The sequence below is a fragment of the Vibrio sp. 1S139 genome, from assembly GCF_041439475.1.
In the GTDB taxonomy this organism is placed as follows: Bacteria; Pseudomonadota; Gammaproteobacteria; order Enterobacterales; family Vibrionaceae; genus Vibrio; species Vibrio crassostreae_C.
In genome coordinates this window covers 1-57,671 of record NZ_JBGOOD010000024.1, presented here as the reverse complement: position 1 = coordinate 57,671, position 57,671 = coordinate 1, and the positions used below count along the sequence as shown (strand labels likewise).

General features: G+C 45.0%; 50 protein-coding genes, 1 pseudogene and 1 riboswitch (1 of these 52 running past the window's edge). Of the genes and pseudogenes, 29 read left to right on the top strand and 22 right to left on the bottom strand.

All coding sequences use genetic code 11. The annotated features are described in order from the left end of the window. From leuS to lipA, 12 genes are all read left to right on the top strand, one after another. Nucleotides 1-950, top strand: the final stretch of a protein-coding gene (gene leuS, locus ACED46_RS10325; RefSeq protein ID WP_017068503.1) for a leucine--tRNA ligase. It extends 1,627 nt beyond the left edge of the window; 950 of the gene's 2,577 nt are visible here — the last part of the coding sequence; its start codon lies off the left edge, out of view; it ends in the stop codon at nt 948-950. Nucleotides 951-1,129: 179 nt separating this feature from the next. Beyond that, complete coding sequence (lptE, locus tag ACED46_RS10320; protein WP_371721388.1) at nt 1,130-1,783, top strand: LPS assembly lipoprotein LptE; 654 nt, start codon at nt 1,130-1,132, stop codon at nt 1,781-1,783. Between the two features lie 12 nt (nt 1,784-1,795). Continuing rightward, nucleotides 1,796-2,821: a DNA polymerase III subunit delta gene (holA, locus tag ACED46_RS10315; protein ID WP_371721387.1), complete on the top strand. Its 1,026-nt coding sequence runs from the start codon at nt 1,796-1,798 to the stop codon at nt 2,819-2,821. Between the two features lie 64 nt (nt 2,822-2,885). Next, complete coding sequence (rsfS, locus tag ACED46_RS10310) at nt 2,886-3,203, top strand: ribosome silencing factor (protein WP_004735247.1); 318 nt, start codon at nt 2,886-2,888, stop codon at nt 3,201-3,203. A 3-nt stretch (nt 3,204-3,206) separates the two neighbouring features. After that, nucleotides 3,207-3,677 (top strand): 23S rRNA (pseudouridine(1915)-N(3))-methyltransferase RlmH, encoded by a 471-nt coding sequence (rlmH, locus tag ACED46_RS10305; protein WP_065584443.1) that lies wholly within the window; start codon nt 3,207-3,209, stop codon nt 3,675-3,677. A 6-nt stretch (nt 3,678-3,683) separates the two neighbouring features. Then, on the top strand, nt 3,684-5,576 hold the full coding sequence (gene mrdA, locus ACED46_RS10300) for a penicillin-binding protein 2 (protein ID WP_371721386.1): 1,893 nt from the start codon (nt 3,684-3,686) through the stop codon (nt 5,574-5,576). Next, nucleotides 5,576-6,697, top strand: a complete 1,122-nt coding sequence (gene rodA, locus ACED46_RS10295) for a rod shape-determining protein RodA (RefSeq protein WP_017062334.1) — start codon at nt 5,576-5,578, stop codon at nt 6,695-6,697. The genes mrdA and rodA overlap by 1 nt, the downstream gene beginning before the upstream one ends. A 3-nt stretch (nt 6,698-6,700) precedes the next feature. Continuing rightward, a complete protein-coding gene (locus tag ACED46_RS10290) occupies nt 6,701-7,540 on the top strand; it encodes a septal ring lytic transglycosylase RlpA family protein (RefSeq protein ID WP_371721385.1) in 840 nt (279 codons plus the stop codon). Nucleotides 7,541-7,633: 93 nt separating this feature from the next. Next, nucleotides 7,634-8,815, top strand: coding sequence for a serine hydrolase (locus tag ACED46_RS10285; RefSeq protein ID WP_017068508.1), 1,182 nt, complete (start codon nt 7,634-7,636; stop codon nt 8,813-8,815). A 232-nt stretch (nt 8,816-9,047) separates the two neighbouring features. Beyond that, nucleotides 9,048-9,326, top strand: a complete 279-nt coding sequence (ybeD, locus tag ACED46_RS10280; protein WP_026084358.1) for a DUF493 family protein YbeD — start codon at nt 9,048-9,050, stop codon at nt 9,324-9,326. Between the two features lie 195 nt (nt 9,327-9,521). Continuing rightward, complete coding sequence (lipB, locus tag ACED46_RS10275) at nt 9,522-10,181, top strand: lipoyl(octanoyl) transferase LipB (protein ID WP_017068510.1); 660 nt, start codon at nt 9,522-9,524, stop codon at nt 10,179-10,181. A 4-nt stretch (nt 10,182-10,185) separates the two neighbouring features. Next, nucleotides 10,186-11,151: a lipoyl synthase gene (gene lipA, locus ACED46_RS10270; protein WP_017064177.1), complete on the top strand. Its 966-nt coding sequence runs from the start codon at nt 10,186-10,188 to the stop codon at nt 11,149-11,151. 204 nt (nt 11,152-11,355) lie between these two features. Here lipA and ACED46_RS10265 read toward each other — a convergent pair whose 3' ends face one another. The 3 genes from ACED46_RS10265 to ACED46_RS10255 all read right to left on the bottom strand — a co-directional run bounded on the left by ACED46_RS10265 (nt 11,356) and on the right by ACED46_RS10255 (nt 14,327). After that, entirely contained in the window at nt 11,356-12,717 is a 1,362-nt protein-coding gene (locus ACED46_RS10265; protein ID WP_017059919.1) for a sodium-dependent transporter, read from the bottom strand. Between the two features lie 289 nt (nt 12,718-13,006). Continuing rightward, the gene (locus tag ACED46_RS10260) at nt 13,007-13,765 is read right to left on the bottom strand and encodes a YggN family protein (protein ID WP_017059918.1); all 759 of its coding nucleotides are present in this window, start codon (nt 13,763-13,765) and stop codon (nt 13,007-13,009) included. Nucleotides 13,766-13,853: 88 nt separating this feature from the next. Continuing rightward, on the bottom strand, nt 13,854-14,327 hold the full coding sequence (locus tag ACED46_RS10255; protein ID WP_371721384.1) for a GreA/GreB family elongation factor: 474 nt from the start codon (nt 14,325-14,327) through the stop codon (nt 13,854-13,856). Nucleotides 14,328-14,472: 145 nt separating this feature from the next. On the opposite strand from ACED46_RS10255, the gene ACED46_RS10250 reads away from it, so the two are divergent. Continuing rightward, on the top strand, nt 14,473-16,407 hold the full coding sequence (locus ACED46_RS10250) for an ATP-dependent DNA helicase RecQ (RefSeq protein WP_371721383.1): 1,935 nt from the start codon (nt 14,473-14,475) through the stop codon (nt 16,405-16,407). Between the two features lie 64 nt (nt 16,408-16,471). Here ACED46_RS10250 and dinB read toward each other — a convergent pair whose 3' ends face one another. Further along, nucleotides 16,472-17,548, bottom strand: coding sequence for a DNA polymerase IV (gene dinB, locus ACED46_RS10245; RefSeq protein ID WP_029235195.1), 1,077 nt, complete (start codon nt 17,546-17,548; stop codon nt 16,472-16,474). 162 nt (nt 17,549-17,710) lie between these two features. Here dinB and ACED46_RS10240 point away from each other — a divergent pair, with 162 nt between their 5' ends. Continuing rightward, complete coding sequence (locus ACED46_RS10240) at nt 17,711-18,949, top strand: response regulator (RefSeq protein ID WP_371721382.1); 1,239 nt, start codon at nt 17,711-17,713, stop codon at nt 18,947-18,949. A 135-nt stretch (nt 18,950-19,084) separates the two neighbouring features. On the opposite strand, the gene nqrM is transcribed toward ACED46_RS10240, so the two are convergent. The 9 genes from nqrM to bolA all read right to left on the bottom strand — a co-directional run bounded on the left by nqrM (nt 19,085) and on the right by bolA (nt 27,204). Next, nucleotides 19,085-19,339 (bottom strand): (Na+)-NQR maturation NqrM, encoded by a 255-nt coding sequence (gene nqrM / locus ACED46_RS10235; RefSeq protein WP_009848378.1) that lies wholly within the window; start codon nt 19,337-19,339, stop codon nt 19,085-19,087. A gap of 16 nt (nt 19,340-19,355) precedes the next feature. Then, nucleotides 19,356-20,360, bottom strand: a complete 1,005-nt coding sequence (locus ACED46_RS10230) for an FAD:protein FMN transferase (protein ID WP_017059913.1) — start codon at nt 20,358-20,360, stop codon at nt 19,356-19,358. A gap of 174 nt (nt 20,361-20,534) precedes the next feature. Continuing rightward, entirely contained in the window at nt 20,535-21,761 is a 1,227-nt protein-coding gene (gene nqrF, locus ACED46_RS10225; RefSeq protein ID WP_017059912.1) for an NADH:ubiquinone reductase (Na(+)-transporting) subunit F, read from the bottom strand. 29 nt (nt 21,762-21,790) lie between these two features. Continuing rightward, complete coding sequence (gene nqrE / locus ACED46_RS10220; RefSeq protein ID WP_009848375.1) at nt 21,791-22,387, bottom strand: NADH:ubiquinone reductase (Na(+)-transporting) subunit E; 597 nt, start codon at nt 22,385-22,387, stop codon at nt 21,791-21,793. Between the two features lie 7 nt (nt 22,388-22,394). Further along, nucleotides 22,395-23,027, bottom strand: coding sequence for an NADH:ubiquinone reductase (Na(+)-transporting) subunit D (locus tag ACED46_RS10215; RefSeq protein WP_008223083.1), 633 nt, complete (start codon nt 23,025-23,027; stop codon nt 22,395-22,397). Then, the gene (locus tag ACED46_RS10210; protein WP_004735209.1) at nt 23,027-23,794 is read right to left on the bottom strand and encodes a Na(+)-translocating NADH-quinone reductase subunit C; all 768 of its coding nucleotides are present in this window, start codon (nt 23,792-23,794) and stop codon (nt 23,027-23,029) included. The genes ACED46_RS10215 and ACED46_RS10210 overlap by 1 nt, the downstream gene beginning before the upstream one ends. After that, entirely contained in the window at nt 23,784-25,028 is a 1,245-nt protein-coding gene (locus ACED46_RS10205; protein ID WP_010439046.1) for an NADH:ubiquinone reductase (Na(+)-transporting) subunit B, read from the bottom strand. The genes ACED46_RS10210 and ACED46_RS10205 overlap by 11 nt, the downstream gene beginning before the upstream one ends. Nucleotides 25,029-25,033: 5 nt before the next feature. Continuing rightward, entirely contained in the window at nt 25,034-26,374 is a 1,341-nt protein-coding gene (locus ACED46_RS10200; protein ID WP_032545690.1) for a Na(+)-translocating NADH-quinone reductase subunit A, read from the bottom strand. A 521-nt stretch (nt 26,375-26,895) separates the two neighbouring features. After that, nucleotides 26,896-27,204: a transcriptional regulator BolA gene (gene bolA, locus ACED46_RS10195; RefSeq protein WP_017064186.1), complete on the bottom strand. Its 309-nt coding sequence runs from the start codon at nt 27,202-27,204 to the stop codon at nt 26,896-26,898. 174 nt (nt 27,205-27,378) lie between these two features. On the opposite strand from bolA, the gene ACED46_RS10190 reads away from it, so the two are divergent. The 4 genes from ACED46_RS10190 (at nt 27,379) to ACED46_RS10175 (ending at nt 31,126) form a co-directional block, all read left to right on the top strand. Then, nucleotides 27,379-28,530, top strand: coding sequence for a methyltransferase (locus ACED46_RS10190; protein ID WP_017068516.1), 1,152 nt, complete (start codon nt 27,379-27,381; stop codon nt 28,528-28,530). 66 nt (nt 28,531-28,596) lie between these two features. Then, nucleotides 28,597-29,166 carry a YajG family lipoprotein gene (locus ACED46_RS10185; protein ID WP_017059907.1) on the top strand — a complete coding sequence of 190 codons (570 nt, stop codon included), beginning with the start codon at nt 28,597-28,599 and terminating at the stop codon, nt 29,164-29,166. Further along, nucleotides 29,166-29,714, top strand: coding sequence for a peptidylprolyl isomerase (locus ACED46_RS10180; RefSeq protein ID WP_017059906.1), 549 nt, complete (start codon nt 29,166-29,168; stop codon nt 29,712-29,714). The genes ACED46_RS10185 and ACED46_RS10180 overlap by 1 nt, the downstream gene beginning before the upstream one ends. Before the next feature lie 53 nt (nt 29,715-29,767). Continuing rightward, entirely contained in the window at nt 29,768-31,126 is a 1,359-nt protein-coding gene (locus ACED46_RS10175; RefSeq protein WP_371721381.1) for an MFS transporter, read from the top strand. Between the two features lie 66 nt (nt 31,127-31,192). On the opposite strand, the gene ACED46_RS10170 is transcribed toward ACED46_RS10175, so the two are convergent. After that, entirely contained in the window at nt 31,193-32,539 is a 1,347-nt protein-coding gene (locus ACED46_RS10170) for a DUF4397 domain-containing protein (RefSeq protein ID WP_371721380.1), read from the bottom strand. 586 nt (nt 32,540-33,125) lie between these two features. On the opposite strand from ACED46_RS10170, the gene ACED46_RS10165 reads away from it, so the two are divergent. From ACED46_RS10165 to csdA, 3 genes are all read left to right on the top strand, one after another. Beyond that, nucleotides 33,126-33,908 (top strand): outer membrane protein OmpK, encoded by a 783-nt coding sequence (locus tag ACED46_RS10165; RefSeq protein ID WP_017059903.1) that lies wholly within the window; start codon nt 33,126-33,128, stop codon nt 33,906-33,908. Between the two features lie 110 nt (nt 33,909-34,018). Next, on the top strand, nt 34,019-34,912 hold the full coding sequence (panE, locus tag ACED46_RS10160; RefSeq protein ID WP_371721379.1) for a 2-dehydropantoate 2-reductase: 894 nt from the start codon (nt 34,019-34,021) through the stop codon (nt 34,910-34,912). An 87-nt stretch (nt 34,913-34,999) separates the two neighbouring features. Continuing rightward, complete coding sequence (csdA, locus tag ACED46_RS10155; RefSeq protein WP_371721378.1) at nt 35,000-36,211, top strand: cysteine desulfurase CsdA; 1,212 nt, start codon at nt 35,000-35,002, stop codon at nt 36,209-36,211. A 62-nt stretch (nt 36,212-36,273) separates the two neighbouring features. On the opposite strand, the gene csdE is transcribed toward csdA, so the two are convergent. The 4 genes from csdE to ACED46_RS10135 form a co-directional block, all read right to left on the bottom strand. Then, nucleotides 36,274-36,702, bottom strand: a complete 429-nt coding sequence (csdE, locus tag ACED46_RS10150; protein ID WP_371721377.1) for a cysteine desulfurase sulfur acceptor subunit CsdE — start codon at nt 36,700-36,702, stop codon at nt 36,274-36,276. Nucleotides 36,703-36,739: 37 nt separating this feature from the next. Then, complete coding sequence (gene tcdA / locus ACED46_RS10145; RefSeq protein WP_017059899.1) at nt 36,740-37,549, bottom strand: tRNA cyclic N6-threonylcarbamoyladenosine(37) synthase TcdA; 810 nt, start codon at nt 37,547-37,549, stop codon at nt 36,740-36,742. Nucleotides 37,550-37,662: 113 nt separating this feature from the next. Continuing rightward, on the bottom strand, nt 37,663-38,775 hold the full coding sequence (gene mltA / locus ACED46_RS10140) for a murein transglycosylase A (RefSeq protein WP_017059898.1): 1,113 nt from the start codon (nt 38,773-38,775) through the stop codon (nt 37,663-37,665). A gap of 81 nt (nt 38,776-38,856) precedes the next feature. Next, entirely contained in the window at nt 38,857-39,330 is a 474-nt protein-coding gene (locus tag ACED46_RS10135; RefSeq protein ID WP_017064193.1) for a DUF2850 domain-containing protein, read from the bottom strand. Between the two features lie 161 nt (nt 39,331-39,491). Between ACED46_RS10135 and argA the strand changes: the two genes are divergently transcribed. Continuing rightward, nucleotides 39,492-40,829 (top strand): amino-acid N-acetyltransferase, encoded by a 1,338-nt coding sequence (gene argA, locus ACED46_RS10130; RefSeq protein WP_017064194.1) that lies wholly within the window; start codon nt 39,492-39,494, stop codon nt 40,827-40,829. Nucleotides 40,830-41,121: 292 nt separating this feature from the next. Continuing rightward, on the top strand, nt 41,122-41,313 hold the full coding sequence (locus tag ACED46_RS10125; protein WP_046224581.1) for a hypothetical protein: 192 nt from the start codon (nt 41,122-41,124) through the stop codon (nt 41,311-41,313). 81 nt (nt 41,314-41,394) lie between these two features. Here ACED46_RS10125 and recD read toward each other — a convergent pair whose 3' ends face one another. The 4 genes from recD to ACED46_RS10105 all read right to left on the bottom strand — a co-directional run bounded on the left by recD (nt 41,395) and on the right by ACED46_RS10105 (nt 52,243). Further along, nucleotides 41,395-43,605, bottom strand: coding sequence for an exodeoxyribonuclease V subunit alpha (recD, locus tag ACED46_RS10120; RefSeq protein WP_017064195.1), 2,211 nt, complete (start codon nt 43,603-43,605; stop codon nt 41,395-41,397). Beyond that, entirely contained in the window at nt 43,605-47,279 is a 3,675-nt protein-coding gene (recB, locus tag ACED46_RS10115; RefSeq protein WP_371721376.1) for an exodeoxyribonuclease V subunit beta, read from the bottom strand. Before recB ends, recD begins: the two co-directional genes overlap by 1 nt. A 409-nt stretch (nt 47,280-47,688) precedes the next feature. Then, on the bottom strand, nt 47,689-51,165 hold the full coding sequence (gene recC / locus ACED46_RS10110) for an exodeoxyribonuclease V subunit gamma (RefSeq protein ID WP_371721375.1): 3,477 nt from the start codon (nt 51,163-51,165) through the stop codon (nt 47,689-47,691). Between the two features lie 127 nt (nt 51,166-51,292). After that, the gene (locus ACED46_RS10105) at nt 51,293-52,243 is read right to left on the bottom strand and encodes a TDT family transporter (protein WP_371721393.1); all 951 of its coding nucleotides are present in this window, start codon (nt 52,241-52,243) and stop codon (nt 51,293-51,295) included. Between the two features lie 208 nt (nt 52,244-52,451). On the opposite strand from ACED46_RS10105, the gene ACED46_RS10100 reads away from it, so the two are divergent. From ACED46_RS10100 to dapD, 6 genes and pseudogenes are all read left to right on the top strand, one after another. Next, a complete protein-coding gene (locus tag ACED46_RS10100) occupies nt 52,452-53,348 on the top strand; it encodes a LysR family transcriptional regulator (RefSeq protein ID WP_371721374.1) in 897 nt (298 codons plus the stop codon). 88 nt (nt 53,349-53,436) lie between these two features. Further along, a complete protein-coding gene (locus ACED46_RS10095) occupies nt 53,437-53,730 on the top strand; it encodes a YebG family protein (protein ID WP_008223840.1) in 294 nt (97 codons plus the stop codon). 155 nt (nt 53,731-53,885) lie between these two features. Next, a riboswitch (Fluoride riboswitch) is annotated at nt 53,886-53,970 on the top strand. A 194-nt stretch (nt 53,971-54,164) separates the two neighbouring features. Continuing rightward, nucleotides 54,165-54,857 (top strand): iron-sulfur cluster assembly scaffold protein, encoded by a 693-nt coding sequence (locus ACED46_RS10090; protein ID WP_017071044.1) that lies wholly within the window; start codon nt 54,165-54,167, stop codon nt 54,855-54,857. A 25-nt stretch (nt 54,858-54,882) separates the two neighbouring features. Next, nucleotides 54,883-55,872: a GGGtGRT protein gene (locus tag ACED46_RS10085; RefSeq protein WP_065584394.1), complete on the top strand. Its 990-nt coding sequence runs from the start codon at nt 54,883-54,885 to the stop codon at nt 55,870-55,872. Nucleotides 55,873-56,069: 197 nt separating this feature from the next. Further along, nucleotides 56,070-56,213, top strand: a pseudogene (locus ACED46_RS10080) (MarC family protein); the annotation flags it as partial. Between the two features lie 258 nt (nt 56,214-56,471). Then, entirely contained in the window at nt 56,472-57,503 is a 1,032-nt protein-coding gene (gene dapD, locus ACED46_RS10075) for a 2,3,4,5-tetrahydropyridine-2,6-dicarboxylate N-succinyltransferase (RefSeq protein ID WP_017059885.1), read from the top strand. Nucleotides 57,504-57,671: the final 168 nt, after the last annotated feature.

Here is a 57,671-nt window from a genome sequence, read left to right as displayed (position 1 = left end):
TCCATAAGCTTCTACGTGATGCTGGCTACGTGACGTCTGATGAACCGTTCAAGCAACTACTATGTCAAGGCATGGTTCTGGCTGACGCGTTCTATCACGAAAACGAAAAAGGCACCAAAGAGTGGATTGCACCGACTGACGTAACGGTTGAACGTGACGGTAAAGGTCGCATCGAAAAAGCAGTCGACGATCAAGGTCGTGAAGTTGAACACTCAGGCATGATCAAAATGTCTAAGTCTAAGAACAACGGTATCGACCCACAAGAGATGGTAGACAAGTACGGCGCTGATACAGTACGTCTATTCATGATGTTTGCATCACCTGCAGACATGACGCTTGAGTGGCAAGAGTCTGGCGTTGAAGGGGCTAACCGCTTCCTTAAACGTGTTTGGAAATTGGTTCACGCTCACTCTTCTAAGGGTGCTGCTGAATCTGTTGATGCTTCTGCGCTATCTGGCGACCAAAAAGCACTTCGTCGTGATATCCATAAAACTATCGCGAAAGTAACGGACGATATCGGCCGTCGCCAAACGTTCAACACAGCAATCGCTGCGATCATGGAATTGATGAACAAGCTAGCGAAAGCACCTCAAGAGTCTGTACAAGATCGTGCAATCCTTGATGAAGCGCTAAAAGCGGTAGTACGCATGCTTTACCCAATGACTCCACACATCTCTTACGAAATGTGGATTGCACTTGGTGAATCAAACGTAGACTCAGCAACATGGCCAACTTTCGATGAGAAAGCGCTAGTTGAAGACGAGAAGACTATCGTTGTAATGATCAACGGTAAGCTACGTGCGAAACTAACCGTTGCTGCTGATGCAACAGAAGAGCAAGTTCGCGAGCTTGGTCTAAACGATGAGAACGCTAAGAAGTTCCTAGATGGCTTAACTATCCGTAAAGTTATCTTCGTACCAGGTAAGCTTCTAAACATCGTCGCTAACTAATTTCGTTAGCACAATGCAATTGCTAAAGAATTAACGAACTTAGTTCATCAAAAGCAGTCTGTAGACAGGGTAGCTAATTGCCCTGTCTACTTATTTAAGCGCTTTAGACTTGAGCCTAACCACTCAAACGAACTAAAGCCTTTAAATAAGTATTCTACCTTCATGAGAGCCATCAAATAATGCGCCTGATTTCACTATCTTCATTGAAAGTTACTGTTGTTGTTTTAACCGTCAGCCTATTAAGTGCGTGTGGTTTCCACCTACGTGGTGATTACTCCGTACCAGAAGAACTCAACAAGATCTCCGTAACCAGTTACGACCAATACAGTACGTTTACACGTATGATGAAAGGTCAACTGCGTATGAATGATGTAGAAATTGTGCCACCGGCTGAGAATACACCTAACCTGCATATTATTAGTGAGAGCGTAGGTGAGCGAACTCTGTCTCTATACCAAAACACTCGTGCAGCAGAGAAAGAACTGACATTCCGAGCAAGATATCGAGTTACTGTCCCAGATCTAGGCTCAAAGACATTCTCAACCAGCGTAACCCGTAGTTACCTAGATAACCCGTTAACTGCACTTGCGAAGTCGGTTGAACGAGACATGATCGAAGATGAGATGCGTAAGTTGGCAACAAGCCAAATCCTTCGTCAGATGGCTCGACTAAAAGCGAACATTGCAGCTGATAGCATGGATCTAGATGCACTAGAACACGTTCAAGTGAAAGAGCTTGAAAAGCAATACAACATCAAGAATGTTGAAATTGACGACGTTGAGATCGTACCAGCTTCAGAAGAACAACCAACACTTAGCGATTCGGCTGAGTAATAGGTTTATTTGATGCGTATTTTTGCTGACCGCTTATCAGAGCAACTGGCTAAACAGTTGAGTAATGTTTACCTAATTTTTGGTAACGAACCTCTACTGCTGCAAGAGAGCCGAGAAGCGATTCAAAAGGCTGCAAAACAACAAGGCTTTGAAGAACGTCACCGCTTTGCGATTGATAACAGTATGGACTGGAACCAAGTCTATGACTGTACTCAAGCGCTAAGCCTGTTTTCTAGCCGTCAAATCATTGAGCTTGAGTTGCCAGAGTCAGGCGTGAATGCCGCAATAGCCAAAGAACTGTTGGCTATCTCTGAGCATATCCACAACGATATCTTGCTAATTCTTGTTGGCACCAAACTGACAAAAGCTCAAGAAAACGCTAAATGGTTCAAGGCACTCTCTAGCCAAGGGCATTGGGTAAGTTGCCTGACGCCTGATGTCAGCAGGCTACCTCAATTTGTTCAAGCACGCTGCCGTCAAGTCGGGTTGTCGCCAGATCCTGAAGCTATTCAGATGCTGGCGCAATGGCATGAGGGTAACCTGTTTGCACTCACACAAAGCCTCGAAAAACTGGCACTTCAATATCCAGATGGAAAGCTAACCTTAGTGCGCTTAGAAGAGTCGCTGAGCCGCCACAACCACTTCACTCCATTCCATTGGAGTGATGCCCTATTGGCAGGGAAAGGAAATCGAGCACAGAGAATCCTAAGACAACTCGAAGCTGAAGGTGTCGAACCGGTTATTCTGCTGCGAAGCGTGCAAAGAGAGCTTGCGCTGCTACTACAAATGCAGCAACAAATGAAACTCATGCCGCTCGGTCAGGTCTTCGAAAAACACCGTATCTGGCAATCTAAAAAGCCGCTTTATAACGCCGCGCTAACAAGAGTTTCGATTTCTCAATTACACTCTTTGTTCGCGTTGCTCACTCAAGCTGAATTGATGACAAAAACTCAATATGAGCAGTCGCCTTGGCCACTAATTCATCAGTTAAGCGTAGAGTTTTGTATCCCTTCAGCTTCAATACCATTTCACGCATAAAAGCGTGGTATATTCTAGGGTCGACAGCCCCTAAAAAGCTAAATTCAGATTAAAGGAACACCCCGTGTTACGTGAAGAACTAAAAGATTTTCTTGCAGACAAAGCCGACGACATGAAAGCAGAATCGATTGTGACTATCGATGTAGAAGGCAAATCAAGCGTTACTGATTACATGATTGTTTGTACAGGTACCTCTAAGCGCCATGTTGCTTCTATTGCACAGCATGTTGCTGATGAAGTACGTAAAGCAGGTATGCAGCCACTAGGCATGGACGGCCAGCAAGAAGGTGAATGGGTTGTTCTAGATATGGGGACAAGCATGCTTCACGTTATGCAAGAAGAACACCGTGAACTGTACCAACTAGAAAAACTTTGGGGCTAAGCTTTGAAGATCCAGTTAATCGCAGTTGGCACAAAAATGCCAAAGTGGGTTGAAGAAGGCTTTAAAGAATATAAACGCCGCTTCCCTCATGATATGCCATTAGAGCTCATTGAAATTACTGCGGGAAAGCGCGGTAAAAATGCGGATATTGCACGCATTCTTCAAAAAGAAGGCGAAGCGATGTTGGCAGCGGTTCCAAAAGGCAACCGCATTGTCACGCTTGATATCCCAGGTAAAAAGTGGGACACATCACAACTGGCAGAGCAATTGGAAAGTTGGAAGTTGGATGGACGCGACGTTTCTATCCTTATCGGCGGGCCTGAAGGATTAGCACCTGCATGTAAAGCGGCTGCAGACCAAAGTTGGTCTCTGTCTGCGCTTACTCTCCCTCACCCATTAGTACGCGTTATCATGGCTGAAAGCTTGTATCGAGCTTGGAGCATCACTGCTAACCACCCTTATCATCGAGAATAAGCGTTAATGTTACGTAAACGTAGCCAAATCCGTGATTACAAAGCAGAAGCACGACTATTTACTAATCGTGCTTTTGTTGCGTTTGCGGGGATCATAGTCATGATATCGATGTTGGTTGTTAATCTGTACAACATTCAGGTCAATCAATATCAAGACTATAAAACCCGCTCTAACGATAACCGTATCAAGGTCGTTCCAATCGCCCCCAACCGTGGTTTGATTTATGATCGTACTGGTGTGCTTCTTGCCGAAAATCGCCCGGTTTTCAACCTAGAAATCACACCAGAAAAAATCAAAGATATGGATGACACGCTCGTCCGTCTACAAGAATTAATCGAGATCCCGCCAGAGCGCATTGAACTATTTGATCGTGATCGTCGCAATTCACGACGCTTCAAGTCAGTACCTATTCTGAATCAGCTTACCGAAGAACAAGTTGCGATCTTCTCTGTAAATCAACATAAGTTCCCAGGCGTTGAAGTTACAGGTACGCTAAAACGTTTCTACCCTTATGGTGATGTGTTAACTCACGTGATTGGCTACGTATCGCGCATCAATGACCGTGATATGCAGCGCCTGGTTCGCGAAGAGAAAGACGCCAATTACCAAGCCACTCGCGACATCGGTAAACTTGGTATTGAGCGCTACTACGAAGACATGCTTCACGGTACCGCTGGCTATCAAGAAGTCGAAGTTAACAGCCGTGGACGAGTGATCCGTACTCTAAAATTTGTACCGTCGGTTCCGGGTAAAGATATCGTGCTCAACTTGGATATCAAGCTACAACTATACGTACATAAGTTACTGGATAGCCGCCGTGGCTCAGCTATCGTTCTCGACCCGAAAGACAATGGCGTGTTAGCCATGGTATCTAGCCCAAGCTACGACCCAAATGCATTCGTACATGGTATTTCGTCTAAAGGTTATAACGCCCTGCTTCAAGACAAAGACCGCCCTTTGGTTAACCGTGCAACGCTAGGTATTTACCCACCAGCATCGACGATCAAGCCATTCATTGCTGTTGCGGCTCTGCAAGAAGGTGTGATTACACCTAATACAACGCGTAATGACCCAGGTTATTGGAAGATCCCTAATTCAAAAACAAGACCATTCCGTGACTGGTTGCGTTGGGGACACGGGGTCGTTGATATAGAGAAAGCGATTGAAGAGTCAGTGGATACTTTCTTTTACCAAATTGCTTATGATCTCGGCATTGATCGCATATCCAAATGGATGATGATGTTCGGCTTTGGTGATTATACTGGCATCGATATTTATGAAGAAAGCAAAGCCAATATGCCAACTCGTGATTGGAAGATGGCAAGACACCGTGTGCCTTGGTACCAAGGTGACACCATCCCAGTTGGTATTGGCCAAGGCTACTGGACTGCAACACCCATGCAGATTGCAAAAGCCACATCAGTTTTGGTCAATGAAGGTGAAGTAACCGCACCTCACCTACTTCGTTCAACCATTGATAACGGTCGTCCATTCGATGAACAAATCATGTCGGACATTGAAACTTACCCACCGCTAACCGGGGTTAAGAAGAAGTATTGGGATATCGCTCAGGAAGGTATGAGGCTGGCTAACCACGGTAAGAAAGGTACGGCAAGACGTTCATTCCAGAAGATGTCTTACCAAACCGCTGGTAAATCGGGTACCGCGCAGGTATTCGGCTTAAAAGAAGATGAAGAGTACAACGCGGACGAAATCGCAGAGCACTTACGCGATCACGCCCTCTTTACGGGTTACGCGCCTTTTGAAGATCCTGAAGCCGTCGTGACTATCGTTCTAGAGAACGCAGGTGGCGGTTCTTCTAACGGCGGCCCAGTAGTAAGAAGGATTTTAGACCATATTATCCTTGCAGAAGATTATCAAAGTGAGCCAATTAAATAATGAAACTTGATCCTTCAACTGGACGAAATAGAGCCCTATTCGAAAGGCTGCATATCGACCTGCCGCTTTTGCTTGGCATTCTGGTTTTAATGGGCTTTGCCCTGCTGATCATGTACAGCGCAAGCGGACAAAGCCTTGCGATGATGGACCGCCAGGCGATGCGCATGGCTCTGTCTTTAGGTGTGATGATCTTCCTAGCGCAAATCTCACCTCGTACTTATGAAACCTTGGCACCACTGCTATTTGTAGGTGGTGTCATCTTGCTATTGGGCGTGTTGTTCTTTGGTGAAGCCTCTAAAGGCGCCCAGCGTTGGTTAAACTTCGGCTTTGTTCGATTCCAACCGTCAGAGCTATTAAAGCTCGCGGTGCCTTTGATGCTGGCACGATTTATCGGTAAGCGCTCACTTCCACCAACATTCCAAACATTAGCGATCTCGCTAGTGATGGTGTTTGTACCGACGATTCTAATCGCAAAGCAGCCTGACCTAGGTACATCTATCCTTATCGCCGCATCTGGTATCTTCGTGATATTCCTGGCTGGTATCAGTTGGAAAATCATTGCTAGCGCCGCAATCGCATTAGGGGCATTTATCCCAATCCTATGGTTCTTCTTGATGCGTGAATATCAAAAAGTGCGTGTTAGAACCCTTTTTGATCCTGAATCAGATCCATTAGGTGCGGGTTACCACATCATTCAAAGTAAGATTGCGATAGGTTCGGGTGGTATATCAGGAAAAGGTTGGCTGCAAGGCACTCAATCTCAATTAGAATTCATTCCAGAGCGCCACACCGACTTCATTTTTGCGGTCATCGCCGAAGAGTGGGGCATGATTGGTATCTTGTTCTTGCTTGCTATCTACCTGTTTATTATTGGACGTGGCTTAGTGCTTGCGAGCCAAGCTCAAACCGCATTCGGTCGAATGATGGGCGGCAGTATTGTACTGAGCTTCTTCGTTTATATTTTTGTAAACATTGGCATGGTAAGTGGCATTCTACCTGTGGTTGGTGTTCCTCTTCCTTTAGTCAGTTATGGTGGTACTTCAATGGTTACCCTTATGGCTGGTTTTGGTATTTTAATGTCGATCCATACACACAGAAAAGCATTCTCAAAGGCGACCTAATCGATGTCTATTACAACGTTTCCAAAAAAAGCATCCTTGGTTGATGAGCTGCCAATCAAAAAAATAGCCTCTATCTTAGGGCTAGCGATTTTAATCAATGGTTGTTCTTCAAAGCAGCCAACAGGCCGCTACGATATTGATTCAGATATTGCACCAGACGCACCTATCTCAGTAGAGCATCTCGAGGATGCTCACCCTCAGTATGAACCTTATAGTTTAGGTGGTAACACGGATTACACTTTACGTGGCGAAGACTACAAGATCGTAAAGAAGATCGAAGGGTTTACTGAGAAAGGCAAAGCCTCTTGGTACGGTAAGAAATTTCATGGTCACTTAACGTCTAACGGCGAGATCTATGACATGTATTCGATGTCTGCGGCGCACAAAACATTGCCAATTCCAAGCTATGTAAAAGTGACGAATACCGACAATAACAAAACGACGATTGTTCGTATCAATGACCGCGGCCCATTCCATGAAGGCCGAATCATTGACCTTAGTTATGCGGCAGCTTACAAGCTCGATGTGTTGAGAACCGGCACGGCAAATGTTGAGATTGAAGTCATTACTGTGGCTATGCCAACCGACGCAAATAAAAAGGCTGCTTTACCGCAATTTATTATTCAAGTCGCAACATCTCCACATGAAGATAGAACAGAGAAGTTAGCGAAAGATCTAGCCGAAAAGCTAGAAGTAGCAACGTTCTTGCAGCCAAATGATGACAACTACCGTCTGATGATTGGGCCATTTCATGACTATGCTCTGACTCAAGAGAAATTAGAACAAGTTAAGCTAATGGGTTACCCGTCAGCTTATATAAAAAAACACACCCTAACTCGCTAATTAATCTAACAGTTACTTCTGGTAATCAGCGCTCTGGTGTGACAGAGTGATTCTGTTAATATATGAATAGTTCACCAAATAATTGCATTCAAAATGATTAAATCTAATAAACTTGTTAAATCGATTTTTGCTACTTCTGTTGCTCTTTCTGCAACGATAGCTACATCGTCATTCGCCGCTCCTATTGTTGTTCCTGATGCTCCTCAAATCGCCGCTAAAGGTTTTGTTCTGATGGATTACCATTCAGGCAAAGTACTAGCAGAGAAAGAGATGAATACTCAGCTTTCTCCAGCAAGTTTAACCAAGATGATGACGAGCTACGTGATCGGCCAAGAGCTCGACCGTGGCAACATCAACCTAAACGACGATGTTGTAATCAGTGAAAATGCTTGGGCTAAAAACTTCCCAGATTCATCTAAGATGTTCGTTGAAGTGGGCACTACGGTTAAAGTTGAAGAATTAAACCGCGGTATCATCATTCAATCAGGTAACGACGCATGTGTTGCTATGGCTGAACACATCGCTGGCTCTGAAGATGCATTCGTTGACCTAATGAACGCTTGGGCAAGCTCTATCGGCATGAAAGACACGCACTTTGCTAACGTGCACGGTCTAGACAACCCGAACCTATACTCAACGCCTTACGATATGGCGCTACTTGGTCAGGCGCTGATTCGCGACGTACCAGACGAGTACCGTATCTACTCAGAGAAGAAATTCACATACAACGGCATCACCCAATACAACCGTAACGGTCTGTTATGGGATAAGAGCATGAACGTTGATGGCATCAAAACGGGCCACACAAGCAATGCAGGTTACAGCCTAGTAAGCTCAGCGACAGAAGGCAAAATGCGCCTAGTGGCTGTAGTTATGGGCACCAAGAATGCGAATGCTCGTAAAACAGAAAGCAAAAAACTGCTTAGCTACGGCTTCCGCTTCTTTGAAACAGTGGCACCACACACAGCCGGTGAAACCTTCGTAGAAGAGAAGATCTGGATGGGTAGCAAGGACACAGTTGCACTGGGTGTCGACGAAGATACTTTCGTAACGCTACCTCGTGGTCAAGCTAAGAACCTGAAGGCAAGCTTCGTTCTTGAGAAAGAACTAGAAGCGCCAATCAGCAAAGGCGATGTAGTTGGTAAACTATTCTACCAAGTAGACGGTGAAGACGTTGCTGAATACCCACTACTAGCACTTGAAGATGTAGACCAAGGCAGCCTATTCAGCCGTCTATGGGACTACCTAGTTCTTCTGTTCAAGGGTTTATTCTAAACAAGCAAAAGGTTTGTTCTAGGTAAAACCCAAGCTTGTTGTATAGCTAACCTAATGAGTAAGTTCATGATTTACTCATTAGCGAACCAAAAGCCGCCATGTGCGGCTTTTGTTGATCTTGAGTTCGGTGATATTTACACGTAATATTCCGCCTTATTACTCGTGTCTGTTGACCGAACACGCTTTTTATCGACATTTCGCCAATTTGCGAGAGTCTAGCCTTTTGGAGCTAATCATGAACATCAATTCTGATGCAAAACTAAAAGACCTCTTAGAGTTCCCTTGTTCATTCACTTACAAAGTAATGGGCCACGCTAAGCCAGAACTGACTGAGCTAGTACTAGAAGTGATCCAGCGTCATGCTCCTGGTGACTACAGCCCAACGCTAAAACCAAGTGCGAAAGGTAACTACCACTCTGTTTCTATCAATATTACTGCGACTTCAATTGAGCAAGTAGAAACTCTTTATAAAGAACTGGGCGAGATCGAAATCGTTCGTATGGTTCTGTAATCTCCGATTACACATGAAAAACAGCGGCTTATTGCCGCTGTTTTTATTTAAAGCGCCCTATCTAGCTCAAATTCATTCAACTTAATTTTCAATAAATACAAAGAAAGTTGAAAAACCTTGCAGTCCGTCTGTAGTTAGAATCATGTTTCGCGTTTATAATGCGTTCACTTTATTAATCCTTGAGGGAGTGCAGCTTTGCAAAATAAGCTAATCGTAAAAAAATTAGGCCGTCAGGATTACGAACCTGTATGGAAAGCCATGCATAAGTTCACAGACGAACGCACGGAAGAAGACCTAGACCAAGTTTGGTTGGTTGAACACAACCCTGTCTTCACTCAAGGACAAGCAGGCAAAGCTGAGCATGTATTAAATGCCGGTGATATCCCTGTAATACAAAGCGATCGCGGTGGCCAAGTGACTTACCACGGCCCAGGCCAATTAGTGGCTTACTTTCTGATTAACATCCGCCGCAAGAAATTCGGAGTACGTGATTTGGTTACTCATATCGAGAACCTCGTAATCAATACTCTGAAAGCTTACAATATAGATTCAGCTGCCCGACCTGACGCTCCTGGTGTTTATGTCGATGGCAAGAAAATCTGTTCACTTGGATTACGTATTCGACGTGGCTGCTCGTTCCACGGGTTAGCACTCAACGTCGATATGGACCTGTCTCCATTCCTACGTATTAACCCATGTGGTTACCAAGGTATGGAAATGGCGCAGGTAAGCCAACTCGGCGGACCAAGTGAACTAGAAAACGTTGAGCAACAGTTAATACAAGAGCTCGTAGAGCTACTCGGCTATGACCAAGTAGACATTCAAGCCACCAGTAACATTACAGCAGAAGCATAAAATCATGAGCAAACCAATCCAAATGGAAAAAGGCGTTAAATATCGTGACGCTGACAAAATGGCATTAATTCCCGTAAAGAATATGCCTGCTGAACAGAAAGAAGTTCTACGTAAGCCTGAATGGATGAAGATTAAACTTCCTTCAGACAGCCATCGTATTCAAGAAATCAAATCAGCAATGCGTAAAAACAACCTGCACTCAGTTTGTGAAGAAGCGTCTTGCCCTAACCTAGCCGAGTGTTTCAACCACGGTACGGCAACGTTTATGATTCTTGGCGCTATCTGTACTCGTCGCTGCCCGTTCTGTGATGTTGCCCATGGTCGTCCTGTTGCTCCTGAAGCTGAAGAGCCGAAGAAACTGGCTAAAACAATTCAAGACATGAAACTGAAGTACGTTGTAATCACTTCAGTTGACCGTGATGACTTGCGTGACGGCGGTGCTCAGCACTTTGCTGACTGTAACCGTGAGATTCGCGAACTCAACCCAAATATTCGTATCGAAACACTGGTTCCAGACTTCCGCGGTCGTATGGACGTTGCGCTTGACCTAATGAAAGACAACCCGCCAGATGTTTTCAACCACAACCTAGAGACAGCGCCACGTCTATACCGTAAAGCGCGTCCAGGTGCGAACTACAAGTGGTCTCTTGATCTACTGAAGAAATTCAAAGAGCAGCACCCTGATATCCCAACAAAATCAGGTGTGATGATGGGTCTTGGCGAGACAAAAGAAGAGATCGTTCAAGTACTGAAAGACCTTCGCGAACATGGTGTGACTATGCTGACACTAGGTCAATACCTAGCACCAAGCCGTCACCACTTACCAGTAGAACGCTACGTGCCGCCTTCTGAGTTCGATGAGCTGAAAGAGATTGCTCTAGAGCTAGGCTTTACTCACGCAGCGTGTGGCCCGTTTGTACGTTCTTCTTACCATGCGGACTTGCAAGCTCAAGGTATGGAAATTAAGTAATCACGATTGCTTAACGAACAATGCAAAGGCGCTGAATATTATGTTCAGCGCCTTTTTTCTATCTTGTTCGTGCCGCTATAGCTTTATATTTCGTGCCACTAAGCTTTATATAAAAACAACAAAGCCACTCTTTATGAGTGGCTTTGTGCTTAATATTTCAAGTTCAGAGGAGGTAATTTCAAAAAGCCCAGATAGGGTTCTGCATTAACCGAAAGATGCCCAGATAACCGTTGCTACCAAAATTGGGCACACAAACTTCACATACATTGGCCAAACCTTACCAAACCAACCAAGTTGAAAATCAGGACTGCCTTGTTCAAGCTCTTTCACTTTTGAAGCTCGGCTCCATACCCAACCACCAAACACACAGAACATCAGTGCAGCGACTGGTTGAAGATACTGAGTTGCAATCATCGCTACCATGCCAAACATCGCAGCAAAGTTGTAAACAATCACCACACTAAACAGCGCGATAGCACCACCAATCACCCAGCTTGTTGGCGTTCGTCTAGTATTGAAACGCTCACTCACTAGCGCAACCGGGCCTTCAAGCATCGAAATCGAAGAAGTCAGTGCAGCAATCGTTAGTAGTAAAAAGAACACAATCGCAAAGATCTGTCCAAGCACACCTAAACTATCAAACATCAACGGCAAAACCGTGAATACTAGAGTGTCAGAGCTTAATAGTGAGCCGTCTTCAGCGTAGATTTGAACGCCTTTTTGCATCGCAACAAACATTGCTGGCATCACCACTAATCCAGCAATAAAAGCGACAGCAGTATCCACCAGAGTTACGTTCATCGCCATTTTTGGTAGGTTCTCTTTCTTGCTTAAGTAAGAGCCATAAACCAACATCGAGCAACCGCCAATAGTGAGTGAGAAGAACCCCTGTCCCATTGCCGCCAGAATCAGTTTTCTATCCCACACTTTCTCAAAGTCTGGAATAAGGTAATGTTTTAGGCCTTCCATCGCGCCAGATTGCGTCATGATGTAAACAAACAATAAGCCAAATAAAACAAACAGCGCAGGCATCAAACGAGTCGACCATTTCTCGATGCCTTGCTTAACACCGCCCTGCACAATCAAGATAGTCAGTACATAGAACGCGACGGTACCAAATACGTTGCGCTCAACACTGAAGCCCTTAAACCAATCAGCAATCGCTTCTAGGCCGATAAGATCCGCGACCGCACCAATTAGGAAACAGATCAACCAGCCACCAACAATACTGTAAAACGCCAACACTGCGCTTGGTACACTCAGTCCAACCCAACCGACAAACTCACCGACTTTCTTACCCAAAGGGTTTGTCGTCAAAGATCGCATGCTATCAACTGGGTTTGCTTGGCCGTGACGGCCTATAGCCATCTCAACCACCAACATAGGGAAAGCAACCACGAAGATCATGATCAAATAGACTAAAAGGAAAGCGCCACCACCGTTGCTAGCAACTTGAGTCGGGAAACCCCAAATATTACCCAAGCCAACCGCTGCACCAGCCGCTGCTAAAATAAAACCTAAACGAGAGCTAAAGTGCTCTCTTGAAGAGGAAGATTGTTGGTCCATATCGCCCGCATTAAAAATCAGTGAACTAGTTGAGAAGTACAGTAATAAAAAGCAATGATAGGCACAACCAATAAATGAACAATTCTCTGATTTTTACAATCAATGCGCTATTTAGAACAACAAAATTAACAAAAAACCAGTCTTATCGTTCAATTATAAGCAACAAAGCGAAGCGGTAGGCTTAAGAAGGAAATGGATTGAATTGAGATAAATACTCGCCGTGTGGTTCCATTTATACAAACAAAAAGAGCACCGACCGGTGCTCTTACTATTCATCACTAGACTCGAATTAAATTGTGAAGACTTGGTAATCTTTTAAGTTCGGAATGATTTCATGCAGTTCTTGCTCTTGTTCTGCCATCTCATCAAGTGAATCACAGAACTCATTCGCTTCCTCCTGTACTTGTTGAGAGTGTTCTTTCATTCGCTCTTCAACTTTCAGCTTTAATTCAGCCATACTGTCAGCCAGTTCAGTCAGGTTTAGGCCACCGTCTTGTTTCATTTTTTCTGACATCGCATTAAAAGCGCTAGAGATAAATTCTTGGTTAAAGATTTCTTTCGCCTTCTCGAAATCTTCAGACCAGCCATTGGCCATCGAATCAAAGCTTTCTGCAGGCAACACTAATTCGCCATCTTTGTAATAACGCGCTTCCAGTTCTGCAAAGTAGGTTTTCATTGATTCTTTTACATTATCAAATGACTCAGGTGAATCCAGGCTAGCCGCGATATCATCAATCACGTCATTGGCTAACGCTAAGCTATCGTTGGCCATTTGTTTCGCTCGAGGTAAGTACTCACTCATGTTTTCGCGATATTTCTCAATCGCCGCTTGTTGGTCGGCATCAAGCTCAACCTTCTCACCATGAATATAGAGGTCGTTGTTATCATCAAAAACGGCCGTATCACCATTCACTTGATGGATTTCGACTTTTTGGTCATCAATTCGTAGTTCATTCTTCAAATCAACTCGACACTGAGCAGCAAACGTTGGCAAGCTCACAACAGCGATAACCGCTGTTAGTGATGCAATTAATACATTGTTTTTCATAACATCCTCTCATCAATCTGACAGATTACTATACCCTTGGTATATGCTCCTTTGTCAGAGAAACGTTTTATATCTATTAGTCAGTTAGTTAGTCGATAGAGATAACTTCGTAGCAAAACTGTTTATCTGCGACCTTAAACTCAATCTCATCACCAACTTCTTTACCCATTAGAGCCTGGCCAAAAGGTGCATTTGCCGTCACGATGGCAATCTCATTCTCATTCCACGTGACAGAAAGTCCGCCGACTCTCGGCCCCATAAAAAAGTGTTTATATTGATCATGCTCGTCAATGACCACAACGTAACTGCTCACCGTAACCTTCTCACTATCACGCAACACTAAGTTACGATAACACTGAATATCGTCTTCACACTCTTGTACCCTCACCACTTGACCATGGGCGAGATACGAAGCTTCTAATGCCAATGTATCGTACTTATGTTCAAGCACTGTCTCTTCATCTGTCGCAGCATCAATAGCGCGTTGAGTAGCAGATTGTGCGATACGTAATCGGGATTCAAGTTGCTCTATGATTATTTGGCGAAGCTCAGACTTATTCATACTATTGGGGTGCTTTTCTATAGGAGCTACAGAATAGAATTAGGTACAATCAGGTGCAAGACATTTGATTCATCAAGCGACGCTATCATGAATGGGCGCCCGCTTTAGCATCAATACGACACTTAATAACTCAGGTAGAACATAAATGATTGAGCAGAAGCTAAAACAAGTATTCGGATTCGACTCACTGCGCAATGGGCAAAAGCAAGTCATTGATAACGTTCTATCTGGTCACTCGACTGCCGCGATATTCCCGACAGGCTCAGGTAAATCGCTGTGCTATCAATTACCAGCATTAGAGTTACCGCACTTAACCTTGGTGATATCGCCACTGTTAGCCTTGATGAAAGACCAACTCGCTTTCCTGCACAGTAAAGGCATTAGCGCAGCGGCAATCGAATCAAACCAAGACCGACAAACCACACAACAGGTTATGCAGTCAGTGCGTAACGGTGACACCAAGATCCTCATGATCTCCGTCGAGCGCTTGAAGAACGAACGCTTTCGTCAGTTTATCTCCCAAGTGTCGATCTCACTGCTTGTGGTCGATGAAGCGCACTGTATTTCAGAATGGGGACACAACTTCAGACCCGACTACCTGAAGCTTTCTCAATACCAAAAACAGCTCAATATTCCTCAGGTTCTACTACTGACAGCCACTGCGACTACAGCGGTTATCCAAGATATGAAGTCAAAGTTTGAAATTGATGAGGAGCGCGTTGTGGTTACGGGTTTCTATCGTCAAAATCTCGATCTGTCGATTCAACCTTGTGAACAAACCAGTAAGCTAGAAACCTTGTGCAATGTGGTTAACCAAGCTTCTCTCGCTCCGACTATTGTTTATGTCACCCTTCAACAAACGGCAGAGATGGTGGCTCAGCAGCTTCGCAATGCTGGCGTTAATGCAGTGGCTTACCATGCGGGTCTTAAGCCTGAAAATAGAGATGCTATTCAACACCAATTCATGAATGATGACGTGAGCTGTATCGTCGCAACTATCGCGTTTGGTATGGGCGTGGATAAGTCCAACATTCGCCGAGTGATTCACTTTGACTTACCAAAATCGATCGAAAACTACTCACAAGAGATCGGCAGAGCTGGTCGAGATGGGCAAGCGTCTGAATGTATTTTACTGGCTAACAAACACGGTTTAAGCACACTCGAGAACTTCGTTTTTGGTGATACGCCAGACAACATATCGATCCAAGCGGTATTAAAAGAGATCTACGAAAATCAAAACATTGGCGCTTCTGGCTCGAATCAATGGGAGATCATGCTTAATCAACTATCACGTGAATCCAACATTCGTCAGTTACCGCTAAAAACACTACTGGTGTATCTCGAAATTGAAGGTGTGATTGAGCCCAAGTACAGCTACTTCGCAGACTACAAATTTAAGTTCATTCGTCCGAAACAGCAGATCACAGAGCAATTTCAAAGTGAACGTCGTCAATTTGTCGAAGCGATTTTCCAATGCTCTCCTCAAGCAAGAGTGTGGTGCCAAGTCGACTTCGATGCGCTTTGGACACACTTCCAAGCCGATCGTCAGCGTGTGATTGCGGCTATCGACTACTTCAATGAACAAGGTTGGATTGAACTAGAAAGCAAGCAGATCACCGATGTCTACGCGATCCACAATACTTCTGAAGATATGATGCAACTGTCAGAGCGTCTAACTGAGTTGTTTAAAGCAAAAGAAAACAGCGAGATAAACCGCCTTAACCAAATGCTGAATTTCTTTGAGGCGGATACTTGCCTAAGCTCACGCCTTGCGAGTTATTTTGCCGATGATAAAGCACCAACAAACTGCGGTCACTGCTCTGTATGTCGAGGAGAAGTGGCAATCTTACCAACCGTTGATGTTGAACCTATCGATGATGAGACGGTGATGACATGGATACATGAGTTTATTTCGGCTAGCCAACAACTGATTACCGACGAGGCAATTACTCGCTTCTTATGTGGAATCGCCACCCCGCTTTCAACCAAACTCAAAGCCAGTAAAATGGTCGGTTACGGCAAGCTAGAGCAGCAACCGTTCAGTGATACCTTAGCGCGAGTAAAACAACTTCCTAGGTAATTCTTACTTATAAAAAACCGACTAGGCTATGAAGCGTAGTCGGTATTCATCTCACTCATTATCTTTAAAAGAAGCTCAACTGACGCATTTGGTCTTTAGGTTGCAGCATTACGCTTAAACCAAGCAGGCGTATTTCTCGCCCCTGTTGTCTTTTCAGTATTTCACTAAGCAGCTCTTTGAAGTGTTCACGATCGAGAGAGGCATGGATGTGTTCAATCGTGGTTTGTTGAAAGTCGGCGAACTTGAGCTTAATGCCCTGCTTGATGATCGCTTTGCTTGGGCTAGCCTTTTCTAAGCGAGTCTCGAGTTCAGGAAATAGCTTATCTTCGATTACCTGCCAACATTCTGCGTAGCTTGAAATGTTTTGGGTAAAGGTGCGCTCTACACCTACCGATTTTCGCTCGCGCTCGATGATAACTTCTCGATCATCAATGCCATGACTGCGCTTCCAGAGTGATGCACCTTGACGGCCAAACTTGAGTAGCAGGTCTCGATAGTCAGACTCTTTGATATCCTTACAAGTAAAGAAACCCGCTTGGTGCAGCTTTTCTATGCTCACTTTGCCGACACCGGGAATCTTTTCAAGTGGTAGCTCATCGATCACTGATTGCACGTCTTGTGGAGGGATAACAAACTGACCATTGGGCTTATTCAGATCTGAGGCCACTTTCGCCAAGAATTTAATCGGTGCAATTCCTGCAGAAGCTGTCAGGTTCAGTTCGTTCCAAATATCACGGCGAATAGACTCGGCAATAAGTGTTGCTGAACCGTGACACCGCTTAGAATCGGTGACATCAAGGAAAGCTTCATCCAAGGAAAGTGGTTCAATGATTGATGTGTATCGAGAGAAGATTTCACGGATCTTTTTAGATATCTCGACATAGACCGACATTCTTCCCGGCACAACCAATAGATTAGGACAAAGCTGTAGGGCCTTTCCGGTAGGCATTGCAGAGCGAACACCAAACTTGCGGGCTTCATAATTACAGGTGCTCAAAACGCCGCGTTGCTTTTCATGCCCACCAACAGCTAACGGGCGATTTCGGTAAGCAGGGTTATCACGCATTTCTACAGCCGCGTAAAAACAATCCATATCGACATGGATTATTTTTCTGACTTTCTCTTGGTCCGAACTGCACATTTGGAAATAACTCAACCTTACAACTGTATCTATGAACAGTATAATCAATTATTCTCAGATTTAAAATGATCTGGAGTCCAGCTCAACAGGTTTCACTTCATTCGCCGCCCACTATTCTGATAGTATTGTTAGGAGTATTTAGTCTATAAGTAGGGATAGCTTTTGAGTGAAAAAATACTAGTGGTAGAGGATAGTCGCGCATTCAGAAACTATCTTTACCAACAATTTAAGAACGATGGCTATGAAGTTGCGTTGGCGGAATCTGTAGAAGAAGCCAAAGCGATCTTAGAGCAAGAAACGGATTTCTTGTGTGCAGTCCTCGACTACTGTTTACCTGACGGCCAAGACGGCAAGATCATTGACCTCGTCTTAGGCTATCAACAGAAAATCATTGTCCTGACCGGGATGTTCGACAATCAACTGCGAGAGCAAGTCCTAGCCAAAGGCGTTATCGATTACATACTTAAAGACAGTATGTCATCAGTAAGCTACCTACTTCCCCTGGTTCAAAGAATTTCGAATAATCGCCATCACAAAGCATTGGTTGTCGATGATTCAGCGGTCGTTCGCCGTTACATAGCTCAACTTCTAGAACACCAATATATCCAAACTATCCAAGCCGAAGATGGCGAACAAGCATTAAAGCTCCTTCATAACGCTCCCGATATTACGTTCGTTGTTACAGACCATGATATGCCGAAGAAAGACGGTATAGCGATGATCCGTGAGATACGACGCGATCACGACAGAAACCAGTTGGCTATTCTAGGGTTATCAGGCAGCGATGATCGCACCATGACAGCTCGATTCCTTAAAGCGGGGGCTAACGACTTCCTTTACAAGCCTTTTAACCAAGAAGAATTTTTTTGCCGTATCCATCAACTGCTTGATATGAAAGAAGCGGCCAACGAGCTATTTCGACATGCCAACGAGGATGCTCTTACTGGCTTATGGAACCGTCGTTACCTGTTCAATCAAACATGTAAAGGTTGTGAGCAGCGCAGTATAGCCATGATGGATATCGACTTCTTCAAGAAAGTGAACGACACCTACGGTCACGATGGTGGTGATGCAGTCCTCGTGGAAGTCGGCAAGATCATCAAAGACCATTTTAAAGATGATGTTGCTGTACGCTTCGGTGGCGAAGAATTTTGTATTCAGTCGTGTGGTTCGTTTGAGAGCTTTGTTGACAACTTAGAGTCCATGAGAGAAGCCATTGAAAGCCATGTTGTTAAGCATGACTCTCAAAGAATCAAGGTCAGTATCAGTATCGGCGTAACCGATTTAGACGCGAAGCTAGATGAGCAGATCAAAGCCGCTGATGAGCTTCTTTATACGGCAAAAGAGCAAGGTAGAAACCAACTAGTGTTTGCGCGTAACAGCATGCAAATCGAACAATAGTCATTCGCCTCTGTTTCCATTTTTGGTATACCAAGATTAATTGCTAGACCTCAAAACTAAAAAAGCTCAAGACGATAATCTTGAGCTTTTCAATTTGAGGGCATAGATAACTCTATCCCCTATGACTGTCACCAATTAAGCGATACGGTCTTTACTCCAAGCCGCTTCTTTTTGTTGACGCTCAGCCAGCTTCTCTTCACGGTAAGCTTCACGTGCTTCACGCTTCTTACGCGCGTCACAAGGTTCAGGGCAGTTACATACTTTATCAATACCAACAGCACCCAAACCGCCACAGCTACCTTTCACAACTTTCTTTTGGATAATGTAGCCAATTGACATCGCTGCGATTACTGCAAGAAAAACACCAAATGTAATCAGAAATGTATTCATAATTATCTCGCTTACCTTATTTACCTAAGTATGGCTTAAATGCTTCAGAAGCAATTTCTTTAAAGCCATCTGCTGTTTTTACCACCATGAACACTGGGATGTTATGTTGGTTTGCGACTTCCATTCCTTTTTCCTCACCTAAGACCATAAGGCCCGTAGATAAGCCGTCTGCAGTCATTGAAGACGGGTTTAAAACAGTCACAGAAACCACTTTATGGTGAAGAGGCTTTCCTGTTTCAGGGTTGATGATGTGTGAGTAACGAACACCATCACGTTCAAAATAGTTACGGTAATCACCAGAGGTTGCGATAGCCATATCACCCGGCTCGATGATCTCTTGGATATTACGCTCATCAACGCTTGGTTTCTCAATCGCGATACGCCAGCCCACGTTCTCACGGTTTAAACCTTTCAGACGAATTTCGCCACCGACTTCAACCATGTAGTTGTGAATACCGATAGAATCAAGGTAGTCAGCGACGACGTCAACACCCCAACCTTTTGCAATCGTGGATAGATCGACATACAGGTTAGGTAGGTCTTTCTTCAACATGTTGCCTTCAACACTAAGATGATGGATACCAATCTTAGCCTTGCGAGCCGCCAGCTCTTCATCTGATGGCACAACTTCAGGACGAGCTTCAGGACCAAAACCCCATAAGTTAACTAACGGACCAACCGTTACATCCAGAGCTCCTTCAGTAAGACCGTTCAAACGAATCGCTTCTTTCACAACCGTCGCTGTTTGCTCAGATACTTCGAACGCATCCGCACCTTTATGCTGGTTGAAACGGCTTAATTCGGAATCTTCACGGTAAGTCGACATCTGGTCGTTTACTTCTTCAAGTAGACGATCGATCTCTGTATGAACTTCATTAGACTCAGGAAATTCATCACCATTGATGTATTTAATATTGTAACTCGTGCCCATCGTTGGGCCACTCAAATGCACTTGCTCTCTTGACTGCTCACAGCCCGCAAGAAAAATCAAAGAAGTTAATGCAACAAGCCAAATTCTCACTTGCTTACTCCTGTCTAATGTTGAGGATTTATATAAGGAAAAATAAGAGTAAAAAATAGGTATTTTGAATGCCTTACTCTTTCTTATATAAGCCAGTATGTTGTCAAAAGCTGTCTTAGAAAAACAAATGGCTGACTCGTAGGAGTCAGCCATAATATCAATCACTTAAGTGGATTAACCACCGAAGTCATCTAGTAGGATGTTTTCATCTTCTACACCAAGATCTTTCAGCATGCCGATAACAGCAGCGTTCATCATCGGTGGACCACACATGTAGTACTCACAATCTTCAGGAGCTTCGTGATCCTTCAGGTAGTTTTCGTACAGTACGTTGTGGATGAAACCAGTGTAACCGTCCCAGTTGTCCTCTGGTTGAGGATCAGACAGTGCACAGTGCCACACGAAGTTTTCGTTTGCAGCCGCTAGGCCATCGAAATCTTCAATGTAGAACATCTCACGCTTAGAACGCGCGCCATACCAGTAAGACATCTTACGAGTAGACTTAAGACGCTTAAGTTGGTCGAAGATATGAGAACGCATAGGCGCCATACCTGCACCACCACCGATGAATACCATTTCATTGTCTGTGTCTTTAGCAAAGAACTCACCAAATGGACCAGAAATAGTACATTTGTCGCCTTCTTTAAGAGACCAGATGTATGAAGACATCACACCAGGAGCAACATCAGGGTTGTTTGGCGGCGGAGTCGCGATACGAACGTTCAACTTGATGATACCTTTCTCTTCTGGGTATGAAGCCATTGAGTAAGCACGGATTGAATGTTCTTTAACGATAGACTCGTAACGGAATAGGTTGAACTTATCCCAGTCACCACGGTATTCCTCAGGAATATCGTAATCTGCGTATTTCACGTGATGTGGTTCAGCTTCAATCTGAATGTAACCACCCGCGCGGAACGGAACTTCTTCACCTTCAGGGATCGCTAGAGCAAGTTCTTTGATGAAAGTAGCTTCGTTGTTATTCGAGATAACAGTACATTCCCACTTTTTAACACCAAAGATATCTTCGTCTAGTTCAATCTCCATGTCAGTTTTCATAGCAACTTGACATGCAAGACGTTCGCCTTCGCGAGCTTCACCTTTTGTGATGTGATCAAGTTCAGTTGGAAGGATGTCGCCACCACCAGACTTAACTTTTACACGACACTGACCACAAGAGCCACCGCCACCACAAGCAGAAGATACGAAGATACCAGCGCCAGCCAGGGCACCAAGTAGCTTGCTACCAGGTTGAGTAACGATCGCCTTTTCAGGGTCGCCGTTTACTGAAATAGTGATGTCACCTGATGGTACTAACTTAGACTTAGCGAAAAGAATCACTAGTACTAGAGCCAGTACAATAATGGTAAACATCGCTACGCCAAGAATAATACTAAACATTTGTTATTCCTTATTACTGGGTGCTTACCCTACAGTTGAACACCAGAGAAAGACATAAAGCCTAACGCCATCAGACCAACAGTAATGAACGTGATACCAAGGCCACGAAGACCTGGAGGTACGTCAGAGTACTTCATCTTCTCACGGATACCCGCAAGAGCAACGATAGCTAACATCCAACCCACACCAGAACCGAAGCCGTAAACAACAGATTCAGCAAAGTTGTAGTCACGAGTTACCATGAAAGATACACCACCAAAGATTGCACAGTTAACTGTGATCAGTGGAAGGAAGATACCTAGTGCGTTGTACAAAGGTGGGAAGAAACGGTCTAGAACCATCTCTAGGATTTGTACAAGTGCCGCGATAACACCGATGAATGCGATGAAGTTAAGGAAACTTAAATCGACACCTTCAACAAGCGCGTTTTCTTTCAGGATGTGTGTGTAAACAAGGTTGTTTACAGGAACAGCGATTGTAAGTACTACAACTACCGCAACACCAAGACCAAAAGAAGTTTTAACTTTCTTAGATACCGCTAGGAATGTACACATACCTAGGAAGAACGAAAGCGCCATGTTTTCGATGAAAATCGATTTAACTAGCAGACTAATATAATGTTCCATGACTACCTTACCCCTTCGCTTCTACTTGTTCTGGTTTGAACACACGAATTGCCCAAATCAAGAAACCAATTAGGAAGAATGCAGAAGGTGCTAGAAGCATCAAGCCGTTTGGCTGATACCAACCACCGTTGCTCACTAGAGGTAGTACTTCCATACCAAATAGTTTGCCAGAGCCTAGAAGCTCACGGAAGAAACCAACAGTGATAAGAACGAAACCGTAACCAAGACCGTTACCAAGACCATCGATTAGAGATGGGATTGGCGCAGACTTCATTGCGAATGCTTCAGCACGACCCATTACAATACAGTTAGTAATGATTAGGCCTACGAATACAGATAGCTGCTTAGAGATATCGTATAGGTATGCTTTAAGCACTTGGTCTACCACGATTACTAGTGATGCGATAATTGCCATCTGAACGATGATACGCACACTGTTAGGAATGTGGTTACGGATCAAAGAAACGAAGAAGTTAGACAGAGCAGTAACGAACATTACCGCGATAGTCATAACAAATGCTGTTTCTAGCTTAGTGGTTACCGCAAGAGCAGAACACACACCAAGAACCTGTAGCGCAATTGGGTTGTTGTCCAACACCGGCGCTAAGATGCTCTTTTTAATTTCTTTTGCACTAGACATTAGTTCAGACCTCCGTCACGAACTTTTGCTAGGAACGGACCAAAGCCCATATCACCTAACCAGAAGTCAAATGTATGTTGAACACCAACGCTAGTCAGTGTTGCACCAGAAAGGCCATCTACACCGTGCTCAGAACCTTGAGGAGCGCCACCTTTAACAACCTGAATAGCAGGTTTGTGGTTTTCGTCGAATAATTTCTTACCAACGAATTGAGCACGCCAAGTTGGGTTCTCAACTTCACCACCAAGTCCAGGAGTTTCACCTTGCTCGTAGTAAGTGATACCAGAAACTGTGTTGCCATCGGTTTCTACCGCAACGAATGCGTACATCATTGACCATAGACCGTTACCGTGAACAGGGATGATAACTTTAGAAGTTTCAGCGCCATCTTTCACTAGGTATACAGTACCCGTATTAGCACGACGAATGATCTTAGCGATGTCATCTTCAGCTGAAAGCTTGATTGACTGAGCTGGATCTTTTGCCGCTTTACGTTGGTCGTATGCAGCAGCGTCGCCGTCAACGAAATCGCCAGTAGCGAAATCAACTAGACGAGGTTCAATGTTCTCTGCGTACAGTGCTGGAATATTACCCGCAAGTTCAATGCCCGCAACTTCAAGGATCTTAGTTTGCTGATCCAGAACTGCGTTAGCTTGTTGCTTAGGTTTAAGAACAACTGCAGCTGTTGAAACGATGATTGAGCACACTAAGCTCAATGCGATAACAACAAACAGCGTCTTTTTAATGCTATCGTTATTACTTGCCATAGCGCGCTAGTCTCCGCTTAATGTTCTTCTCGATTACAACGTGGTCAAACAGAGGAGCAAATAGGTTTGCGAATAGGATCGCAAGCATCATGCCTTCTGGGTATGCAGGGTTAACTACACGAATCATTACACACATTGCGCCGATTAGGATGCCGTACCACCACTTACCACCATTGGTAAATGACGCTGATACAGGGTCTGTTGCCATGAAGAACATACCAAATGCGAAGCCACCTAGAACTAGGTGCCAGTGCCAAGGCATGCTGAACATTGCGTTAGTGTCAGAACCGATCACATTAAACAATGTTGATACAGCAATCATACCGATCATAACACCAGCAATGATGCGCCATGAAGCAATGCCCATGTATACGATCATTGCAGCACCGATCATAAGTGCAAGCGTTGATACTTCACCGATAGAACCTGGAATGTTACCAATGAATGCGTCCATCCAAGTGATCGTCTCACCAGATACCGTGTTCATTAGAGCGCTACCACCGCCTTGAGCCCATTGGCTAAGCGCTGTTGCACCAGAGAAACCATCAGCTGCAGTCCAAACTACGTCACCAGAAATCTGAGCAGGGTATGCAAAGAATAGGAACGCACGGCCAGCAAGTGCAGGGTTTAGGAAGTTACGACCCGTACCACCAAAAATCTCTTTAGCAACAACAACACCGAAGGTAATACCTAGTGCAGCTTGCCATAGAGGAAGTGTTGGCGGAACAATAAGCGCGAACAAGATAGAAGTAACAAAGAAACCTTCGTTAACTTCGTGCTTACGCACCATACAGAACAGTACTTCCCAGAAACCACCAACGATAAAGACCGTCGCGTAGATAGGTAAGAAGTAAGTCGCACCCAAGAGCATCTTACTGCCCCAACCTGCATCGGCTCCTAAGGAGGCTCCAAGCATTTCGGTTAGCCAGTAGTGCCAGTTACCATCAATGATAGAAACTAGTTCTGCACCTGAATACATGTGGTTTAGTGCTGCAATAGCTTGACCACCTGCGTTGTACATACCCCAGAACATTGCTGGGAATACCGCAAGCCAAACCATGATCATGATACGTTTTAAGTCAACGCTATCACGGACATGCGAGCTTTTCTTTGTAACTGTACCTGGTGTGTAGAAAAGTGTTGCTGCAGCTTCGTAAAGCGCAAACCACGTTTCGTGTTTACCACCTGGTTCAAAATGATGCTCGATGTCTTCAATAAACTTTTTAAGGCCCATGAAAATTACCCTTCCTTCACAATTGTATCTAGGCATTCACGAAGTAACTGACCGTACTCGTACTTACCAGGACATACAAAGGTACACAGTGCTAAATCTTCTTCATCTAGCTCTAGCGCACCAAGTGCTTGTGCACTATCAACGTCGCCAGCACATAGATCGCGAAGCAGCAAAGTAGGCTCCATATCTAATGGCATTACTTTCTCGTAGTTACCAATTGGAACCATAGAGCGATCACTACCGTTTGTTGTCGTTGTCATGTTGAACAACTGACCTTTAAACACGTGACCAAGGAATGAACGAGTAACAGAGAACTTGTTCTTACCAGGCATAGCCCAGCCAAATAGCTCTTTATCACGACCTTCACGAAGAACCGAAACCTGTTGATGGTAACGGCCAAGGTAAGCATGTGGACCTGAAGCGTGAACACCAGATAATACTGAACCTGAGATCAGGCGAACTTCACCTGGCATCAACTCGCTGTCCGTCAACTCTTCAAGGCTAGCACCAATTTGAGTACGAACTAGGCGTGGGTTATTAACTACTGGACCAGCCAGAGAAACAACACGCTCAGAGTAAATCTCACCAGTAAGGAACAACTTACCGAATGCGATAACGTCTTGGTAGTTAATGCTCCACGCTACATTTTGTGCATTTACCGGGTATAGGTAATGCATATGCGTGCCTGCAAGACCTGCAGGGTGTGGGCCATCAAAAACATGTTCTTCAACGTTAGACTGAGCTGAACGAGGTAAGCTAGTACCTTTTTTACAAACGTACACTTTACCGTTAGTCAGAGTTGAAAGAAGATCTAAACCAGCAACGAAAGCATCAGACTGCTCGTTAATGATTAATTCTGGCTCAGCTGCTAGCGGATTAGTATCCATAGCAGTAACGAAAATAGCCTGAGTTTCAGAATCAACTGCTGGAACCTTGCTGAACGGACGAGTTCGCAAAGCGGTCCATGCGCCAGACTCAACTAACTGAGCTTTAACCGTTTCACGGTCAAGACTTGCTAGTTGGTTAGCTTCATAGCTATTGAACGTAATTTGCTCATTGCCTGCTACTTCAATCACTACTGATTGAAGAACACGCTTAGCACCACGGTTCACTTCAATAACTTTACCGCTTGCTGGAGAAGTAAATACAACACCTGGGTTCTTTTTATCTGCAAAAAGAACTTGGCCTTTCTTCACTTCATCACCAACGCGAGCATGCATCGTAGGACGCATACCAACGTACTCTTCGCCAAGCAAGGCGACTTTAGTGATGGACTTACCATCATTAATCACCTGGGATGGAGTTCCTGCGATAGGAAGATCCAAACCCTTCTTTATTGTAATCATACGCACTTGCACTACTTTATCGGGAAAAAGATTCTTTTAATTGCGTAAATTCAGGACGTTTTAAAATCGCCCTTAGACACGACATTACAGTGTCCGGTTTTGGTAAATTTGAGATACCAAAATCGCAACATTACATTAATAAATTCACCACAAAGATTATGTGAGATTTATCAGGTGCCGTATTCTAGCATTTTTTGACAACTTGATGCCATGACCAATAACTTGAATACGGCCTATATTTGGTGAGATTTGAAGCATATGGACTCTAAAATATGTATAAATTTGACGAGCCGCACAGATAAAATGGCTTTTGAAACGTGTTTTAAACAAGAGATTAATACTCTGTCACAAACTATTATTTTACGAGTTATGTTGAAACACTGTTAATAAAAACATTACTCATTGTAGGTATTTTTAGTCGTTCAAATTGCCATCAGCTTGAGTGATATAACAACGAAAAACACATAGGTTTGGCGACAAAAAAGGCGGCATCACCACCTTTTGTCAATATGCTCGCTGTGTTATTTGCCACCACCCATACACATAGGGCTGTCTGGCACGTTATCGAGCTGCTTCATCCATTCATCTTTTGTATAAGTGTGAATGGACAGTGCGTGAATATTATTCGCTAGCTCTTCTGAAAGAGCTTTATTTACCGCTCGATGACGAGCAATAAGACGCAATCCTTCAAACACATCACTGACAACAATCACTTTAAAATGACTCTCAGAACCGGCCGGAACATTGTGCATATAGCTCTCATTAACCACGTTTAAATGACTTGGTGAAAACTCATTGTGCAATTTTGTTTCGATAACTTCTTGGATCATTGTGATTCCTTAATAACGTATTGGCATTATCCGTGGGATGAGTATAAACCCTAAGCGGTCGACTGTCTGAGTATTTGATAGCGAATGGCGTAGGTTTGGTTGAGTTTTTTCTATCTTGTTCAGCCTGCATTTGAGACAATATCTTTGTTATTTCTAACATAAGTATCTCAAGCAATGAAAACCGAACTTACCCTTCACGATAGAACTTTAACCTTACATCGTTTCCCGAAACGTTCAAATGAAACCCTTCAAGCTTGGGATGCGGGCGACGAATACCTGATCAGTCATGTTGAAGAGATGAACCTCGAACCTGGCAAACACATCCTGATCATGAACGACAGCTTCGGTGCCCTATCCGCTTGGTTCTCGAAAGATCATGATGTCACCATGATGAGCGACTCATTTATCTCTCATCGCGGTGCCCTGAAAAACTTGCAGCGCAATCAAAGTAACCGAGTGAACTTCTTGAACACGATGGATGATATCCCACACGGTATCGACCTTGTGATCATGCAGCTGCCAAAAACAAATCGTCACCTAATCTGGCAACTGAGCCAGCTACGCCAAGCATTGCCTGAAGGCTGCCAAGTGATCGGCGTCAACAAGGTAAAAGAGATTCACACCTCTACGCTTAACCTGTTCGAAAAATACCTAGGCGAAACCAAAACATCACTAGCGAAGAAAAAACACCGCTTAGTCTTCTCATCTCCAAACTGCCAGCCAATTCAAACGGTAGAGCCTTTTGTTGAATGGGATGTAGACGGTGAAGATATCCGCCTGAAAAATTTACCAAATGTTTACTCAGGGGAAGCACTCGATCAAGGCGCTCGCTATATGCTAGAGCACATCCCTCAAGATCCTGAGCTACGTCATATCATCGATCTTGGTTGTGGCAACGGTGTATTGAGTGTAAAAGCAGGGCAATTGAACCCACAAGCCCGTATCACCTGTGTGGATGAAAGCTTTATGGCGGTGGAATCGGCGCGCCAAAACGTCAAAGATAACCTTGGTGAAGAAGGCAACTTCCAGTTCATCGCCAACAACTGTTTAGATGGCTTCAAGAAAAACAGCACCTACTTAGTGATGTGTAATCCTCCATTCCATCAGCAACAAGCGATTACGGATCACATTGCGTGGCAAATGTTCTGTGATGCAAAGCATGTTCTAAGCAATGGAGGCAAATTAATTGTTATTGGCAACCGACACCTCGGATACGATGTCAAACTAGCAAGACTATTTGGTGAAGCTAACGTTGAAACGCTTGAACTAAACCAAAAATTTGAGATATTACAAGCAACAAGAGAACCTGCGAATTTTAATAAATAAGCAGAAACGACTTCACAAGAATTTAAGATACCGAGCTTCTGGTGTGAATTTAGAAAGGATAAAGGAATGAAAAAACTGATTTTGGCTGCTTCTATTATGGCTTTGACAGCATGTTCAGCCCCTCAGCAAGAACAGATCAATGTAATGCCAGAAGCTTCACTAAGCTCAAGCAACCTTGTACAAGGCAAAACATACACACTAACCAGTAAAGATGTTCGTGCCGCTCAATATGTTGCATTGGTTGATAGTGGCCGTTCAAACATTCAGCCAATTCACGCTAAGCAAAACATGCGTATCTCTCTAGAAAATGCTGTTGCACAGCAGTTAGAGTCTCAAGGTTTTCGTGCGAGCGTAAACAGTGAAAACTCGATTGTTTTAGAGATTCAAGAAGCACTCGTTACCGTAGAGCACACCATTATGGAAAACAAAATGGACGGTAAAGTAACGCTTGAAGTTACCGCTGAAACGCCTGAAGGCAAACTAGTTAAAACATTCAACGGCACTGCAACACGCACTGGTGCATTGAGTGCATCTAACGACGACATCTCTATGGTTCTTAATGACGTGATCAACTTGGTTCTTACTGAGATCGCTAACGACCAAGAGCTACAAACTTACATGAAGGAACGTTTCTAATGGGTCGTATTTTATCTTCTATCGCATTAATGCTAGTGAGCGTAAGCGTTTGGGCTGGTCCTAAAGTAAACGTGGAAACAACATTAGGCGACTTCACTATTGAGCTTAACCAAGAACAAGCACCGGTTAGCGCGGAGAACTTCCTAAAATACGTGGCAGACGGCAGCTACGAAGGCACTATCTTCCACCGTGTTATTCCTGGCTTTATGGCTCAAGGTGGCGGCTTCGATCAAGAGATGAATCAACAAGCAACTTACGCTCCTATCAAGAATGAAGGCAGCAATGGCTTGAAGAACGATACAGCAACAATCGCGATGGCTCGTACTAATGCGCCAGATTCTGCAACTCGTCAGTTCTTCATTAACTTCTCTGATAATGACTTCTTGAACGCAAAAGGTAGCAACCCAGGCTACGCTGTATTCGGCAAAGTAACTGAAGGTTTTGATGTTGTTCAAAAGATGGCAACGATTCCAACCAAGCGAATGGGCCGCATGTCAGACATACCAGTTGACCCAATCGTCATCACTAAAGTGACCCTTCTTAAGTAATCCAATCTAACGCCCTTATTTCTTAAGGGCGTTTTTCTACACAAGGACGCCCTATGTCATCAGGCACTCCCTCTCTTTCTTGGATGCAGACTTTCCGCAGCTACCTAGATAAACGCCTACTTTGGGTGTTTATGCTCGGCTGTTCGAGTGGCTTCCCATGGGTTCTTATTGGATCCAATATGTCTGGTTGGCTAAAAGATGCAGGTTTAACGCGTGCTGCCATCGGCTACTTTGGCAGTGTGTTTGCCGTGTATGCGATTAACTTTCTATGGGCACCATTGGTAGACCGAGTAAAACTGCCGGTGCTTCACGCAATACTCGGCCAGCGACGCAGTTGGATCTTTTTCTGCCAATCCATTGTTTTAATCGGTACCTTATTCATCGCAGGCGTCAATCCCGCAGAGAACTTGGCGTTTACTTCAATGTTGGCGCTCGCTATTGCCATTGCCTCAGCCACGCAAGACATCGCGATTGATGCATTTCGTATTGATACCTTCCCAAAATCCGAAGCATCAAAACTGCCGCAAGCTTCTGCAATGGCCGTAATTGGTTGGTGGACGGGGTATTCTCTACCAGGCTACCTTGCCTTTATTAACGCAGACTCAATCGGTTGGAATGGCGTGTATTACGGAATGGCAGGCGTCGTTGTCGTACTAATGCTGTTTACTCTTTTTGTCGGAGAGCCAAATACACAACGCGAAGCCCTGCAAGAACAGGCTCAGCAACGCCACAATAAGGTTGTCGGTTCGAAAGTCGTGGCTTGGTTCAGTGTTACCGTGTTAGAACCGTTTTATGACTTCTTCAAACGAAACGGAGTTCAAGTTGCCATCACCCTACTGCTGTTCGTATTCCTATTTAAGATAGGTGAAGCCTTCCTAGGTCGCATGTCGATCACCTTCTATAAAGAGATAGGTTTCAGTAATGAACAGATCGGTCATTACTCCAAGTTAATTGGCTGGGGCGCGACGATATTCTTCACTTTGGTAGGCAGCGTCTTCAATGTAAAATTCGGCATTGTACGCGGACTGATGATTGGCGGTGTTGCCATGGCAGCCAGTAATCTAATGTTTGCATGGATCGCTCAAGCAAGCCCAAGTGAAACACTGTTCTTGGCAACGATTATTGTCGATAACTTCACGACCGCCTTTTCAACAGTAGCTTTTGTCTCTTTCTTAACGTTATTAACTGGGCAGGCCTTTTCTGCAACCCAATATGCATTACTCGCATCCTTGGGTAACTTCGGTCGAACAACACTGGCTTCATTTAGTGGTGAATTGGTCGATTACCTCAATGATTGGTCAACCTTCTTTATACTGACCGCACTTATGGTGATTCCAAGTTTGATCATGCTCTACTCGTTACGCCACTTTTTCACGGATTTATTAGAGAAAGCCAAAACTAACCAAGAATAGAGTCAAAGAAAACAAATAAGAAGAGGGTAGCATTGATCTACCCTCTTCTACGTTCTGTCTTCAGATCTAGTCTGTTGTTTCACTGACAATTAGGTTAAAACCCGTACCCATCGAATCATCAATCGCCACGACTTGATACACCACACCATCAGCTAAGGTTGCGGGCGCAGAGTCGATAGCCACAACTGAAGGCTGACCCGCTACAGTAATCGTCACAAAGTAAGACCCCGCCGCAACATAAATGCCATTCGCATAATCTCTGAATTTCACATCACTTAGCGCCGGAGTGCTACCAGAGATCCCCGCGTTTTCTGTTAAGTAGATATCCACCGATGCCGCAATTGGGTTAGCAGCGGCGTGGGTAATGTTTAACACCGCACTGGTCGCAACCGGACGACGGTTTTCAGGAACTACCAAAGGCTCTAGATTCAGCGGTGTTACGGTCCCTACCGCATAAATGCTGTAATCCATACCGGCAAATACAGCTAGACCATCGACATCGATAAATGTTGGAGACGTTGTTCCCGTTTCGTAAATATCAATGTCATAACTATCTGCTGCTAAATCTAAGAAGCCACGAATCTCTTTAAACAATAAGCCATCAAGAGGTGCAAATTTAGCCGCGTTAACGTAAACATCGACGTCAGGTGCTCCATCAACTAAATGCCCTACTCTTACTTCTGCGGTTTCAGCCATGTCGTAGATTAACGAAGATCCACTACCGTCCATAACCATTAACTTCACAGGTGAGGCGCTATTCGAATCAGCTCTCGGCACAGCGGCAATCGTCAATTCGCTGCCTGCGGGTAAAGTAATCTCCCCTGAGTCGAATGCGATAGCGTTACCGCTGACCGTTTCCAGTCTCACACGGTATTGCCCTGCAGGGATATTAAGAACATCGGTGAAATCTTTGTATGCTAGGGTCCCCAGTGGTGCACCTAGTGGATCAGTCGGTCCTGTCACATACAGGTTTACATCGCCAACACCCGTCGCAGCATGAACCACTTGTACGTCTAGGGTAGAACTCGTTGCGGTCCCTTCAGCAGGACGAGTCACTACTAAGGCCTCCACAGGGTTGTTCGAACCATCAGCGTCACCAACGACCATCACGGTGTAATCTAATTCACCGCTTAAATCGAATTGGCTTGGAGAAATAACAGTAGCAACAGCGTCACCTGGGAGTTGAACATCGACTTGAAGAGTTGTCTGTCCTTGATCTACTGAGGCATATCCGGATGCTTGAGCATAATCGACACCGCTCCAACGAGCCTGACTATTTACTAACACATTAGCCAACGGAGCATCTGGCGATGCATGTACAGCTTGAAGTTGAGTTGTTGGTTCGTCGTCATCATCACACCCAACAATGAACAGGGCTGATATCGCTACCGCGAGTATTGGTGAATATTTCATCGGTCTTCTCTCCAAAAAAGTTAGACCAGTTCGTCACACAAATGATTAGTCCAATAACTAACCTTTAAAAATTGTCTCAAAATCTAGTGCAGTGAACTGTCTTTAATTCTCCGTGATTCAAAAAGTAGCTAGGTTCAAGGTCCTAGTCACTTATCACATGAGTTGTTCATCAATTGATTCCAACATCATTACGCAGTTGGTCAAAAATAGATCAAAGACAAGATTGAAAGGAGGTTTGAATGAGTCATTTTTAAAGAGAAAACGCTTAGAAATGAATACTGTTGATTTTGATATGCATGTCACTCTAATTAGTAGAATCGTTTGCTTAGCACAGTATTTCACCTATTTATCCACAAAATAATCGAGTTTCACAAAATCAATAGAATTAGAGGTGCATCAAGATGCATTGCCACATTAAAGTTCCATCATTTAGATCATTAGTGTGATCAGCTTCACCTTAATAATTGTAATTTTCACTCCGTCTCACTTTTATTTGAGAACAAAATCGCTATTATGCTCGGCATTCGGACATCATAAACACGCACGGATTAGCGGGTTACTTATTTCAAACATAGAGAGTTCCATTATGCGTAAATCACTTTTAACTCTTGGCCTACTTGCAGCAGCATCTGCTCCAGTAATGGCGGCTGATTATTCTGACGGCGACATCCATAAGAACGATTACAAATGGATGCAATTCAACCTTATGGCTGCAATTGACGAACTTCCAGGTGAGTCTTCACATGATTACCTAGAGATGGAATTCGGTGGCCGCTCGGGAATCTTCGACCTTTATGGCTATGTTGACGTATTCAACCTAACGTCTGATCCAGGCAGCGATAAAGCTGGTGCTGAAAAGATGTTCATGAAGTTCGCTCCTCGTATGTCTCTAGACGGACTTACAGGTAAAGATCTTTCTTTCGGTCCAGTTCAAGAGCTTTACGTATCTACACTTATGGAATGGGGTGGTAACTCTGGCGTTAACACTCAAAAAGTTGGTTTAGGTTCTGACGTAATGGTTCCGTGGTTAGGCAAAATTGGCCTAAACCTTTACGGTACATACGATTCAAACAACAAAGATTGGAACGGTTACCAAGTTTCTGCAAACTGGTTTAAACCTTTCTACTTCTTCGAGAACGGTTCATTCGTCTCTTACCAAGGTTACATCGATTACCAATTTGGTCTGGAAGACAAGTACTCTTCTGCAAGTAACGGTGGTGCAATGTACAATGGTATCTACTGGCACTCAGATCGTTTTGCTGTTGGTTACGGCCTAAAAGGTTACAAAGACATCTACGGTATTAAAGATACTGATGGATTCAAATCAACAGGCTTCGGTCACTACGTTGCAGTAACTTACAAGTTCTAATCGAACTTCTAAGAAAGTTTCCTAAATGGCACCCTCGGGTGCCATTTTTTATTGCTTTCATTTAATGCCTCGCTATCCTTGCAGCATCACTTTCTTATCTCGGTATTGCTGTGAACATCACTATTGTTGGGCCAGGGGCCATCGGCTCTTTATGGGCAATAAAACTGCTTCAAGCTGGTCATAATGTGTCTTTGTGGAGTCGTTCCACAGATAACTCAATTGACTTATCACTTGATGGACAAGCTTCCCTTTCCTTCAGTAACAACAATATCGAAAAGCTATCAGCGAGTGACTTGGTTATTTTCACGGTCAAAGCTTGGCAAGTAGCAGAAGCCACGACTCCGCTCCTCCAACATCTCGACCCAGACACCATTCTCATGTTCATGCACAATGGAATGGGCGCGGTCGATAATATTGCTACTCAAGTCGATGGTTACCCCGTTGTATTGGCGACCACGACTCAAGCCGCATTCAAACCCAGCCGTAATCATGTATCTCATACAGGGTTAGGCCACACCCAATTGGGTGCTTTTAACCAAGTCGGTCAGCAATGCACGTTTTTAGTTGATGTCCTCAACCATGCCCTGCCAGAGGTAAGCTGGAACCCTGAAATAAAAACTGCGCTTTGGACTAAGCTCGCGATTAACTGTGCCATAAATCCACTCACTGGGCTCAAGCAGATTAAGAATGGCGAACTTGCTGATCACCAATTTGAGGGGGTGTTGCGTTCGATAGTTCAAGAACTGACAGAAGTGATGCAAGCAGAAGGGATCGCCTGTTCATTCGATGAATTAGCAGCAAGCGTCAAACGCGTCATCCTAGCGACGGCAGAGAACTACTCTTCAATGCAGCAAGATATGTTTTATCAGCGTAAGACAGAGATCGACTTCATCACTGGACACCTAATAAAAACAGCGCTTAAACATCAGATAGAAGTTCCTGTTAACCAAAAGCTGTTCAATCAGGTCAAAGAGCAAGAAAATAGCTGGAATCATCAAGATTAGTCAGCAACGGTCAACAAGTCGCGATAAAATAACAATACCGCTAAGCATAACGCTGGCACCAATTTCCAAGATTTTAGGTAAGAATAGATGCTTGATATCAATCACATCCGAGAGCAGTTTCCTGCGCTATCACAAACCATCAATCAACAACCATTGATTTACTTAGACAGCGCGGCAACGACACAAAAACCTCAGGTAGTTATTGATGCCATTAGCCAATATTACTCCAAACAAAATGCCAATGTTCACCGTGGTAGCCATAGCTTAACAGCGAACGCGACCAGTCAGTTTGAAGCTGCCAGAGATAAGGTCGCTCAGTTTATCGGTGCAAGCTCTTCAAAAGAGATCATCTGGACTCGCGGTGCAACCGAAGCGCTCAACCTAATTGCTCAAACGTATGCAAGAAGTACCCTTCAGCCTGGCGATGAGATCTTAGTGAGTGAAATGGAGCATCACGCTAACATAGTTCCTTGGCAAATTGTGGCAGAACAAACCGGGGCTAAAGTCGTTAAAGTACCGATGACACCGGATTGCGAATTTGACCTAGTCGCGTTTGATACGCTTTTAAATGAACGAACCAAGATTGTTGCATTAGCTCAGGTAACCAACGTAACGGGTTCTCGTCAGCCAATTGAAGCTGTCATAGAAAAAGCACACAAGATGAATGCGATTGTTGTGGTCGATGGCGCGCAAGGCATCGTCCATGAGCCTATTGATGTTGCAGCTTTAGGTGCGGATTTCTACGTATTCTCTGGACACAAGCTCTATGCCCCTGCGGGCATCGGTGTGCTTTACGGCAAGCTTGAATTGTTAGAAGCGATGCCACCTTGGCATGGTGGTGGCAAAATGGTCGAGCGCGTCTCTTTCTCTGGCACTACTTTTTCAGAACTGCCAGGCAAATTCGAAGCGGGCACGCCAAATGTGGCAGGAGCCATAGCACTAAGCACCGCAATAGAATGGTTAAGTGGTTTTGTACAACAAGATGTCGAAAATCATATCCACCAACTACAACACGAGACTTATCTTGCTCTCAGTAAACTGGATGACATTCAGATTTTAGGGTATCAACCTAACGCAAGTGTGATTACTTTTGTGATGGATGGTGTTCACCATCAAGATATAGCGACACTGTTGGATCAGCAAGGGATCGCGGTACGTGCAGGGCATCATTGTGCTCACCCATTGATGGATGCGCTTAATGTAAAAGGAACGGTTCGAATTTCATTTGGTATTTACAACAACATGGATGACGTTGATAAGCTTATCGTTGCGATAGAAAAAGCTGTTGATATGCTGTAGCGAGATTATTTAGGGTTGGCGTTTAGCGTCAACCCTTTTCGTTTCTGTGTATCTAAGAGATATTAAGCACTTAGCTCTTGGATTTGAGCAACGATCGCTTTTAATCCGTTCCCGCGAGATGGGCTAAGGTGGGTAATTAGACCGATTTGTTCAAAGTAACCATCAATATCGAACGCTTGAACCTGCTCTGATGTTTTTCCATCATACGCAGCCATCACTAATGCAATCAGACCGCGAACGATACGCGCATCAGAATCAGCACAAAAGTGCCAAACACCGTCGATATTTTGAGAAACCACCCACACTTGGCTTTCACAGCCAGAGACAATCACCTGCTCACTTTTCAGTTCATCAGGCATCGTTGGCAGTTTCTTACCCCATTGAATCACTTGGCGATAACGGTCTTCCCAGCCGCTGAATGTCTGCATCTTCGCGACGATATCATCACTGGTAATTTCAGTGCCGAATGGAGAGCTTGGGAATGTGGTCATTTTAATATCCAGTCGATTGTTAATTGAGTAAAAGACGTTACTTAGCGTGCTTTTGAATCAGCTTTTCAACGATACGCGAAACAGCTACAAAACCAAACGTCGCCGTTACAACTGTTGCCGCACCAAAACCCGTCGCACAATCCATACGTTTTGGACCTTCTGCTGTCGCTTTCGCAGCACAGACACTGCCGTCAGCTTGAGGGTATTTCAGCTGTTCAGTTGAGAACACACAATCGATACCAAACTTACGTGCTGGATTCTTAGGGAAATTATGATGACGACGAAGGGTATCTTTTAGCTTCTTCGCGAGCGGATCTTGAATCGTCTTCGTCAGATCAGCCACTTTGATTTGAGTCGGATCGATTTGACCACCCGCACCACCAGTGGTGATCACCTTAATTTTGTTGCTACGACAATATGCCAACAGTGAAGCCTTAGCTTTCATGCTGTCAATCGCATCTAATACAAAGTCGAACTCTTTCGACAGGTATTCAGCCTGATTGTCTGGGCCGATGAAGTCGTCAATCAGGTTAACTTTACACTCAGGGTTAATCAGCTTAACGCGCTCTGCCATCACTTCAATTTTGCTTTTACCAACGGTACCCGACATTGCGTGGATCTGACGGTTGATGTTGGTCACACACACATCATCCATATCGATCAAAGTCAGCTCACCTAAACCAGTACGAGCAAGCGCTTCAACCGCCCATGAACCTACACCGCCAATACCGATCACACACACGTGTGCTGCTCTAAGTATGTCGACTTCACTATTGCCATATAGGCGACGGGTGCCACCAAATCGTTGGTCATAGTTTTCTGAAGCTGGAGTGGTCAATTCACGCATTGTTGCCGCCAATTTATTTCTGAGAAAAAGAAAAGAGTGCGTTTTATACGCACTCTTGAATAAAAAGTCTAGGGGATTAGCGATTCGCTTTCAATGCCCTATTTTATTGTAGCTTACTCAACCTTTTCAGGAGGCAAAGCCCAAGGCGCTTCAGTTGCGCTGCCATCTAAACCGAGCTTCCACACACGACCAAAATGCTTGTAATGGCCCGCTTCTGTACCCGCTCGAGGGCCCATGCCGTGGTAAAGGTCCAAATGGTTTTGCTTAACCGCGCCGCCCGTATCCAAAACCAATAGCAGTCTTAGTTGATGAGCGCCGCTCCAAGTACCATCAGCATTCAGTAGTGGAACCTCAGCAAGAATCGGCGTCCCCATAGGCAAGATAGAGCGATCGCCCGCAACCGCCGCCATCGGTAATAGAGGAATGCCCGCGCTGCCCATTACCGATAGGTCGTCTCTCGCTTCAAAGAAAACGAAAGAAGGGTTTTGCTCAAGCAGCTCTTTCACTACTTCAGGATCGTTTGCCAATACCCACTCTTTGATTGCTTTTAGCGACATTTTTTCGCGTGGAACTAAGCCTCGTTCAATCAGAACACGGCCAATGCTCACATAAGCTTTATTATTCTTACCCGCGTAGGCGAAATACTGCAGCGTGTCATCATCACCGAAGTGCACAAATCCACTGCCCTGCACTTCCATCATAAATGGGTCGATGCGGTTTGCTGAATAACCTAGCTCAAGGCCTTGACCTTCTAATGCGCCGTTGTAAATCTCTTCGCGTGTTGGACACTCTTTGCCACACTCAGGAAGCCCGTAAACAGGGTAACGGTATTCTTCATTCGCTTCGTGGCGCAGCTCCATCACAGGAGAAAAGTAGCCCGTGAACAAAACATTGCCTTGTTTATCACCACCACCTAGTTGAGCGGTTTGAACGCCAAAATTCGCTAGCTCGCTTGGATCTCCACTCAGCATCGCCCACTCATTGAGTTGTTGATAAAGCGGCTCATAGATTTTAGCCATCGAAGGGGATTTAGAAACCACCATCTCAGCTTGTTCTGCAAATGCGGTGTAGTCTCTTGGTTTATTGGATTCAACCTGATCGACCTTATTCAAGGTGCGAGGAAATTCGTCATCAAGGTGTTGCTGAGCAAGATCAGTGGGTTGAGCACAGCCAAATAACAAAGAGGCAGCGACAAGGGGAAGCCATTTTTTAATCACAAGAGTCATCCTAAAAATTCTATGCATCGAGGATGACAAAAACAGTCAGATAACACAATCTTAGATTGTAAGAGTTTACAAGAAGATAACCTATCGGACGGAGTTATCGATATGGCCCTTAAGGCGGAAGATGGGATTGTAGTGACTGTCAGAATCGAGCACCATTTCTGTATTGTCAGAATTGGTCATGCGGAAGCGATAGGTTTTATCACCCGCCTTGTATTCAAAGTAGTTTCCATCAAAGTCAAAGCTCGTCGAAACAACAGACCCACGAACTGACACACCATTAGCATTCAGAACAAACTCATCGGTCGCATAATGTGCAACATCTTGCTCTATCCAAGTGCCGTATATCAGATTGTCGGGCGTCGCCGCATTTTGCACTCGGGAAAGCACATCGCCGAACAAAGAAACCACCGCAAACGAACCCACTAAGGCTAGAACCATTAAACAACGTTCAATGATCTTACGCTTCAACTTAGATTGATTGCGCTGATCAGCTTCGCTGTAGAGACCTTTGGTTATCTCATCGATTTTGTTCTTTGTTGCTGGAGCTTGTTGCATTCGGTGACTACTCATAAGGATGCTATGCGCATTCTACACTGAGACAGTTTATATATTGAAGCCTAGATAAGAATAGTTTGCGCTTTATTCCAAAAAGGTGTTGTTTACATTTGAATTTAAATGCTAAATTGTCGAATAAATAAACAAAATGGACTTGTTCTTTGAAATTAAGAAGTACAGCGCTAGTAAAAGGTTTCAGACAATCAACCCCTTACGTAAATGCTCACCGTGGCAAAACCATGGTCATTATGCTGGGAGGCGAAGCCGTTGCCGACAGGAACTTTGGTAACATTATTAGTGATATAGCCTTGCTCCACAGCCTTGGAGTAAAGATTGTTCTCGTTCACGGGGCAAGACCGCAGATCAACCAATTGCTCGCCAAGCAAGATTGCCATACGCCTTATCACAAGAATATTAGGGTCACTGATGAATATTCTTTGGGCGTCGCTATGCAGGCTGCTGGACAGCTTCAACTTGCCATCACCGCACGCCTCTCAATGAGCTTAAACAACACGCCGATGGCAGGCACTCAACTCAATGTTATGAGTGGTAACTTCATTACGGCTCAACCGCTTGGCGTGGATGACGGTACGGATTATTGCCACAGCGGGCGTATTCGTCGAATCGATATCGAAGGGATCAATCGCACGCTTGACCAAGGTTCAATTGTACTGCTTGGCCCTATTGCCAGCTCCGTGACAGGCGAAAGCTTTAACCTACTTTCTGAAGAGGTCGCTACCCAAGTTGCTATTCGTCTAAAGGCCGACAAGCTGATTGGCTTCTGCTCCGAACAAGGGGTAACAGATGAACGCGGTAACGTGCTCGCCGAACTCTTCCCTAAAGATGCCAAGCAAATTCTAGAACGATTAACGGAATCTCAAAATCCTGCCGAAGACATGAGCACAGGAACACTGCGCTTCTTGAAAGGAGCGATCTCCGCTTGTCGAGCTGGTGTGCCTCGTTGTCATCTAATCAGCTACAAGGTAGATGGCGCATTAATCCAAGAGTTGTTCTCTTTCGATGGTATTGGAACCCAAGTAGTGATGGCGAGCGCCGAGCAAGTAAGACAAGCTCAGATCGACGATATTGGCGGCATCTTTGACCTTATTCGCCCTCTTGAAGAACAAGGCATCTTAGTGCGCCGCTCTCGAGAACAGCTAGAGCAAGAAATCCACCGATTTACCATTATTGAAAAAGACGGGCTGATTATCGGTTGCGCAGCGCTTTACGCATACCCGGAAGATCATATGGCGGAGATGGCGTGCGTGGCTATTCATCCTGATTATCGTGATGGCAACCGCGGGCAAATATTACTGGACTACATGCGTCATCAATCGAAGTCTCGTGATATCGACCAAATTTTCGTTTTAACCACACATAGCCTGCATTGGTTCCGTGAACAAGGGTTTTACGAGATCGGAGTTGATGAGCTACCGATGGAAAAACAGGGGCTGTACAACTATCAACGTAACTCAAAAATCTTAGCGTTAAATGTGTAAATAAAGTTTTGGACTAAAATCTCACTTCAAAGGAAAAATAATTGCAAATGTAATCGTTTTCTATATGAAATTTATTAACTATGCACTTTCACTCACACGTATAATTGTATAGAATTTAGACGCTTTAATAATCTTAACAAATGTTTTTATTGGAATTGCCATCTCGATAGTCATGTCGAACTCATTGAGGTGGTCACTGCACGGATTGCTATACCCGTTGACGGCCAGCACGCTAACATTAGCTCTGCTCGTTAATATAAACAGCAAAAAGAGCAAAAAGAGCAATATTGATATGAGAACCATTGTTTGTAACTCGCTGCAAAGTTTTTGGGATATGGCTGATAACCAATTCTTAGAAGGGCTAGACGTACACTGCGTGTTCCCTGTTAGCGAGAATCTAAAAGAGTTTATTTTGAATTGCCAAGCAAAGTACAAGATAAACCACATATCGTTTACTCGAGCGTTTTTAGGCTCTGATTCCTAATAACGCTCAAAGCAACCAAGGATGGTTGCTTTGTGTTTGTCTAGCCCTAAGTTCAAAACCTTCTCTAGCCGTCCATAACGACTAATTCGTTAAGCGACTGCCTAAACCACTCACTCGCTCTGTTTTCACCTTAATCCCACGCTTCAACACATTTGTATCGCTGAACATCATCAGTCGTTTCTTCGCACGTGTAATACCTGTATAGATAAGCTCCCGCGTTAAAATAGGGCTGAAATCTGGCGGCAAGATCATTAAGGTCAGATCAAATTCACTACCCTGAGATTTGTGTATTGTCATTGCATAAGCCGTTTCATGATCGGGCACTCGGCTTGGTAGCACAGCTTTTACGCTGCCATCGGGCAACTCAAAATAGACCTTCAAACGAGGGGTTAAGTCAGGTTGACTAGAACCCGCCTCAAGCATACAGATACCAATATCACCATTGTACAAACCCAAGCCATGATCATTTCGCGTCACCATAACAGGACGTCCGTGATACCACAGCTCATCATTATGAGGGCTCACCAAACGCCTTGCGGCCAGTGCTCTTTCAATTCTGTGGTTGAGGCCTTTAACACCAAAATCCCCTTCACGAATGGAACACAACAGTCGGCATTGGCTGAACAAATCGAGTACCGATTTCGCTCTCGCTTCTTGAGTTTCTAACTCTTCCAACGGCACATTCATTCTATTGAGGTACGCACCATACTCGTTAACCAAAGTACGCAGCATCAGGTTATAGCTGTCACTCGACAGAGGGTGGTTTTCGATATCGCCAAAACCTTTGGCAAACACTTGGTCTACTTGATTCGCAGAACCATTATTGATTGCTTTTGCCAGCTGACCGATACCGGAGCGCGCATCGAAACGATAACTCTTCTGCAGCATACACAAGCTATCCGCAATCGCAGGCGGATTCACCGCTCCAGCTTTGTCTTGTCTTGGTTTAGCTATCGCATCAAAACCTGTCATCTCTGCAATCAAATTGCCTTGCGCTGTGCTGTACCCTGCAGAGTTGAATGAACAGATATCACCGAGCACAGCACCTGCCTCTACTGAAGCGAGTTGGTCTTTATCACCCAATAAGATGAGCCTTGCGTGCTCAGGAAGTGCATCCACCAGCTTATACATCATCGACAGATCAACCATTGAAGCTTCATCCACTACCAAGATATCAAGGTGGAGTGGATTGCGTCGGTTATGCCTAAACTCAGCACGGTTAGGAATCGCGCCGAGTAATCTGTGTAAGGTGCTCGATTCGGTCGGTATGTTGGCTTTCACTTCAGGCGCTAATGGCAGCTGTTCAATTGCTTTACCGATCGACTCGGTTAAACGCGCCGCCGCTTTACCCGTTGGTGCCACTAGCTTAATCGTTGGTGTTTTACCTTGGCTGAGAGATTGCTCGACCATCGCCGACAGTAATTTGGTTACCGTGGTTGTTTTACCAGTACCCGGCCCACCAGAAATCACCGCAAAACGACGACTCAGCGCCACCGCTGCCGCGACTTTTTGCCAGTTCAAACATGCCGATAACGGCACCAAGTCGTCCAACACATCTAAGTCCGTCACCTGCTTAGCTTGTACAATCGCTTGGTCGATTGATCCCCAATCTAAAGCCTGCTCATTCACAATATCAAGATGGTCACACACCAATTGTTGGCGTAATACCTGAGACGTCTGCTGATTTGCTTCAGCCCTGGCTAAGGCGTTAAACAGAAAATGATAGCTACGTGCAAAAAGCAGATTGAGCGTTTCAGTCAGCGCTTTTTTCTGCTCAGTATTGAACTCTACCGGCTTACTTAAACGGTTTAAGGTCTCAGCCAACACAACTTCGTAGTTCCAATAACGCTGTAAATAGACACGCTGCCCATCGAACATTAGAGGCTTAACACAATCGTTGGTCGTTCCCACTAAGTTTGATGATTGAAGCACAGCCACCCAATCAATACCCAACAGTTTTTGGTTCAATTGCAGTGCAGTTTCACCGTATAACCCAAGTAACTGAGCAAGATCTGCCGCTAGTTCAGGGCCTGTCGTATGCTGCTGTATAAGCTGAGTACAAATGTGTCCTTTGCCTAATTCATGGCTCACTACCCCCGCGAGAAAGCCGATCTCTTGAGGGTAGCTCGTGGCTTGCTGAGCAAGAAAACGGGCAAATTGATAATCCAACTGACGAATAGAACCCTTATCCGCAAGAAACTGGAGTACATCCATCAGTTGCTCAGGAATAAGTGAAACTGGCTTTGCTGTGTTCGCAGTATCTATGCCGGTATTAGTGGTCGTTGTTGTCATTATAAAAGCCCCATCTGTCCAGTTTCATCGTCATTCAATTGTGCCGAACGTCTGTCTATCACTTTACCGTCAATCAATTGATCCATTTCATCAAGTAAAGCCAGTGTTGGTTTCGCCGAGAAAATACCTTGCTGAGATTGGCCGTCCATTCCTCGTAAGAACAAGTAGTACACGCCACCAAAATGTTGTTCGTAGCTGTAATTGGCAACGCGGCTGCGTAAGAAACGGTGCAACGCCAATGCATAGATTTGATATTGCAAATCATAGCGATGGTCGGCCATCGCCGATTTCAATGCCTCGCCATGGTAGACAGCAACATCATCTCCTAAGTGATTCGATTTCCAGTCGAGTACATAGTATTTACCTTGGTGCTCAAACACCAAATCGATGAAGCCTTTCAACATACCTTGCACGGTTTGGAAACCTAGATCGCCCGCTTTGGCTGACAATGGATCGTGATATTGAATGGTTTGATTCAGTTCAGATGCAGCCAATACTTCGATCGGCAGTAAGAATTCCATCTCAACTAAACGTTGCGTCGAGTCTTTCTCGCTTAGCTTTAAGTTCTTGCCGTCTAATGCGGTGTTCAGCACTGTATCGACCAGTTGCTGAAGCACAGGTAGCCACTCTAATTCATATTGCTCTGATTCTAATAAGTGAGTGATTACTTGCGTGTTATGTTCACTGGTTGCTGGCTCGGTAAATTCAACCTCCTCAAACAAGGTGTGTAAGAAAGTACCTGGGCGAGCACCACGAGGGAACGTAAAGATAGAGCGTTCAGGCTCAATCAACTCAGACTCATCCTGCTCATCAGCCGAGTCAATATCAAAACCAGACACCTCAATGGTCGCGTCATGACTCGCACCGTGACTGCCCTGTTTGACAAGCCCCGAGTAACTGGTGATACGCCAAGCTCGGTCAATTGAAGCCTTAAGTTCACTGGCATGTAAGTCGTCACTCACTTGCTCTGTTTGTACAAACACCTGTTCATGAGCGGTTGGTGTTTCGGCTAACAGCACACTTGAATTTTTGCCTTCAATTGCCGTTAGAGCTTGATGCAATTCGGTAATACCCTGCTCTTGTCCGTTTTGAACCAAGTAGCCCATCGCACTCAAATGCACGCCTGTCGGTTCTTTGGTTGAACGCCCTTTACGCAGTGGCGCTATACCAATAAAACAGCCATAAACCGCACGAGTCAGCGCTACATAAACCAGGCGCAAATCTTCCGCTAGTCGTTCTTTATCGGCTTGCGCTAAGGCACTGTCGCTGCCAGTAATATCGAGTACTGTGGTGTCTGAATCATGGTCGTAGAACTTACCTTCACTCGCTTCACGATAGCTTGCAACGAACGGCAAAAATACTAAGTCATATTCCAAGCCTTTCGATTTATGAATGGTAACGATTTGAACCAAGTTTCTTTCTGATTCAAGGCGTTGAATGTCGTCGTCACTGCCACCTAAACCATTTTGTGCATCTGAGATTGCTTCAGCCAGCCAACGCAACAAGCCATAGTCACTGTCGAGTTCTTGTCTTGCTTGTTGCAACAATTCGCCAATGTGCATTAAATCAGTGAGTGAGCGCTCACCATTTTCTTCTTCCAGTAAGCGTTCCGCGAGATGTCGTTTACTGATCACGCTGCGAAGCATTGGCAACACGCCGCGCTGAAGCCACAACTTACGATATTCTCTAAACTCGTTAACGACGTTTTCCCACACCACTTCATCGTTGTTGAGTTCATCCAATGATGCGGCATCCAGAGCAAACAACTCCGACGCTAAACTGGCGCGTAATGCTCGGTCATTTTCAGGTGTCAGCACCGCCTGCAACAAACGTTGAATATCTTGTGCGACCAAGCTGGTGAACACACTGTCTCGGTTGGATAAATACACGCTCGCAATGCCTTGTTCCGACAACGCGTTCTTAATCAGACGACCTTCACTACCGGTTCGAACCAAAACAGCAATATCACCCGCATTCACGGCATGTTGTTTTTTGCCGTTATCAAAATAGGCTTGTTGATTTTGAGAAGCGGTCAGAATGGTTTGAATTTGACTCGCCGTCGCCTCTGCCATTGCCTTGTGATATTCGCCCTTTGGTAACGGCTTGTCTTCAGCCTCTTGCAGCCAAAAGGTGAGTGCGTGCTGAGTTTCTCCGTTCATTACCCATTGGCGTTTGTCGGCCGATGGACTGGCAGCAACGGGCAAGAATGGAATGTCTTGATCGTAGATAAACGGGCTATCCGAGTTCATAAAAACTTGGTTTACTGCGCTGACCATATCGGCACTTGAACGCCAGTTAGTGCCTAAGGTGTAGTGAGCACTAACTTGGTTTCTCGCCTTGATATAGGTAAAGATATCTGCGCCACGAAAGCCATAAATAGCCTGCTTCGGGTCACCGATCATAAACAAGCCGCACTGCGGATTATCGAGATAGATTCGGCTAAAAATACTGTATTGCAGCGGATCGGTATCTTGGAATTCATCGATCATTGCAACTGGGTAGAGTGTGCGAATTCTTTCCACCAGCAAGGACTGCTCATCGACATCAATCGACGCAGATAACTGAGTCAACAAATCATCAAATGATAACCACTGCTTTTGCTGTTTCGCCTTTGCTAGCATAGTTCGACAATGGGTAATCGCATGTGCCAGCAATGGAGCTTTCAAGTCGGCTGGGTGATTTAAGAAATCTTCAATCGCTTCGAAAACGGCATGCTGAGGTGCGACGCCTTTTGGTGTTTTTTCAATTAACGTTGCTTGTGAGAACTTCTCTAGTTTATCTGGAAACTGGTAATCATGAGTGTCGCTCTGCGCCCATGCTGTCACAGCTTCTAACCATGTCGGCAGAGATTTCTTAGTGTAGCTACGCTTGTTCACATCCGAAGCAGAGATCAAAGCCAAAAAGTCCGCTTCGGATTCACACCACAGCGCTTTAAGTTGCTTCACTTTATCTAGGTTTTGGTTGTGCAGAGTTTGCAAGTCGCCCGACATCGCATCTACCGTCAATTTCAGCGGAGATCCTGTCAGATAACGATTTACGTCTGCTAATAATGCAGCCGGTGAACCCCAGATATTACGAACCTCACCAGCCAGTTGAATGGGCAGCGGGTAAAACTGTTTACGCCAATAGTCAGCAACTACTTGTGCTTTTAGGTGGCTTTCATCGGTCACAAATTCGTTATCAAAGCGGCTTCCAGACTCAAAAGCATTTTGAGTCAACATACGCTGACAGAAGCCGTGAATGGTGTAGACCGCCGCTTCATCCATTTGCCTTTCGGCATTGAGCAGTGTTTTCGCAGCGCCTGCGTGGTCTTCGATCTCTTGCAACAGAGGCGCAATCACTGGGTCATCACTTTGCCCGCGAGCAAACGCAATGCGTGCATCATGGATTCGTGCACGGATACGATCTCGCAGCTCTGCGGTTGCCGCTTCGGTAAAAGTCACCACCAGAATTTGATCTACGGTAAGTGGCTCATGATGTCGGGTAGCTTCTGTAAGCTCTCCTGTTGGTGCTGCCGTGCCGTGTCCGAGCAGTAAGCGTAAGTACAAGCCAGCGATAGTAAATGTTTTACCAGTACCCGCCGATGCTTCAATTAAACGCGCGCCATGAAGTGGAAACGTCATGGTATTGAGTGTCTGTGGAGCAATTACCTGAACACTGCTTGTGGTCGTCATGCCTTACTGCCTTCTGATAAATATGTTGTTACAAATGTGACCTAGCGTGGAAAACGTCATTCAATTTACGTCCTACGCTGATTTGTTAATAGTTAGTGCGATCTCTCTCACGGATCAATTCGGATCGCCTCGCTACTATGCGCCCACGAGTTCAGGAGCGCGTACGAGTTTTGTACTTTACGGCGTTACTTTGAACCACAGAATAATGGTCCCTCTGACCTGTGGCCGTACAGCGAACGCCCTACACTAATAATGATTTACTGGCGGCCACTTTATTTCCTGTACCTTGCTTCTATTCACCTTGATTCCCTTCATCTTGAAAGCAAGCGTACCAAACGCTTACCAGCGACTCTCTTTTGTCTTTCATTAATTCAGCGCACTCGCTATTGATCTTGTCGATCACAGCCACCTACTCCTGATCTTCCAGATCGGCAGCAGCCAACCTTGCCGCCTGTAGCACAAGCGTTGAATACATACGCGACTCAGTAGCCAATTCATCGTCCCATTTAGACCAGATTCGTGAGATGTAGGTATCTCTACCCTCGCCCGTGAAGGCGAAGCTGTCATTAAAGGTATCGGCCATTTTCTTGAGTGACTTTTCTTCATCATCGACCCACTTACCACGGCTAAAGCCCGCTTCAACACCAGCTAATGCCGTTTTCGGGAAGTATGGCAATGGTGCAGTCATACCTTGATAAAACAGTCGTACTAACTCAGCTAATATACTCTTCGCTTGCTGCGCATCGCCGATAGGTTGTAGCGTTTGGTGAACCACGCCCTCTTTTCTGTCATAGCCAATAATATGGGTCGTTTTTCCGTGTCCCATAACAGCGCAGGATAGATGATCAATCCACGCAGCCAAATAATCTTGAGAGCGTATTTTACCGCTACGGAAACGCACTAGACCTGATTGATAGTTTTGAGTTAACCAACCCATCAAACGAACAGGTTTGCCTTCGCCTAACACATCAAATTCGATATTCACTTCGAGATCTTGTTGCGGTGAGCCGCTCACAAATCGAATCTCTTTGGCTAAGTCTTCCGCTTGAACACGGTTGGTTTCAAATTCGATATCACCAAAAGCGCCAACCGGTAATCGGCCCTGTGCTTTTTGTTCAGAGACAAACAGTCGTACCGCTTCATCTGCGCCTTCAGGATGGTCCAGCAACACTTGCAGCAGCGCATCTTTAAGCTGGAAGCTCTCTAGCCCATTGAGTACGAATGGTTCATCGTCTTCCATTACCGGAAGAGGTGGCTCAAACACCACTTTGAGACGGCGATTAAAGAAGTACTGCACTGGCAAACGCCAAAAACGCTGTAACTCAACCAGATCCAATTCCAGTGGATAGCTCGCACCAAGTAAATAATCATCCAATGCGCGATTGAATTCACCACTGCGTTCGCCAGAACGATTTGCCGCAGGTAGCCACTCTTTGGCGTAGCTCAATACATGGCTTGCGTCACCTTGCGTGAAAGCTGCAGGGCTGAACGGTGTCATGGTGTGTTCAAAGCTGATCGCTTGAGTCAGGTTGATGCCTGAATCATCACTTGGTAGCGCTTGGTCTTCGCTTAAACAGTAGTTCTGTTGGCAGTACTCTATCAGCTCTGAAACGAGCACCGATGGCACTCGCTCAGTATTATCTTGAATCGAACGGCCGACATAACTGATGTATAAACATTCTTGCGCTGACAGCATCGCCTCCAAGAAAAGATAGCGGTCATCATCACGACGAGAACGGTCACCCGGACGAGTGCGTCCGTTCATTAGATCAAAACCTTCTGGCGGCATTGAGCGAGGGTAAACACCATCATTCATGCCTAACAAACAGACGGTTTTGAACGGAATAGAACGCATCGGCATCAAGGTACAAAAGTTAACTTGGCCAGCTAAGAATCGCTGGCTAATACGCGCGCCAGATAACTTATTATTGAGGTACTGGTAGATAATGCTTGGCGACAACTCTTGTTCATACAAGGCATCATCAAGCTGTTCATTCAGTTGCGAAAGTGCATCGCGAATCGATTTGAGCACCACCTCGCCTTCCAGTTCAACCGCAAAGAAATCATCAATCATTTGCAGCAAGGTTTCACGCCACATATCGATAGATTGTGTTTCAGTTAAACGCTGGCGGTAATGGGCAATACGATCGATAAAGTGCGCTAACTTACCCGCAAGTTCAGCGTTAATACCCTGAACTTCGTTATAAGCGGCAATCGGAGAGTGTTCAGTTTCAAACAAACCTGCCGAATCCGACATCGCATAACCCAATAACATACGTTGAATACCAAATAGCCAAGTATTTTGCTCGGTCGCAGGCAAGTCAAATTCGGTTGCGGTAGAAGAGTCAACGCCCCAACGAATACCCGCTTCTTCAACCCATTGCTTAGCTTGCTCAAATTGGAACTCATCAATACCAAAGCGTGCCATCATCGCTGGGATTTCTAATAACTCTAGAAGTTCAGAAGCTAAACAGCGCGTGTTTGGTAGCGCGACTAGCTGCATGAACGCCGTCAAAATTGGGCTCTCTTGATCTGCGGTTCTATCCGAGATCGAGTAAGGGATGTAACGCTCACCCGGAGCATTACCAAATACCGCCTGAATCGCTGGGCTATAAGCATTAATGTCAGACACCATCACGATGATATCGCGTGGTTTCAGGGTCGGGTCGGCATCAAACATCGCCAATAGCTGGTCATGGAGAACCTCCACCTCGCGCATTGGGCTGTGACAAGCGTGTACCGTCAACGAACGATCGCCCAGCTCAACCACTTGTTTGTGGTTGCTGGAGTCTAAGATGTGATCGTCTTGGTGCTCTTCTAACTCAAGAATATCGGCTTGCAGTTGATGCAGCAGGCTGTCTCTCTCGACATCAATAAAGAACTCATGCTCTTCGCTGTCTGATTGAGACAGCAAGAACAGGTTATCTCTGCCCAATTTACCCATAGACGCCAACAAGCTATTACCGACAGCTTGGCTAGTATGCAGTTCATCTTCAACGTTGGCTTCAATGCCATCTTTCAAAGGTGATACTTCACCTTCTAGCTGAGGTAAACCATCAACCAACGCAAACTGCTTACGACGCTGCGCTTCAACTCTTGCCAAGTATTTACGATCGCGAATATCGCCCCAATAATGTTGGCAAGGGTTGGTAAACATCAAATGAACATCAATCTGCTCACCAAGTGCTTTCAACGCATCCATATAACGAGGAGGCAGCGAAGAGATACCAAACACAAACAGACGCTTAGGTAAGTGTTGTAGCTGACCTTGTTGATTGGCTAACGCTTCAATAAAGTCGTGATACAAGTTACCACGGTGATACTTCGATTGGCCTTGAGACAGGGTTTGCTCATAGAGTGTCTTCCACAAAATTGGCTGCCAAGGATGTTCTTGTTGCCCCCCATCATCAATTAACTCGGCAACGGGCTCTCCCGCTTCCCACATCGCCATCCACTCCGGTCGATACACCAAGTAACCATCGAAGATGTCGGCAATTTTCTCTGCCAATTGGTACAACTTCGAATCATCTTCGTCGTTTTCAAGGTAGCGTTGTAGAGGTAAAAAATCAGGGTGGTCAAGCTTAGCGGGTAACAAACTCATCAGCTTCCATGTCATCGCTTCCTTGTTAAAAGCACTGCGTTTAGGTACATCAGGAAGCACTTGGGTAAACATATCCCAAATGAAGGTTGCTGGAAGAGGAAAGTCTATATTTGCTGCTACACCAAACTCTTTGGCGAGTTCCATCTTAAGCCATTGAGACATACCTGGGCTCTGAACCAAGATCTGCTCTTTTTCGAAAGGGTTGGCTAAAGGATCACTTTTGATTAAATGAACGAGAAGGATTTTTAAAGTATCGACTTTATTGGAATGGTAAACAGTAAACAAAGTGCACTCACGCTAATCTTGCCACAATATAAAGCCAGATTAGCATAAGTGCCGAGTTTGGATTAGGAATATAAGCTTATGAAATACTGAAAACTTAAGCTCCGTTTATCTTTTGAACTATTGCTTCTTACAATCTACTGCCTACCGCGCTTAGAACACGGTGAGGTTTGTAATTCATGTAATAACGAACCGCCACATAACCCACTACAAACGTTGCCACAATCAATTCTAGATACGCTAGGCCAAACACTTGATTGATGTAATGCGCTTCAATACCTTGTGCTTGCATCCACGCAGCCAGTTTGAACAAGGCTGTTGCACCAATCACGATTGGGAAGGTAAACGCTGCATAACCAGGGCTAAATGGAAGACGAAGTAGTTTGAAAAACGCCATATAGATAATGAACGTCATCAACACTGCAATACCAAATAGTAAACCAATGATCACAGGTGAAGGGTTAGCAGTAACGGTTAAGTAACCCGCCAAAGATAGGCTTGCCGGTGCTGCCATAATCGCAATCGTTGGTTTTGCAGCATCTGGCACTTCGTGAGAGAAGATCAAACGGTAAACCATGATTGGTAGCATTACTGCGTAAACCAATAAGCCGAATACCAAAGTCGCGTTCGCTACTGGCTCTAAAACTGGATTACCAGAAAAAGAAACGTCAGCGACGATAATACCGATCGGTGGCACAAACCAGCTTGGCACCATGTGGTGAATCTCAAAGTTTTTAGCTCTGTGGTACAAAAAGCTCATTAGAAACACAACATGCAAAGCCACAGAAGCCAACCACATAGCTTCTTGTAAGAATTGAGAGATTGGCGCCAAAGACGCTGACACCACCATGCACCCCATTGCAAATGTTGGTACCACACTGCCGACAACAGGGTGAGCAAGATCTTCACGCAATAGGTGACCATGAATCAAAAATTTCACAGCTAAAACAAGAAGTAATACCGCCGCAATGCCAGCACTGATCCACTGCACCAAACTCGGTGTGTGTAAGATACCTTGTGCGACTAGAACACCATCCCAACACCAGCCTAAGCTTGCAATTGCGAGTGCTAACCCTGCCATGGGTGTTGGAGCTCCTGTTAATCTATATTTAATACGTTGAATCATGTCAGCCTCTCTTAAACCTAATTCACTAAACTTGTGAACTCATCAGCTTGTTGAAGCCATAATACGCTTGCGCTTCGTTAAACAATATCCAATTATATATAACAAGTGTTCATCAATACTGAACAGAATCCATTTTCACCAGCAGAGTAAAACTAGGAATCTGATGGCTAATATTTCAATAAAACAGCTCAAAGTGTTCGTCACTATTACTCAGCACTCGACATTGACTGCTGCCTCTGAGGCTCTGTTTCTGTCTAAAGCTGCGGTCAGCATGGCACTAGGCGAAATGGAGAAACAACTCGGCCACTCTCTATTTGACCGGGTCAACAACCGATTAATTCTCAACCAAGAGGGACATAAGTTACTTCCATTGGCGGATGAAATATTACATCGTGCTGCTGGTATTGATGTTTTGTTCCGTGATGATCAGCCTTTAAGTGGCAATCTAAAGGTCGGCGCGAGTGACACGATTGGTAATCAGGTCGCACCGTTTATTTTGTCAGGCTTTCGCGAACGAACTCAACATCAGGATCAAAGCTTATTCATTTCAAACAGTGCACTGATCTGCCAAAAGTTGGTGGATTATGAACTGGATATCGCGCTAATTGAAGGAAAAACATTACACCCTGAACTCATTTCGAGTCAGTTTAGCAGCGATGAAATGTGTATTATCGTTAGCAATCAACACCCTTTAGTGGCAAAAGACAAAGTAAATTTAAGAGATTTAGAAGGCAGCCACTGGATACTGAGAGAATCTGGTTCAGGCACTCGCGAGTTCTTCCTGCGTGCCGTCGCTCCTCGCATCGAACACTGGTATGAGTCATTTGAGCTCAATACCACCGAGGCGATCATCAATTCGGTTTCCGCCAATCTTGGTTTCGCGTGTTTATCACGACTGGCGGCGCAACGAGCGATTGATTCAGGCCGGGTGAAAGCGCTCGATGTGCCACTTGATATGAAACGCCGATTCTGGATGCTGGTCCATAAAGACAAATATCAAAGCCCACTGCTGAAATCTTTCATGAGTTATTGTGAAGACTGGGCGGCACATCAAGATTGAGGCCGCATAGTACGGGCTCCAACTGGACTTTTAACATCAGAAACTGTATAAAAAGCCAGTAAAATTTATCAAACTTAGAGGATTAACCATGGCTGTTATCGTCAAGTACGTGGTGGAACGCAACGGAGAAGAGAAAATGACTTTTACCTCTAAAGCCGAAGCTGACGCATACGACAAAATGCTGGATATGGCTGATGAGCTTTTTGAACTGTTAGGCAAAAGCGATTTAGTTGAAGATGAAGGCAAGCAAGAAGAACTTGCAATGTACCTAGCGAAGAACAAAGAAGAAGTTCTTTACGCATTAGGTGCTAAGCGTAAGCCAGCTCCGAAAAAAGCTAAGAAGCTTGAAGCTGTTGAAGACGCAGAAGAAGATGCAGCTTAACTAGCTGATACCTTTCTAAAAAACGTCAATGACGCCTCTAATCAGAGTTCGTTATTGGCGTTTTTTTATACTTATCGAAATATAATGAAGCTTGTTTATAGTCGAAATCGCTCTAAACATTCGCTTGCATGAAAGTGTGAGGAAGATCTAATCTATAGCCATCAGGTGATGGGGTTCCACCTAAGCTTTTGCTTCAACCGCCCGTTCTTTCCGAACAGTGCTAATGACTCCTACAGAATCGAAAACAGGTAATACTGTTGGACGTATCGCTATTCCTCCATTTTGAAATGGACTTAGTCTATTAAGACCAAGTTCCATGACACCTTTGGATTATCGATACTCAAGATCTGTAGTGAATTAGCCGCACCTCTTCCAACACGTCCTGTTTTCTCAACGCCCTAGGCCTTAAATGGCTCTATAAGTGAGAAAACATTATGCACTACTCTTCAGAAATTCAATCAATGTGCCCTATTCAAAGGGGTGATCTTCACAATTCAGCTCCAATTCCAGTTGAAGGCGCAATGGTTAGCCCAAAAGATGTCATCGCTATTTCTGGCTTAAGCCACGGTGTTGGCACTTGTGCACCACAACAAGGTGCTGCAAAACTGACTCTTAACGTAAAAAACGGCATCATCGAAGAAGCATTAATCGAAACGATTGGTTGTTCAGGTATGACTCAATCTGCCGCGATGGCTGCGGAAATCCTCACTGGAAAAACCATTCTAGAAGCGCTGAATACTGACTTGGTATGTGACGCGATTAACGTCGCGATGCGCGAAATCTTCCTGCAGTTTGTTTACGGTCGAACTCAGTCGGCTTTCTCTGAAGGTGGCCTAGAGATCGGCGCAGCACTAGAAGACTTAGGTCAAACACAGCGCAGCCAAGTTGGCACCAGCTACTCAACCGCAGCAAAAGGCGTTCGTTACCTAGAGCTTGCAGAAGGTTACGTAACCAAGCTTGCACTTGATGATCACAGCGAAGTGATTGGCTACGAATATCTCAACCTCGGCAAAATGATGAAGGCGATTAACCAAGGCGTGCCAGCGAATGAAGCGGCCGACCTTGCGACAGGGACTTATGGTCGCTTCGACGAAGCCGTGACCACCATTAACCCACGCCAACAATAATTTTTGCCAATAAAAGAGGAAAGATATGATGAACACTCAATTTAATGAATCAGTAACTCGCGTATTGGCAGAAATGAACTTCGACTCTTTAGAGCAAGCAAACCAATACTGTTTATCACATAATGTCGACCCAAAAGCATTAGTGATGGACACTCAACCTATCGCATTTGAAAGCGCAGCTGACGCTTACACTCTTGGTGCAGCATTGGCTCTGTTCCGTAAAGCGAACAACGCAGAACAAGCAGCGAATATCATTGGTGAAGGCCTTCAAGCATTCACAAAACCCGGCAGTGTTGCGGAGCAACGCCAAGTCGGTATCGGCCATGGCGCACTGGCTGCTCGCCTTCTCAATGAAGAGAGCCACTGCTTTGCTTTCCTTGCAGGCCATGAGTCTTTTGCTGCTGCAGAAGGTGCGATCAAGATTGCACTGAACGTGAACAAATCACGCAAAACACCATTGAAAGTTATCTTGAACGGTCTAGGTAAAGATGCCGCTTACCTAATCTCTCGCATCAATGGCTTTACTTATGTTCGCACTCAATTTGATTACCAAACGGGTGAGCTAGTTGAAACAGAACGTCGCCGCTTCTCACAAGGCCCTCGTGGCGAGATCTTGTGTTACGGCGCTGATGATGTACGTGAAGGTGTAGCGATCATGCACAGAGAAGAAGTGGATGTGAGTATCACGGGTAACTCAACCAACCCAACACGCTTCCAACACCCAGTAGCGGGTATCTACAAAGCAGAACGCACTCGCCAAGGTTTGCCATACTTCTCAGTTGCTTCAGGTGGCGGTACAGGTCGAACATTGCACCCAGATAACGTAGCAGCAGGCCCAGCGTCTTACGGCATGACCGATACCATGGGCAGAATGCACGCTGATGCTCAGTTCGCAGGTAGCTCTTCAGTTCCTGCTCACGTGGCGATGATGGGCTTCATCGGCATGGGCAACAACCCAATGGTCGGAGCGACGGTTGCATTGGCTGTGGCAGTGAGTGAATCTCAACACGCATAACGACAAAGTGAGTCCCACAATCTGCCTGTTATGTAGAGTCTGTTAGTTGAGAATCAAGCAATAACGGACGACTAAAACTCTACACCTATCACTAAAACCAAACAGCCAGCCTTATGCTGGCTGTTTTTTATTCACACTTGCTCTACTATCTATTTCTAATAATTATTTGTATCTAAGATTAAATACATTCTGCTGTCGTATTTGGCGAGCGCTTCGTTAAAGCCGTTGGACCAAGCGCACTGAACGTGATTACTCGAATGATGGGGTTGATACTCGCGGTAATCGGTATGCAGATGTTGATTGAAGGGATTGAGCAAGCTTATAAGGCACTGTTTATCTAAAGAGGGGATTCACAGGAGAATGTTGATTAACGCACCAATCAATTTGTGTTGATCTGCAGTGTTTTCTCATTGCAGAAAACTATCTCTCAAAAGACAAGCAATATCATTTTACAGACTTTATCCCGATACGCCCTTTCATAACGAGGGCGCTCTCTTTATGATGAACGCAATTAAATTAACTTTGCTAACGGCAGCGCTTGTTATTCGAGCCGTTGTTTTGGAATAGCAAAATCAAGACTCAACACATGGAGATTCAACATGGCTTATTTTTCACTAGCCTTCGGTACGGCAACCAAAAATCGCGACAATAAAATCATTGAAGCGTTCTTCCCTAACCCGCTTCTAAACCCAAGCGACGCTCTTGTAGCAGCTGTAGCTGAAGTGTCAGGTTACGCTGAAGGCAACCAAGCTATCGAAATCTCTGCTGCACAAAGCGCAGAACTGGCGAAAGCATTCGCAGCAAACGATGATGCAGCTAACGCATCTTTCGCAGAAAAAGCGGCAGCGTCTGAACAGCCACTTGTTCTTGTTGTTCTTGCTACTGACGAGAAGCCAGCATCAGTTGCTGAAGGCTTCCTAAAGCTACAACTTATCTCTAACCGCCTAGTACAACCACACGGTACGGTACTGGACGGCATCTTCGGTCTACTGCACAACATCGCATGGACAAACGAAGGCCCTATCGACCTACCTGAGCTGGCTGAGCGTCAAATCGAAGCTCGCCTTGCAGGTCGTGCTCTGTCTGTAGATTGCGTAGACAAGTTCCCTAAAATGGTGGACTACGTAGTACCAACAGGTATTCGTATTGCTGACACTTCTCGTGTTCGTCTTGGCGCACACGTAGGCGAAGGCACAACAGTAATGCACGAAGGTTTCATCAACTTCAATGCTGGTACAACTGGCGTGAGCATGGTTGAAGGTCGTATCTCTGCGGGTGTTGTTGTAGGTAACGGTTCAGACATCGGCGGCGGCGCTTCTATCATGGGTACTCTGTCTGGTGGCGGTACGATGGTTATCTCTATCGGCGAAAACTGCCTACTAGGCGCAAACGCGGGTCTTGGCTTCCCTATGGGTGACCGTTGTACAGTTGAGTCTGGTCTTTACGTGACTGCGGGTACTAAGGTTCGCATGCTAGATAAAGAAGGCAATGAAGTAGAAATCATTAAAGCTCGCGATCTTGCTGGCGTGTCTGATCTTCTGTTCCGTCGCAACTCAATCACAGGCCAAATCGAGTGCCTAGCGAACAAGTCTGCGGTTGAGCTAAACAGCGAGCTGCACAGCAACAACTAATCTAAGCACTAGATGCTAGATGCTAGATGCTAGATGCTAGAAAATAATAAGCCGCTGGGGTTCAATCCAGCGGCTTTTTTGTATGTTCTGGGAATCATTATTGCCCCATTACCTATATGGAATCCACGTATTTACAAAGTGATTTAGCAATTAAAGTTAAGATGCGGT

Excerpts from the sequence above, each read along its gene's own strand:
- mrdA (WP_371721386.1), top strand. The coding sequence starts at position 3,684 with ATGTTACGTAAACGTAGCCAAATCCGTGATTACAAAGCAGAAGCACGA.
- ACED46_RS10135 (WP_017064193.1), bottom strand. The coding sequence starts at position 39,330 with ATGCAACAAGCTCCAGCAACAAAGAACAAAATCGATGAGATAACCAAA.
- ACED46_RS10175 (WP_371721381.1), top strand. The coding sequence starts at position 29,768 with ATGTCATCAGGCACTCCCTCTCTTTCTTGGATGCAGACTTTCCGCAGC.
- nqrE (WP_009848375.1), bottom strand. The coding sequence starts at position 22,387 with ATGGAACATTATATTAGTCTGCTAGTTAAATCGATTTTCATCGAAAAC.
- ACED46_RS10250 (WP_371721383.1), top strand. The coding sequence starts at position 14,473 with ATGATTGAGCAGAAGCTAAAACAAGTATTCGGATTCGACTCACTGCGC.
- ACED46_RS10090 (WP_017071044.1), top strand. The coding sequence starts at position 54,165 with ATGCACTACTCTTCAGAAATTCAATCAATGTGCCCTATTCAAAGGGGT.
- ACED46_RS10100 (WP_371721374.1), top strand. The coding sequence starts at position 52,452 with ATGGCTAATATTTCAATAAAACAGCTCAAAGTGTTCGTCACTATTACT.
- ACED46_RS10095 (WP_008223840.1), top strand. The coding sequence starts at position 53,437 with ATGGCTGTTATCGTCAAGTACGTGGTGGAACGCAACGGAGAAGAGAAA.
- ACED46_RS10170 (WP_371721380.1), bottom strand. The coding sequence starts at position 32,539 with ATGAAATATTCACCAATACTCGCGGTAGCGATATCAGCCCTGTTCATT.
- ACED46_RS10190 (WP_017068516.1), top strand. The coding sequence starts at position 27,379 with ATGAAAACCGAACTTACCCTTCACGATAGAACTTTAACCTTACATCGT.
- ACED46_RS10260 (WP_017059918.1), bottom strand. The coding sequence starts at position 13,765 with ATGAAAAACAATGTATTAATTGCATCACTAACAGCGGTTATCGCTGTT.
- recB (WP_371721376.1), bottom strand. The coding sequence starts at position 47,279 with ATGACGACCACAAGCAGTGTTCAGGTAATTGCTCCACAGACACTCAAT.
- ACED46_RS10215 (WP_008223083.1), bottom strand. The coding sequence starts at position 23,027 with ATGTCTAGTGCAAAAGAAATTAAAAAGAGCATCTTAGCGCCGGTGTTG.
- ACED46_RS10255 (WP_371721384.1), bottom strand. The coding sequence starts at position 14,327 with ATGAATAAGTCTGAGCTTCGCCAAATAATCATAGAGCAACTTGAATCC.
- lptE (WP_371721388.1), top strand. The coding sequence starts at position 1,130 with ATGCGCCTGATTTCACTATCTTCATTGAAAGTTACTGTTGTTGTTTTA.
- nqrM (WP_009848378.1), bottom strand. The coding sequence starts at position 19,339 with ATGAATACATTTCTGATTACATTTGGTGTTTTTCTTGCAGTAATCGCA.
- ACED46_RS10125 (WP_046224581.1), top strand. The coding sequence starts at position 41,122 with ATGAGAACCATTGTTTGTAACTCGCTGCAAAGTTTTTGGGATATGGCT.
- ACED46_RS10200 (WP_032545690.1), bottom strand. The coding sequence starts at position 26,374 with ATGATTACAATAAAGAAGGGTTTGGATCTTCCTATCGCAGGAACTCCA.
- tcdA (WP_017059899.1), bottom strand. The coding sequence starts at position 37,549 with ATGCGTGAATTGACCACTCCAGCTTCAGAAAACTATGACCAACGATTT.
- ACED46_RS10210 (WP_004735209.1), bottom strand. The coding sequence starts at position 23,794 with ATGGCAAGTAATAACGATAGCATTAAAAAGACGCTGTTTGTTGTTATC.
- ACED46_RS10165 (WP_017059903.1), top strand. The coding sequence starts at position 33,126 with ATGCGTAAATCACTTTTAACTCTTGGCCTACTTGCAGCAGCATCTGCT.
- ACED46_RS10105 (WP_371721393.1), bottom strand. The coding sequence starts at position 52,243 with ATGGCAGGGTTAGCACTCGCAATTGCAAGCTTAGGCTGGTGTTGGGAT.
- ACED46_RS10265 (WP_017059919.1), bottom strand. The coding sequence starts at position 12,717 with ATGGACCAACAATCTTCCTCTTCAAGAGAGCACTTTAGCTCTCGTTTA.
- ACED46_RS10285 (WP_017068508.1), top strand. The coding sequence starts at position 7,634 with ATGATTAAATCTAATAAACTTGTTAAATCGATTTTTGCTACTTCTGTT.
- lipA (WP_017064177.1), top strand. The coding sequence starts at position 10,186 with ATGAGCAAACCAATCCAAATGGAAAAAGGCGTTAAATATCGTGACGCT.
- mltA (WP_017059898.1), bottom strand. The coding sequence starts at position 38,775 with ATGACTCTTGTGATTAAAAAATGGCTTCCCCTTGTCGCTGCCTCTTTG.
- csdA (WP_371721378.1), top strand. The coding sequence starts at position 35,000 with ATGCTTGATATCAATCACATCCGAGAGCAGTTTCCTGCGCTATCACAA.
- dinB (WP_029235195.1), bottom strand. The coding sequence starts at position 17,548 with ATGTGCAGTTCGGACCAAGAGAAAGTCAGAAAAATAATCCATGTCGAT.
- bolA (WP_017064186.1), bottom strand. The coding sequence starts at position 27,204 with ATGATCCAAGAAGTTATCGAAACAAAATTGCACAATGAGTTTTCACCA.
- ACED46_RS10205 (WP_010439046.1), bottom strand. The coding sequence starts at position 25,028 with ATGGGCCTTAAAAAGTTTATTGAAGACATCGAGCATCATTTTGAACCA.
- rodA (WP_017062334.1), top strand. The coding sequence starts at position 5,576 with ATGAAACTTGATCCTTCAACTGGACGAAATAGAGCCCTATTCGAAAGG.
- csdE (WP_371721377.1), bottom strand. The coding sequence starts at position 36,702 with ATGACCACATTCCCAAGCTCTCCATTCGGCACTGAAATTACCAGTGAT.
- dapD (WP_017059885.1), top strand. The coding sequence starts at position 56,472 with ATGGCTTATTTTTCACTAGCCTTCGGTACGGCAACCAAAAATCGCGAC.
- ACED46_RS10185 (WP_017059907.1), top strand. The coding sequence starts at position 28,597 with ATGAAAAAACTGATTTTGGCTGCTTCTATTATGGCTTTGACAGCATGT.
- ACED46_RS10290 (WP_371721385.1), top strand. The coding sequence starts at position 6,701 with ATGTCTATTACAACGTTTCCAAAAAAAGCATCCTTGGTTGATGAGCTG.
- nqrF (WP_017059912.1), bottom strand. The coding sequence starts at position 21,761 with ATGTTTAGTATTATTCTTGGCGTAGCGATGTTTACCATTATTGTACTG.
- holA (WP_371721387.1), top strand. The coding sequence starts at position 1,796 with ATGCGTATTTTTGCTGACCGCTTATCAGAGCAACTGGCTAAACAGTTG.
- recD (WP_017064195.1), bottom strand. The coding sequence starts at position 43,605 with ATGACAACAACGACCACTAATACCGGCATAGATACTGCGAACACAGCA.
- ACED46_RS10085 (WP_065584394.1), top strand. The coding sequence starts at position 54,883 with ATGATGAACACTCAATTTAATGAATCAGTAACTCGCGTATTGGCAGAA.
- ACED46_RS10180 (WP_017059906.1), top strand. The coding sequence starts at position 29,166 with ATGGGTCGTATTTTATCTTCTATCGCATTAATGCTAGTGAGCGTAAGC.